The 56643-nt window shown below is 61.9% G+C and carries 54 protein-coding genes; 34 read left to right on the forward strand and 20 right to left on the reverse strand.

Annotated features, from left to right (window positions below; genetic code table 11):
• The 4 genes from AB3X94_RS12735 to AB3X94_RS12750 form a co-directional block, all read right to left on the reverse strand.
• Window positions 1-840: cytochrome P450 (locus tag AB3X94_RS12735; RefSeq protein ID WP_368611713.1), on the reverse strand; the 840-nt coding region annotated here is incomplete at its 3' end.
• Window positions 841-879: 39 nt separating this feature from the next.
• A complete protein-coding gene (locus AB3X94_RS12740) occupies window positions 880-1200 on the reverse strand; it encodes a 2Fe-2S iron-sulfur cluster-binding protein (protein ID WP_368611714.1) in 321 nt (106 codons plus the stop codon).
• Between the two features lie 50 nt (window positions 1201-1250).
• The gene (locus tag AB3X94_RS12745) at window positions 1251-2057 is read right to left on the reverse strand and encodes an SDR family NAD(P)-dependent oxidoreductase (protein ID WP_368611715.1); all 807 of its coding nucleotides are present in this window, start codon (window positions 2055-2057) and stop codon (window positions 1251-1253) included.
• Between the two features lie 111 nt (window positions 2058-2168).
• On the reverse strand, window positions 2169-2972 hold the full coding sequence (locus AB3X94_RS12750; RefSeq protein WP_368611716.1) for an SDR family NAD(P)-dependent oxidoreductase: 804 nt from the start codon (window positions 2970-2972) through the stop codon (window positions 2169-2171).
• Between the two features lie 777 nt (window positions 2973-3749).
• Here AB3X94_RS12750 and AB3X94_RS12755 point away from each other — a divergent pair.
• The 3 genes from AB3X94_RS12755 (at window position 3750) to AB3X94_RS12765 (ending at window position 6410) form a co-directional block, all read left to right on the forward strand.
• Window positions 3750-4442, forward strand: a complete 693-nt coding sequence (locus tag AB3X94_RS12755; RefSeq protein ID WP_368611717.1) for a phosphotransferase — start codon at window positions 3750-3752, stop codon at window positions 4440-4442.
• A gap of 96 nt (window positions 4443-4538) precedes the next feature.
• Window positions 4539-5492, forward strand: coding sequence for a spirocyclase AveC family protein (locus AB3X94_RS12760; RefSeq protein WP_368611718.1), 954 nt, complete (start codon window positions 4539-4541; stop codon window positions 5490-5492).
• Between the two features lie 45 nt (window positions 5493-5537).
• Window positions 5538-6410: an enoyl-CoA hydratase/isomerase family protein gene (locus AB3X94_RS12765; protein WP_368611719.1), complete on the forward strand. Its 873-nt coding sequence runs from the start codon at window positions 5538-5540 to the stop codon at window positions 6408-6410.
• Window positions 6411-6425: 15 nt separating this feature from the next.
• On the opposite strand, the gene AB3X94_RS12770 is transcribed toward AB3X94_RS12765, so the two are convergent.
• The 5 genes from AB3X94_RS12770 to AB3X94_RS12790 all read right to left on the reverse strand — a co-directional run bounded on the left by AB3X94_RS12770 (window position 6426) and on the right by AB3X94_RS12790 (window position 11503).
• On the reverse strand, window positions 6426-8009 hold the full coding sequence (locus tag AB3X94_RS12770; protein WP_368611720.1) for an AMP-binding protein: 1584 nt from the start codon (window positions 8007-8009) through the stop codon (window positions 6426-6428).
• The gene (locus AB3X94_RS12775; protein ID WP_176111412.1) at window positions 8006-8854 is read right to left on the reverse strand and encodes an alpha/beta fold hydrolase; all 849 of its coding nucleotides are present in this window, start codon (window positions 8852-8854) and stop codon (window positions 8006-8008) included. The genes AB3X94_RS12770 and AB3X94_RS12775 overlap by 4 nt, the downstream gene beginning before the upstream one ends.
• 39 nt (window positions 8855-8893) lie before the next feature.
• On the reverse strand, window positions 8894-9811 hold the full coding sequence (locus tag AB3X94_RS12780) for an NmrA/HSCARG family protein (RefSeq protein ID WP_176111411.1): 918 nt from the start codon (window positions 9809-9811) through the stop codon (window positions 8894-8896).
• Between the two features lie 240 nt (window positions 9812-10051).
• Complete coding sequence (locus AB3X94_RS12785) at window positions 10052-11035, reverse strand: phytanoyl-CoA dioxygenase family protein (protein WP_176111410.1); 984 nt, start codon at window positions 11033-11035, stop codon at window positions 10052-10054.
• A 39-nt stretch (window positions 11036-11074) separates the two neighbouring features.
• A complete protein-coding gene (locus AB3X94_RS12790; RefSeq protein WP_368611721.1) occupies window positions 11075-11503 on the reverse strand; it encodes a carboxymuconolactone decarboxylase family protein in 429 nt (142 codons plus the stop codon).
• Between the two features lie 201 nt (window positions 11504-11704).
• On the opposite strand from AB3X94_RS12790, the gene AB3X94_RS12795 reads away from it, so the two are divergent.
• Window positions 11705-12658, forward strand: a complete 954-nt coding sequence (locus AB3X94_RS12795) for a GlxA family transcriptional regulator (protein ID WP_176111408.1) — start codon at window positions 11705-11707, stop codon at window positions 12656-12658.
• A gap of 13 nt (window positions 12659-12671) precedes the next feature.
• On the opposite strand, the gene AB3X94_RS12800 is transcribed toward AB3X94_RS12795, so the two are convergent.
• Window positions 12672-13652 (reverse strand): LysR family transcriptional regulator, encoded by a 981-nt coding sequence (locus AB3X94_RS12800; RefSeq protein ID WP_176111407.1) that lies wholly within the window; start codon window positions 13650-13652, stop codon window positions 12672-12674.
• A 222-nt stretch (window positions 13653-13874) separates the two neighbouring features.
• Here AB3X94_RS12800 and AB3X94_RS12805 point away from each other — a divergent pair, with 222 nt between their 5' ends.
• Together AB3X94_RS12805 and AB3X94_RS12810 are read left to right on the forward strand one after the other, a co-directional pair.
• Window positions 13875-15344, forward strand: coding sequence for an aldehyde dehydrogenase (locus tag AB3X94_RS12805; RefSeq protein ID WP_368611722.1), 1470 nt, complete (start codon window positions 13875-13877; stop codon window positions 15342-15344).
• Complete coding sequence (locus AB3X94_RS12810) at window positions 15341-16936, forward strand: GMC family oxidoreductase (RefSeq protein ID WP_368611723.1); 1596 nt, start codon at window positions 15341-15343, stop codon at window positions 16934-16936. The genes AB3X94_RS12805 and AB3X94_RS12810 overlap by 4 nt, the downstream gene beginning before the upstream one ends.
• Window positions 16937-17121: 185 nt before the next feature.
• Here AB3X94_RS12810 and AB3X94_RS12815 read toward each other — a convergent pair whose 3' ends face one another.
• Window positions 17122-18714: a methyl-accepting chemotaxis protein gene (locus AB3X94_RS12815; RefSeq protein ID WP_368611724.1), complete on the reverse strand. Its 1593-nt coding sequence runs from the start codon at window positions 18712-18714 to the stop codon at window positions 17122-17124.
• Window positions 18715-18946: 232 nt separating this feature from the next.
• On the opposite strand from AB3X94_RS12815, the gene AB3X94_RS12820 reads away from it, so the two are divergent.
• The 4 genes from AB3X94_RS12820 to AB3X94_RS12835 all read left to right on the forward strand — a co-directional run bounded on the left by AB3X94_RS12820 (window position 18947) and on the right by AB3X94_RS12835 (window position 22043).
• On the forward strand, window positions 18947-19846 hold the full coding sequence (locus AB3X94_RS12820) for a LysR family transcriptional regulator (RefSeq protein ID WP_176111404.1): 900 nt from the start codon (window positions 18947-18949) through the stop codon (window positions 19844-19846).
• 130 nt (window positions 19847-19976) lie between these two features.
• On the forward strand, window positions 19977-20762 hold the full coding sequence (locus AB3X94_RS12825) for an SDR family NAD(P)-dependent oxidoreductase (protein WP_018436029.1): 786 nt from the start codon (window positions 19977-19979) through the stop codon (window positions 20760-20762).
• Window positions 20763-21174: 412 nt separating this feature from the next.
• Window positions 21175-21489 (forward strand): hypothetical protein, encoded by a 315-nt coding sequence (locus AB3X94_RS12830; protein WP_368611725.1) that lies wholly within the window; start codon window positions 21175-21177, stop codon window positions 21487-21489.
• 11 nt (window positions 21490-21500) lie between these two features.
• Complete coding sequence (locus AB3X94_RS12835; RefSeq protein ID WP_176111402.1) at window positions 21501-22043, forward strand: nuclear transport factor 2 family protein; 543 nt, start codon at window positions 21501-21503, stop codon at window positions 22041-22043.
• A 91-nt stretch (window positions 22044-22134) separates the two neighbouring features.
• Here AB3X94_RS12835 and folE read toward each other — a convergent pair whose 3' ends face one another.
• On the reverse strand, window positions 22135-22770 hold the full coding sequence (gene folE, locus AB3X94_RS12840) for a GTP cyclohydrolase I FolE (protein WP_176111401.1): 636 nt from the start codon (window positions 22768-22770) through the stop codon (window positions 22135-22137).
• Window positions 22771-22960: 190 nt separating this feature from the next.
• On the opposite strand from folE, the gene AB3X94_RS12845 reads away from it, so the two are divergent.
• Window positions 22961-23938, forward strand: coding sequence for an NAD(P)H-dependent flavin oxidoreductase (locus tag AB3X94_RS12845; protein WP_368611726.1), 978 nt, complete (start codon window positions 22961-22963; stop codon window positions 23936-23938).
• Between the two features lie 75 nt (window positions 23939-24013).
• Here the strand turns inward: AB3X94_RS12845 and AB3X94_RS12850 are convergent, their stop codons facing one another.
• Complete coding sequence (locus AB3X94_RS12850; protein ID WP_368611727.1) at window positions 24014-25681, reverse strand: MBL fold metallo-hydrolase; 1668 nt, start codon at window positions 25679-25681, stop codon at window positions 24014-24016.
• 40 nt (window positions 25682-25721) lie between these two features.
• Window positions 25722-26903, reverse strand: a complete 1182-nt coding sequence (gene bktB, locus AB3X94_RS12855; protein WP_176121373.1) for a beta-ketothiolase BktB — start codon at window positions 26901-26903, stop codon at window positions 25722-25724.
• Between the two features lie 352 nt (window positions 26904-27255).
• Between bktB and AB3X94_RS12860 the strand changes: the two genes are divergently transcribed.
• The 8 genes from AB3X94_RS12860 (at window position 27256) to AB3X94_RS12895 (ending at window position 35902) form a co-directional block, all read left to right on the forward strand.
• Window positions 27256-29190 (forward strand): AMP-binding protein, encoded by a 1935-nt coding sequence (locus tag AB3X94_RS12860; protein ID WP_368611728.1) that lies wholly within the window; start codon window positions 27256-27258, stop codon window positions 29188-29190.
• A 3-nt stretch (window positions 29191-29193) separates the two neighbouring features.
• Complete coding sequence (locus AB3X94_RS12865; RefSeq protein WP_368611729.1) at window positions 29194-30405, forward strand: acyl-CoA dehydrogenase family protein; 1212 nt, start codon at window positions 29194-29196, stop codon at window positions 30403-30405.
• A 78-nt stretch (window positions 30406-30483) separates the two neighbouring features.
• On the forward strand, window positions 30484-31644 hold the full coding sequence (locus tag AB3X94_RS12870; RefSeq protein WP_368611730.1) for an acyl-CoA dehydrogenase family protein: 1161 nt from the start codon (window positions 30484-30486) through the stop codon (window positions 31642-31644).
• Between the two features lie 19 nt (window positions 31645-31663).
• A complete protein-coding gene (locus AB3X94_RS12875; RefSeq protein ID WP_176111394.1) occupies window positions 31664-32401 on the forward strand; it encodes an enoyl-CoA hydratase in 738 nt (245 codons plus the stop codon).
• A 47-nt stretch (window positions 32402-32448) separates the two neighbouring features.
• Window positions 32449-33243, forward strand: coding sequence for an enoyl-CoA hydratase/isomerase family protein (locus tag AB3X94_RS12880; RefSeq protein WP_176111393.1), 795 nt, complete (start codon window positions 32449-32451; stop codon window positions 33241-33243).
• A 52-nt stretch (window positions 33244-33295) separates the two neighbouring features.
• Window positions 33296-34075 (forward strand): SDR family NAD(P)-dependent oxidoreductase, encoded by a 780-nt coding sequence (locus AB3X94_RS12885; RefSeq protein ID WP_176111392.1) that lies wholly within the window; start codon window positions 33296-33298, stop codon window positions 34073-34075.
• A gap of 21 nt (window positions 34076-34096) precedes the next feature.
• The gene (locus AB3X94_RS12890) at window positions 34097-35089 is read left to right on the forward strand and encodes a nitronate monooxygenase family protein (RefSeq protein WP_176111391.1); all 993 of its coding nucleotides are present in this window, start codon (window positions 34097-34099) and stop codon (window positions 35087-35089) included.
• 132 nt (window positions 35090-35221) lie between these two features.
• Window positions 35222-35902 carry a TetR/AcrR family transcriptional regulator gene (locus AB3X94_RS12895; protein WP_368611731.1) on the forward strand — a complete coding sequence of 227 codons (681 nt, stop codon included), beginning with the start codon at window positions 35222-35224 and terminating at the stop codon, window positions 35900-35902.
• Between the two features lie 20 nt (window positions 35903-35922).
• On the opposite strand, the gene AB3X94_RS12900 is transcribed toward AB3X94_RS12895, so the two are convergent.
• Window positions 35923-36810 (reverse strand): SDR family NAD(P)-dependent oxidoreductase, encoded by an 888-nt coding sequence (locus AB3X94_RS12900; RefSeq protein ID WP_176111389.1) that lies wholly within the window; start codon window positions 36808-36810, stop codon window positions 35923-35925.
• A 180-nt stretch (window positions 36811-36990) separates the two neighbouring features.
• On the opposite strand from AB3X94_RS12900, the gene AB3X94_RS12905 reads away from it, so the two are divergent.
• Genes AB3X94_RS12905 through AB3X94_RS12915 form a run of 3 tightly spaced genes read left to right on the forward strand, consistent with a single transcriptional unit; the run spans window position 36991 to window position 39639 of the window.
• Window positions 36991-37434, forward strand: a complete 444-nt coding sequence (locus tag AB3X94_RS12905) for a nuclear transport factor 2 family protein (protein WP_368611732.1) — start codon at window positions 36991-36993, stop codon at window positions 37432-37434.
• On the forward strand, window positions 37431-38450 hold the full coding sequence (locus AB3X94_RS12910) for an SDR family NAD(P)-dependent oxidoreductase (RefSeq protein WP_368611733.1): 1020 nt from the start codon (window positions 37431-37433) through the stop codon (window positions 38448-38450). The genes AB3X94_RS12905 and AB3X94_RS12910 overlap by 4 nt, the downstream gene beginning before the upstream one ends.
• A 37-nt stretch (window positions 38451-38487) precedes the next feature.
• A complete protein-coding gene (locus tag AB3X94_RS12915; protein WP_368611734.1) occupies window positions 38488-39639 on the forward strand; it encodes a Gfo/Idh/MocA family protein in 1152 nt (383 codons plus the stop codon).
• A gap of 401 nt (window positions 39640-40040) precedes the next feature.
• On the opposite strand, the gene AB3X94_RS12920 is transcribed toward AB3X94_RS12915, so the two are convergent.
• Genes AB3X94_RS12920 through AB3X94_RS12940 form a run of 5 tightly spaced genes read right to left on the reverse strand, consistent with a single transcriptional unit; the run spans window position 40041 to window position 44608 of the window.
• On the reverse strand, window positions 40041-40817 hold the full coding sequence (locus AB3X94_RS12920; protein WP_176111385.1) for an enoyl-CoA hydratase-related protein: 777 nt from the start codon (window positions 40815-40817) through the stop codon (window positions 40041-40043).
• Between the two features lie 43 nt (window positions 40818-40860).
• The gene (locus AB3X94_RS12925) at window positions 40861-41625 is read right to left on the reverse strand and encodes a glucose 1-dehydrogenase (RefSeq protein ID WP_176111384.1); all 765 of its coding nucleotides are present in this window, start codon (window positions 41623-41625) and stop codon (window positions 40861-40863) included.
• Window positions 41626-41663: 38 nt separating this feature from the next.
• Window positions 41664-42917, reverse strand: a complete 1254-nt coding sequence (locus tag AB3X94_RS12930) for a CaiB/BaiF CoA-transferase family protein (RefSeq protein WP_176111383.1) — start codon at window positions 42915-42917, stop codon at window positions 41664-41666.
• Window positions 42918-42919: 2 nt separating this feature from the next.
• Window positions 42920-43396, reverse strand: coding sequence for a MaoC/PaaZ C-terminal domain-containing protein (locus tag AB3X94_RS12935; protein WP_176111382.1), 477 nt, complete (start codon window positions 43394-43396; stop codon window positions 42920-42922).
• Between the two features lie 48 nt (window positions 43397-43444).
• Window positions 43445-44608, reverse strand: coding sequence for an acyl-CoA dehydrogenase family protein (locus tag AB3X94_RS12940; RefSeq protein WP_368611735.1), 1164 nt, complete (start codon window positions 44606-44608; stop codon window positions 43445-43447).
• A 385-nt stretch (window positions 44609-44993) separates the two neighbouring features.
• On the opposite strand from AB3X94_RS12940, the gene AB3X94_RS12945 reads away from it, so the two are divergent.
• The 12 genes from AB3X94_RS12945 to AB3X94_RS13000 all read left to right on the forward strand — a co-directional run bounded on the left by AB3X94_RS12945 (window position 44994) and on the right by AB3X94_RS13000 (window position 56519).
• Window positions 44994-45359 carry a Zn-ribbon domain-containing OB-fold protein gene (locus AB3X94_RS12945; RefSeq protein ID WP_008917696.1) on the forward strand — a complete coding sequence of 122 codons (366 nt, stop codon included), beginning with the start codon at window positions 44994-44996 and terminating at the stop codon, window positions 45357-45359.
• A gap of 57 nt (window positions 45360-45416) precedes the next feature.
• Window positions 45417-46568, forward strand: coding sequence for a thiolase (locus AB3X94_RS12950; RefSeq protein ID WP_018436056.1), 1152 nt, complete (start codon window positions 45417-45419; stop codon window positions 46566-46568).
• A 116-nt stretch (window positions 46569-46684) separates the two neighbouring features.
• Window positions 46685-47485: an enoyl-CoA hydratase/isomerase family protein gene (locus AB3X94_RS12955; protein WP_368591446.1), complete on the forward strand. Its 801-nt coding sequence runs from the start codon at window positions 46685-46687 to the stop codon at window positions 47483-47485.
• Between the two features lie 11 nt (window positions 47486-47496).
• Window positions 47497-48303: an enoyl-CoA hydratase/isomerase family protein gene (locus AB3X94_RS12960; RefSeq protein ID WP_368611736.1), complete on the forward strand. Its 807-nt coding sequence runs from the start codon at window positions 47497-47499 to the stop codon at window positions 48301-48303.
• A 17-nt stretch (window positions 48304-48320) separates the two neighbouring features.
• A complete protein-coding gene (locus AB3X94_RS12965) occupies window positions 48321-49130 on the forward strand; it encodes an enoyl-CoA hydratase/isomerase family protein (protein WP_368611737.1) in 810 nt (269 codons plus the stop codon).
• Window positions 49131-49174: 44 nt separating this feature from the next.
• Complete coding sequence (locus AB3X94_RS12970; RefSeq protein WP_368611738.1) at window positions 49175-50029, forward strand: SDR family oxidoreductase; 855 nt, start codon at window positions 49175-49177, stop codon at window positions 50027-50029.
• A 3-nt stretch (window positions 50030-50032) separates the two neighbouring features.
• On the forward strand, window positions 50033-51175 hold the full coding sequence (locus tag AB3X94_RS12975; protein ID WP_368611739.1) for a CaiB/BaiF CoA transferase family protein: 1143 nt from the start codon (window positions 50033-50035) through the stop codon (window positions 51173-51175).
• A gap of 42 nt (window positions 51176-51217) precedes the next feature.
• Complete coding sequence (locus AB3X94_RS12980) at window positions 51218-52417, forward strand: acyl-CoA dehydrogenase family protein (protein WP_176111374.1); 1200 nt, start codon at window positions 51218-51220, stop codon at window positions 52415-52417.
• A 31-nt stretch (window positions 52418-52448) separates the two neighbouring features.
• Window positions 52449-53603 carry an acyl-CoA dehydrogenase family protein gene (locus AB3X94_RS12985; RefSeq protein ID WP_368611740.1) on the forward strand — a complete coding sequence of 385 codons (1155 nt, stop codon included), beginning with the start codon at window positions 52449-52451 and terminating at the stop codon, window positions 53601-53603.
• A 34-nt stretch (window positions 53604-53637) separates the two neighbouring features.
• On the forward strand, window positions 53638-54804 hold the full coding sequence (locus tag AB3X94_RS12990) for an acyl-CoA dehydrogenase family protein (RefSeq protein WP_176111372.1): 1167 nt from the start codon (window positions 53638-53640) through the stop codon (window positions 54802-54804).
• Window positions 54805-54820: 16 nt separating this feature from the next.
• Window positions 54821-55627: an enoyl-CoA hydratase gene (locus AB3X94_RS12995; protein WP_176111371.1), complete on the forward strand. Its 807-nt coding sequence runs from the start codon at window positions 54821-54823 to the stop codon at window positions 55625-55627.
• A 22-nt stretch (window positions 55628-55649) separates the two neighbouring features.
• Window positions 55650-56519 carry a MaoC/PaaZ C-terminal domain-containing protein gene (locus AB3X94_RS13000; RefSeq protein ID WP_176111370.1) on the forward strand — a complete coding sequence of 290 codons (870 nt, stop codon included), beginning with the start codon at window positions 55650-55652 and terminating at the stop codon, window positions 56517-56519.
• The last annotated feature ends 124 nt before the right edge of the window (window positions 56520-56643 follow it).

The following is a 56643-nucleotide window of genomic DNA, read 5'->3' on the forward strand; positions in this document are numbered from 1 at the left end:
TTCCTCGACCGCGTTCCCCGCCAGCTCCGGGTGTTCCGCCAGCTGACGACGATGCGCGGGATGACGAGCGAGATAGAGCACCGCAAAGCCCATGGTGGACGCGACAGTGTCGAGTCCGCCAAAGATGACGTTGACCATCATGCCGCGGATCTCTTGCTCCGTGAGGGGCCTGCCGAATACGGTTCCATTCACTATCGCGCTGATCAGGTCCGTACCCGGCTCTTTCTGGCGCTCACGAATGATGCTCTCCAGGTAGCCGAACAGCATGCGCTGCGACCATTCGCGACGCTCGGGATCGTTGGCGCGAACGCTCGCCTCGGTCCACGCAAGCAGATCGTCCAGATCGGTGAGCGGGAGGTTCACGAGCCGCATGAAGATCGTGATGGGAAACTTCATCGCGAAGTCGGCCATGAATTCGCATCGGCCTCTTTCCCGGAAGCTTTCGATCAACGAGACAGCCAGTTCACGGATCTCGCCTTCCATGTCGCGTATCACTTTCGGCGCGAAAAAGCGGTTGATCAGTGCGCGATAGTCGGCATGCTCAGGCGGATCGGCCGAGAGCGGCAAGATCTGCATTGTTGTACTAGCGGGCAGCGTAATTTCGCGCATGGAGAACGGATCGTGATTGCGCTGCGCGAATTCGATGTCTTCCGCTCGCGTGAGAATCCAGTGACCGCCGTTGTACGGCGTCCAGATGATGTCCGGACCATCGTGCAGACGTTTCCAGGCGCCGACGATGTCGGCTTCGCCGCCGGGAGGCTTGCTGAAATCCCAATCCACCACGAGTTCAGGAGGAACATGGTCGGGAACTGGAACGAGTGGGACCGCGCTATGAGACATGTGTGTTCTCCGCGAACAGGTTTTTCGTCGTGGGTTTCGTCAGGTTTGCGAAGCGGGTAGCCGGACGACTAACCCATCGAGATCGTTGGTCAATTGAATCTGGCAACCGAGTCGGCTGTTGTTGTTGGTATCGATGGCGCCGCCCAGCATGTCGAGTTCCGCGTGTTTTGCAGGCGGAATCTTTGCGGTCCACATATCATCGACGTAGCAATGGCAAGTCGCGCAATTGCAATAGCCCCCGCAGTCCGCGAGGATGCCGGGCACCGAATTGTCGATTGCTGCTTGCATCAACGACTGTCCGGCAATCGCATCGACGATATGCTCGGTGTTGTCGCGCTCGATAAACGTAATCTTTGGCATTTCAGTGTCCTAATGTTTTGCAGCCGTGCGAGCCACGCAGTGGCATTTACCTAGCTAACCGCGAAGCCGCCGTCCGCGGCGATGATCTGTCCAGTAACATAGCTAGCGGCAGGGCTTGCGAGGAAGAACACGCTTTGGGCGACCTCGATCGGGGCGGCCATCCGTCCCATCGGAACTCGGCCTGCACCAACGATTGGTCCTCGAATCTTGAAGGTCGCGCTGATGTTCTTGCCGCCTTCGCTGGCCATGCCGCCTGGGAGGATCGAGTTGACGCGGATGCCATCGGCTGCGAACTCGCTGGCGAGTGATCGCGTGATGCTGTCAACGCCAGCCTTCGCAGCGTCGTAATGGGCATTGACGCCCCACAGCGTGGGTCGAAGTGCGCCAACGGAGGAAATGTTGACGATCGAGCCACCGCCGCCCTTTGCCTTCATACGCGTGATAGCCTCGCGGCAACACAGAAACGTGCCCCGCAGTGTGACGTCCTGCATCTGGTCCCATTGCTCGACGGACATTTCAAAGAATTCGGCTTTCGAACGGTGCGCGGCGTTATTGATCAGAATGTCCACACCGCCGAACTTTGCATCGACGGCGGCGAAGAGTGCCTTGACGGATGCTTCGTCGGCAACGTCGACTTTGCATGGAATCGCGATGCCGCCGTTGGCTTCGATCTCTGCTGCTGTTGCGCAAGCGGCATCCGGGTTCAGATCGGCGATCACGACATTGGCGCCGGCCTCGGCAAGCAGTCGCCCGGTCTCGCGGCCGAGACCTTGCGCAGAGCCGGTAATAACGGCGGTCTTGCCCGTGAGATTGAAAATCTGCGCGAGGCGCGCGCCGATCTGCGTTTCACTAAACATGGAATGCTCCGGTTTGATTGATCGATGAAGGTCGGGCTATTCGGTTCGCTTCAGTCGTCGTAGTGCCACGGTGAACCGCCGACCCAGGATTCGCGGCAGCCGCCGACGTCTTCAGCTAATCAGAAATCCGCCGTCGAGCGTAATCGATTGGCCCGTCATATAGCGGCCCGATGGCCCCGCGAGATACAGCACCGCGGCGGCGATATCGGCGGGGTCGCCCCATCCGAGCGGCAGACGTCGCTCAGCATCCGTACCGGGTCCCGTGAGCTGTCCTGTCTTAAGGCGCGTCTGCATATCCGGATGAAACTGAACCTTGCCGGGCACCGCACCGGGCAGCACGCAGTTGACGAGAATCCGGTCGCGGGCATAGTCAAGCGCTGCGGACCGCACTAACCCCGCGACGCCGGCGCGCGCGGCGCCATAAGCGCCGTTGCCATTGAGCACGGCATGCGTGGCGCCCATGGTGGTGACGTTCACGATGCGTCCACCCCGGCCTGCGGCGAGCATGTGCTTGATCGCTTCTCGCATGCAAAAGAACACAGACTTCAGGTCGATCGCCATGACTTCGTCCCAGGCGGCTTCGGAGAACTCTGTAAGCGGGCCGTTATTGGTCATCGCCGCGCAATTGACTACGATGTCCGGGCTGCCCCAGGCGGCTTTGACCTGGTCGAATAAGGCAATCACCGAGGCTTCGCGTTCCACGTCCGTCTCAATGGCAATTGCCTCGCCGCCCGCCGAATGGATTTTGTCGACGACCGGTTGCATATGCGCCGGACTGTGATCCGCGACTACCACTCGTGCGCCGGCCGCGGCCAGCACCGGCGCAATATCGATGCTGGAATTGCGTCCCTTGTCGGTAACGACCGCGATTTTTCCGCTAATGCCGAATAGCCGTTCAAGCACGGTCGTGGTCATCGAGTGTTCTCCTGTGAGGCTCGGTTTAGGCCTTTTTATGAATTCTAGCCACAACACCCGACAGAAGATGGTTACCGGCTGGAACGATTAGAGTGAAGAAATTTCACTAATTCAGCGCACTCGCGATCCGTGGCAATGAAGCCGGCTCGGCGCGGTGTTAGCAGACGAGTTTGAAGTGTTGCGCAGGAAAGCGTACGTCGTTCTAAAAAAGAAACGAAAATGCCAGCCGGGATTTCCCTCGTTGCGAGCCTTCAGACGTGCCGCGCAACATGCGCGTGGACGATGTCGAGCACGAACGCACACGGAACTCACAGGAGCGCGTCAAGATGAGTGTTGCGAAGAAAAGCCTCGCCCTGACGGAATCACACGGGCCACAGTCAGACACCGGCGGGCTTCCGTTGCAGGTCGAGGAAATCACACCTTCATGGCTGACCTCGGCGCTCGCCCAGAGCCATGAGGGCGTAGCGATTGAATCGCTGGCCATAGACGACGTGATGTACGGCACGGCTACCAAAGTCAGGGTGCGTCTCGCTTACAACGCAAGAGGACGCGAGCTTGGCATGCCGGAGTCTCTGATCGTCAAGGGCGGCTTCGTTCCCGAGTATCGCGATCTGAACGCCTACATATACGAATACGAGGCGAGATTCTTCAAGGAAGTCCATCCGTGCTTACTTGCGAATGTGCCTGCCTGCTTCTATGCAGAGACGGAACAGTCGAAGCGGGCAGTCAATCGTGATCCTCGAGGATCTACGTTCTCGGCAAGTGGAATTCTGTCGCGTGCAGCGGCCGCTGACGTTTGCGCAGGCGGCGGCAAATCTGGATGCCCAGGCGCGGTGGCATGCGCAGTTCTGGCAATCGCCTGCGCTCGAGAACAGTGGCGAACTGGGCTGGCTCGCCGCGCAGGACCCGCTGCCCGACGGCGAGGCGGGCACGTATCACTGGGGCCAACTGAAACCGGATGTGTTCGCCAGCTATACACAGTTGCCGCGCGGCGCTGCAGTGCCTAAGCGGTTTCATGATCGTGACTGGATGGAGCAGGCGCTCCTCGATCTGCGTGCCTTCGACCGGATCGGGCCGATGACGTTTCTTCACGGCGACGTACACCTCGGCAACCTCTATTTCGACCGCGACGGCACGCCCGGCTTTCTTGACTGGCAGTCGTATCGACGCGGACCGTGGGCCCATGACGTCACGTACTTCCTGATATCGGCACTCGATATCGCGGATCGGCCGCGATGGGAGCGTGAGTTGCTCGAATACTATCTCGAGCGGCTTGCCTTTCACGGCGTGGACAAGCCGCCGTCATTTGAAAGCGCGCTGGATGCTTACCGGCGCCACATCGTCTATGGGCTGTTCTTCTGGCTTGTGAATCCCGTGGAATGGCAGGCGGAAGTCAACAATTGCGCAGTTGCGCCTCGGTTCGCGATGGCGGCGCTCGATCACGAGATTCACGACCTCATGGGCCGATAACCTGCGTATGCGCTTGACGTAGCCACATCGGTAGGAGTACATTTTTGCGATCGACATTCACATACGTGAATTACGGCGTGATGAAGGAGGCAACGCATGTCGGAAATGGTCGCCCCGCGCAGCAGCACAACCTGGCATAGGGTGTATGCGTGGGCAGCGCTCGGTGCGCTTTTCGCTTTTGCACAAATCCGCGCCTATGTGGCGTGGATTCGTTCAGAGGACTTCCGCCCCGTGGAATTGGGCGCGGATCCGATTCCAGAGTCCGTGAAAGCGACGATCGACCATTACCAGTGGGTCAGCGTGCTGATCCTGATTCCAGTAGCGATCTGGTATGTCTACGGAATCGTCAAGAGTCGCCACATCGACGCGGTGCGTTTGATGATGATCGGCTGGCTCTCAGCATATTGGCTTGATCCGTGGTTGGACTTTCTTCGACCGATGTTCACCTATAACGCCCATGCGCTGAACTTCGGCTGCTGGTGCCGTTTCATTCCGTTCTGGCAATCGTCGCATGCTCGCATCGCCGAGCCGATTCTGATCAACGCACCAAGCTACTTCTATACCTTCACGGGCACCGCCGTGGTGGCGTTGTGGGCGATGCGTGCGACCCGCAAGCGTTGGCCTCGTGCCGGCAACATGCGACTCGCGCTCGCGGGCTTCGCCGTGATCTGGATGACAATGGGCTTGCTCGACATCGCCGCCAGCCGGTTCATGGGGTTCGACGCGTGGCCAGGTGCGTTCCAGAGCGCTTCTTTCTGGGGTGGTCACTACTACCAGTTTCCGGTCTATGAGTTTTTGCTGTTTCCGTCTGCTTTCGTGGCGTCGGCCTTCCTTCTGCTGAGCGTCGACAAGAACGGACATACGGCCATCGAGCGAGGCGTCGATCGTATCGACTGTCATCCAGCGGTTCGCACGGCGCTTCGGGTGTTGGCTTTCATCGCGTTTTGCAACGTACTGAATCTGGCCTACACGACCGCGATGGGTGTGCACGCGGTGTACGCCGATCCGTGGCCAGCAGACATGCCCAGCTGGCTTGCGAACAGCCGCTAGCCACACATTACCGGCCTCGTCAAACGCTACAGCCAACCACAGATGATGCATTGCCAGCCGCAGCGCTTCGCCGACGTAACGTATCGTGTAGAAGACGACATCGCTATCGTCACGATGGACCATCCACCGGTCAACGGTCTAGGGCTGAGGCTCCGCCGTGGGCTCGTCGCCGCGTTCGACGCAGCCCAACGCGATGCGCTTGCTCGCGCGATCGTGCTTACCGGCAGTGGACGCGGCTTTTCGGCGGGAGGCGACATTCGCGAATTCGGCACTTCTGCTGCAACGGCTGCGCCAGCGTTGTCGATGCATGTTCATCCGGTGATCGAGGCGAGCGACAAGCCTGTTGTAGCCGCTATCCACGGGTTCGCAATTGGTGGCGGCCTGGAAACCGCGCTGGTGTGCCACTATCGTGTGGTCGCGGACAGTGCGCAGATCGGTCTGCCCGAATGCAAGCTCGGCGTGATCCCTCTTTCCGGCACGCAGCGTTTGCCGCGCGTGCTGGGCCTCGCAAAGTCGATCGATTTCATTCTTGGCGCTCAGATCGTGCGCGCAGGAACGTTCCGCGGCACCGGGTTATTCGACCGGATCGTTGAGGGCGATGAGGAGCACCTGTTGCGCGTTGCGATAGAACTGGCGCGTGAGAAGTTAGGGAGCACGTCATTGCCGTTGATTCGCCGGCTGCCGTTGCCCGATTGCGATTCGGTTTCCGTGGTTGCCGAGGCGCGCTCACGCCTCAGCTGTAGCGAAGCGGTAAAAAGCGAGTGTCTGAATGCCATCGCCGCCGCGGCCGAATCGGCCGATTTCGATGCGGGTATGGCCGCGGCGCGTGCGATCTATGACCGGCTTATTTCGTCCGATGAGGTGTCAAGGCAGCGAGATCGGTTTTTTAAGTCTCGCCACGACGGCCCCGCTGGATAAGCATCGACCGACCCACTATTGCGCCACAAGCTGCTTGCGCAAATCGCCTTTTTTCACCTTTCCCGAAGCCGTACGCGGCAGTTCCGAAACCACGCGAAGGTGTTCCGGCGTCTTTTGCTTCGCCACCCCCGCGGCGACAAAGTGGGTCTGGACTGCGCTCAGATCGAGCGAGGTGTGTTCGTGCAAGACGACGACCGCACAGACTCTTTCGCCATATCGCGCGTCTGGCTGCGCGACGACGGCGACATCGCGCACGGCCGGGTGCGTGGCAAGCACTCGCTCTACTTCGAGCGACGAGATATTTTCTCCCCCGCGAATGACGATGTCTTTCTTGCGATCCGTGATGGTCAGGCAGCCGCTTTCGTCGACGCGGCCGATATCGCCGGTCCGGAACCAGCCATCGAGCGTGAACGCGGCCGCATTGAGTGCCGGATCGGTGTAGCCGACAAACAACTCCGGTCCCTTGATCAGAATCTCACCGTCGCGTCCCGTAGGCAGGTCGCTGTCCAACTCGTCGACGACGCGCACCTGCGAGCCGGGTTGAATGCGGCCGTCCGTGCAGGCCCGGATATCAAAGGGAGAATCGGCCCATCCGACGCTCACTGTCGAATGCTCGGTCAGCCCGTAAGCGCGGGTTCCGGCGAATCCGGCCTGATCGGCGATCGCGACGTGCTCTGGCGTGACTCCCGTGCCGCCCAGGCCGTAAGACACGAGGGACGCCAAACTGCGCCCGTCGCGGCGAGCGGCTTCCAGGAGTCCCTGGAGATGGAACGGTGTGCCGCCAGAAAGGCGCACGCGGTACTCATCGACCAGTCGCGCGGCAAGTGAGGCGTCCCATCGGTCCATAAACACCATCTCGGTGCCGGTTATGAACGGACGCAACAGGAAATTGAAGCCTGCAATATGACCAGCAGGGAAGGGCGTCATATACGGCCCTGGCCCGTCGATGAATGGAATCTGCCACTCTGCGCCTACGGTGCGATGAGAGTGCTGCACCCCTTTCGGGGAGGCTGTCGTTCCGGACGTGTACAGCAGCAGGCAGATGTCTTCCGACGTTGGCAGGTCGACAGGGCGCTGATCATGCGTTGTCGCGGCGAGTCGTTGCAGCGCGTCAAATGTGATGCCGTTCGAGGGTGCCCGATCGCCAACGACGATAACGCGCTCGAGGTCAGGCGTGTTGCCAAGCGCGGCGACACGCTCCAGATAGTCGGTGCCGGACCAGAAGTCGGGCACGCAAAGAAATCGGGCGCGCGATTGTCGAAGGATGAAGCCGACTTCGGCGGGACCGTAGATGTGCACGATTGGCACGAGCACCGCACCGATCTCGAGTGCAGCCAGATACAGCAGCGCAGTTTCACGCCGGGTGGGCAGTTGTATCGCGATCACATCGCCTCGACGCAGGCCGATGGCTCTCAGCGCCCGGCCTATCTCTTTCGCGTCGTGCAGCAGGGACCGGGTGGTGCAAGTGTAGGCACCGCCCTGGGTATGAAAATGCAGCGCAGTGGCGCCGTGCTTTTCGACCGCGTGCGCAATCAGGGCCGCGAGAGGCAGCTCGGTCGACCACGGCGTTGTCATCGGATCGCGCATGTCGGGGTTCATGCCAGCAATGCTCGTAGCAGGCTCACCAGCGCGAGTGGCTGGTCAAGCATCATGTGATGGCCTGCGCGTGGCATCGTGATGGGGCCCTTCGCGCCGGGAATCGCATCCACGATGCGGCGAGCGCGATCGGCGCTGACCACGCTGCTGCACTCGGCGTGAACGTAGCTGACGGGTACTGTGATGCGATTCAGCAGGTCTTCCTCGCCTTCGACCGGCTGGAGAGCGCGCAGCTTCGGGTCGAAGCGCCATACCCAGCCGTCAGCGGTTCGACGAAGCGATGTTTGCGCGAGATGCTCGAGCAGCCACAGCTCGCAATCTTGTTCAGGGATGAGTCGAAACCGACTGACGGCGGTATGCCAGTCCGGATAGGGGCGTGGCGGCGGCCGTCTTTCCACCGCAGGCAAGTTGTCGTCGCGTAGCATGAAATACGAATCGAGCACGATTGCATGCGAGAGACGATCGGGAAAGGTCGCGCACGCCTGAAGCAGACGCGATCCGCCAAAGCTGTGGCCGACCACGACGCACGGGCCAGAGCCGATTGCATCCACGACGGCGACGAGGTCGCGCACGAAAATGTCGGCGCTGTATTCCTGCCTGTAGGCACTGTCGCCCATGCCGCTGAAATCCAGCGCGAAAACGCGAAAGCGATCGGTGAAGAACGGCGCAATGAAGTCCCACCAGTGCGCGTGCCCGAGAAAGCCGTGCGCGAAGACGAGGGGCGGCTTAGCTGTGTCTGCGGCATTCCACGAGACATAGTGCACGGTAACCCCGCTGCCTTCGGTGAAGTGGGATCGACGCGGCTGCGTCATCGCGCCATCGAACCATGAGGGTGCACGGTCATTCATCGTGGATTTTCCATTGCCTGAGGATTGCTTCGCAACGACCTATGCGAGTGGGATGCGCTGTCGATTCGCATCGATCCAGTCCACCATCGGAGTAAGCTGGACACCACGTTCGGAAAGCGCATCGAGATCGACGCGATACCCGACCGCGTTGATCCATTCCTGTGCATTCACCCATCCCGGTAAGAGTCCATTTGCTCTGGCTTCATCCGGTGAGACGTGCGAAACGCTGATCTGTACACCCATTACGTTGGCGAGGCGCTGCGCGACTTCGGCCATCGTGAGCTTTTCGGACGCCAGCGGCACGGTGTGACCGTGCCAGCGTTGCGGATCGGTTAGCGCGCTGGTCGCGAGCGCGCCCACGTCGTCGGCGGCAATCCAGTCGAGTCGTGCGTCGGGTAGTAATGCGGTGAGCAACAGGCCTTCGCGTAGGTGCGGAAACATCGCGGCTGCTTTCGGCTCAGCCAGATTGTCCATCATGAATGCGGGTTGCAAGACCGTCCACGATTCGAAACCCGCCGAGCGAACGGCCTCTTCGACGTCCCATTTGTCCGTCCAGTATTTTCGGTTCCAACGCTTGTCGTTCCAGCCGGGAAACGTCTCGTGATTGCCCGCCTGCGCCACCGAGGTATGAACGAACTGCGCGACGCCCGCGTTACGTGCTGCGTTGATGAGCGCAAAGCCTTGGCGGCGTTCGCTGTCGCTGCGATCAAAATCAGGAAGGAGAACGGAGAAGACGGAACCGACGCCCTCCAGCGCTTTTTCGAGGGACTCGCTGTCGTCCAGATCTCCGTGGAGCGCCTGCGCATTCATTTCGACAAGTGCACGCGCAGCCGGCGAGTCTGGATTTCGCGTGAGGAAACGCACCTTGCGCCCAGCCGCAACGAGATGCCGAGCCGTGGCACCGCCTTGCATGCCAGTGGCGCCGATGACGAGTACCGCGTCGGATGAATCGATCATGACTTGTCCCGTGGTCGAACGATACGCAGGTCAGGCGTGTCATGCCTGGACGGTTCGCGCGCGATGCCGCTGATCCCGGTGACAGTGATTGCAGATGCGCGGCCTCGTGCTCCGAAGCACGCGTTCTGATATTAGCACGATGTTCAATTAATGTGGGAGCGGAGCTTGAGCCGATGCTTCAGAAAGGTAAAGCGTGTGGCGGCGTGAAGACGAACCTCGTCTTCACGCCTGATGCGACGATCAGTGCTGCGGCCGCAGCGTTTGAACGAGGCCGCCTTCATGCGCAACGATCACTTCGCAGCCCGGCTGATAAACGTCGGCGATTTCGTCTCCGCGCAGACGGTTGCCCTGGAAACCGCGCAGATAGCTCGTCTCGTCGAGTCGCAGCACATGTTCGCCATGCGCGTCGCGCACGACGATCTGGCCCGATGCGATCGACGTCAGCGTCCCCACATACGGCAGGCGCGGCTCGAACGGGAAACTTCCGCCGTGCGGCAGAATGCGCGTGTCGAGAGAAAGACGAAAACGGTCCGAATGATTGCTGAGGCCGGAGTGCGGCGTGCGTCGACTCATCAACAGGACGTCGCCCAAGCGGTAGTTCGTGCGGCGCCATGCGTCTTCGGGCACGCTAGCGAGATCGATCGGGATGATCTTGTCGCCGTCTTTCCTGTGCAGACACGGAAGCTTGTGCAATCCTTCCGCTACGGCCAGCCCGCCAACTTGCGCATCGATATCGCTGAGTGGAATCCAGCAGATGATGAAATCGAGCCGGTCGCTGTAGATGGCATCTTCATGAATGAAGTCGAAGCGCGTGCGGCTTTTGTCGATAGCGGGCGGCGACGTGCGGTATTCGGTGAACGGCACCCAGTAAAGCGGTACGCCGAACAGCCGCTGAAAGAACGCACGAATCGCCGGGTCTTCCATCACAGTGCGTGCGGCACGCTGTTCATTCATCGCCTTCACAGGAAAGAAGCTGAAGTTTTCGCGTTCTTTGCCGGTCCATCGCACGTCTCGATCGTTACGGTCCACGAAGCCGTGGCTGTCGAGGTGGTCAACCAGCAGACCGCGCATGCGCTCCAGCGGCTCATGGTCCAGAACGTCGCGGAAAAACAGGTAGCCGTCTTCGTTCCATCGTGCTTGCAGCGCGGCGTGATCGCCGATCAGGTCGTTGGAAACGTTGAATTCGCGCATTGCCGGCACGATATCCACGATTGGTGTGCTCATAAATTGTCTCCTTAGATCGCGGGGCGCACCGATGGCGCCTTACAGCAATCCGCGCTCTTCCGAAGTGCGGGTGGTGGTGTCGATGCCCAGTTCCCGCAGCGTCTCGAGAACGGCCGTGGTAGAGGAGGCGACGGCAGGAAAGCCGACATACGGGAGCGCCTGAATGAGTACACCTTCGAGTTCGCGTGCGCTCAGACCGTTGCGCACGGCAATGCGGACGTGGTTCTTCAGTTCGAGTGTCTGCCGGTTGGCGATGAGGATGCCCAGCGTGACGAGGCTGCGCTGCTTGCGCTCGAGTTTGTCGTCGCCCCAAACATCCGCGAACGCGTAGTTGACGGCAAGGCGCGAAATGTCGGATCCGAAGCCGGTGGACTCGCTCGCGGCGCGCAAGCCGGCTGCCTTGTCTTCCCCCATGATTTCGCCGAATACCTTTAAACCGTAGGCAAGCTTTTCTTCGAGGTTCTTCATTTCTGTCTCCTGTTTAACCGCGACGGCGCGGCTATTGGCAGCGGATGCGATTCCGCGTTCCCCGCCGTTCTGGTGGCCGGCGATAGCAACGATGATGCGTGCTAAGATCGCGGCGAAAGAGGATCAAAATCTGCATATTGGGGGATCGAAATTCGCAAGCCCGCCGCTCCGACTGAACCGGTAAAAGACGTTGCCGCGCTCGTGCTGCCAGGCAGCTATCTATCGAGCGTCGGCGCGCTCGTAGACGGATTCGCGCTGATCGCACGACACATATTCGGGCAGTTCGCTCCTCCCTACCGGCACACGATGAAGACGCAGGTGCGTCTTCTCGGCGCCAACGGAAACGGCCTGGAGTTCGCCGGCGGGCGAAGGATGGAGAGTGACGGGAACCTGCTCGGCGACACCGAGTACCGCATCGTCTATGTCCCGGCTTTTGCGGTCGCCAGTGAAGAGGCGCTCGTTACGCTCCTCGATCACGCGGAGCCCGTGACGGACTGGTTGCGCTGGCAGCGTGCGCGGGGAGCCGTATTGGCAGCGAGCGGCACGGCAGGGGCGCTGCTCGCGCAGGCGGGCTTGCTCGACGGTGGCCCGGCAGCGGTCCCGCGAGTGCTCAGAAGCCTGTTCCGGTCGCGCTTTCCAAAGGTGCGCGTGGACCCGGGTTCCACGATCGCCGAGCATGACGGCGTGCACACTTGCAGCGTGCCGGCAAGCGAGTGGCAACTCGTGGCCCGTCTGGTCGATCGTGCGATATCGCCGCACACCGCTCAATGGCTCGCATCGACGACCGGCACCGACGGCGAGCGCGAGGAAGGCCGCCTGACGAGCGACGATCCGCTCGTGAGCAGCGCGCAATTCTGGCTCGCGCAGCGTTTCGCTCAGGACTTCAAGATCAGCGAGCTGGCGGACCTCCTCGCCGTCAGTCATGCCACGTTGCTGCGGCGCTTTACACGTAGCCTGGGCGTGACGCCGCGTGCCTATGCGAGTTCACTGCGCATCGAGTCTGCCAAGAGGATGCTGCGCAACACGCAGATCTCCATCGAGCAGATCGCCGTCATGGTGGGCTATTCGGACGTGCGCGCATTTCGCAACATCTTTCGCAAGCACGTTTCGACGAGTCCTTCCGCGTATCGGCGGCGCGGCACCGACCGCGAGTGAAGGCGGCCGGCGCTCAGGCCGAATATCTGTCGAGTTCCGCTTTGCCGAAATCGGTTGTCCGAAAGCGTTCGAGCAGGTAGTCCACGAAAACCCTGACTTTCGCGGGCAGATACTGGCGGTGGGGATAGTGCACGTAAATGCGTGGTCCCGCACCCTCCGCCTCGTCTCCGCGCACCCTGTAGTCGGGAAGCACGATCTTGAGCGCTCCGGAGTGCAGATACGGCAGCACCACAGGCACCGAGGACGGCGTGATGCCGGCGCCGCTGAGAGCGGCGATCAGGCTTGTATCCGGCTGACCCGCGACGGTGAGACGGCCGCGGGGATGATGGATGAACGCCTTTTCCCCGCGATTGGCTCGTTTTCGCGTACCGCCGGGCAAGCGTTCGAGATGAAGCGCCGCGAGCCCAAAAGGCATCCGGATGCCGATGAAGTCATGTTCGGCCAGTTGATCCGGCGATTGCGGCACCCCCTTGCGTTCGAGGTAGTCCTGACTCGCGACCAATACGATTGGGTAGTCACACAGCGGACGGGAGACATGGTTGGTTCCTCGTCCGCGCGCATGCTGAATGCTCACGTCGACACCGTCATTGACCAGACTTGGCGCAACCTCGTCATAGCTGATGTCGATTTCGACGAGCGGGTAGCGTTGCAGAAACTCCGCGATCACCGGAGTGAGGCAATGCCTCCCGAACGTGGGCGTCACCGAAACCTTGATCACCCCCTCCGGATGCTCAGGGCTGCGCCGCACATCCGCGACGGCTTCGTCGAGTTGACTCAACAACGGCGCCACGCGTTGAAAGAACTGCCGCCCTTCGCTCGTCAGACTGAGCTTGCGGGTGGTCCGGTTGAAGAGGCGCACGCCCAGTTCACGCTCCAGAGCGGCAATGCTCTTGCTGACGGCAGGCGGTGTGACCTGGAGCCGGGTGGCCGCTGCGATGAAGCTGCCGCAACGGACGGCCTGAACGAAAGGCTGCAGGTTTCGGATTTCGGGCATCGTCAATTAATGAAAGAAAGTCACTCTAGATGTTCCGTTCGGTAAGCAGTGTAAAGCATGGGCCATCGCTAGAATCGAATTTATCAGAGCCGGCTCGCGTCGCGCGCCAGCCGGCCAGGAGAACATTCAGGAGACGACACGACCGACCGCGACGACGCGCCCGGCGTCTGTTCCTGCACGCCTCTTCTGCCTCCAGAAGTCAAACGCTCAATGGAACAGCACATGTCACTTTCCCCCGCGCACCAACACCCGCTCGACGTCCCCGGCCGACTCTTTATCGGCGGCGCATTTGTCGAAGGTGATGGCGACGCCATCGAGCACGTCAACCCTTCGACGGGTCGTCCTCAGGCCGTTGTGCGCCTGGCTAGCGCGAGCGACATCGACCGCGCCGTCAAGGCGGCCAAGGCGGCCCAACGCGTATGGACGGAGATGGGGCCGCGCGCGAGGACACGATGCTTCAGGCGCCTCGGCGAGCTGCTCGAAGCGAACCAGCAGCAGTTGGCATTTCTCGGTGCCAGGGAGTCCGGCATTCCAGTGGGACTGCCGCTGATGGACATGGCGCTGGGTTGGGTCGATCACTACATGGGCTGGATCGACAAGATCGAGGGTTCGTATGGCGAGTCTTATCCGGCGCCAGGCTTCAATTACACCCGGCGAGAGCCTTATGGTGTGGTGGGCGTCATCATTCCCTGGAACGGTCCGCTGATGGCGACCTGCATGATGGCGCTGCCGGCAATCGCGGCCGGCAATGGCGTCGTTCTGAAGCCGCCAGCGCTTGCGCCTTTCGTCGCGCTGCGAATTGCTGAACTCGCTCATCAGGCCGGCTTGCCAGCGGGCCTGTTCAATGTGGTGCCCGGCGAGGCCGAGGCTGGCGAGGCGCTCGTGGCTCACCCCGACGTCGCCAAGGTCACGTTCACGGGCGGCGAAGGCGTCGCACGGCGTGTGATGGCGACAGCGGCGGCATGTCTGAAGCCGGTCGCGTTGGAACTGGGCGGCAAGTCCGCCAATCTCGTCTTCGAAGACGCCGATCTCGACGCCGCAGTGATGCAGGCGGTATATGGCGCATTGGGGCTGAGCGGGCAGGGTTGCGTGAACCCGACCCGTTTGCTCGTGCACCGATCCCGCTACGACGAAATGGTGGCGCGCGCCGCGGCGGTGGCTGCCAGCATGAAGATAGGTGATCCCTTCGATTCCGGCACTATCGCCGGACCGGTGATATGCCAGTCGGCTTGCGATCGTATCCTCGGCATCATTGCGCAAGCGCGACGCGACGCCAAGCTGGTTGCGGGCGGCGAGCGATTGGGCGGCGAACTGGCCGACGGCTTCTTCATCCAGCCGACCGTGTTTGCCGATGTGCAGCCCGGAAGTGCGCTGGAACAGAACGAGGTGTTCGGTCCCGTGTTGTCGATCACTCCCTTTGCCGATGACGCAGAGGCGCTGGCGATCGCCAACGGTACGCGTTACGGGCTCGGTGCCTATCTGCACACCAATGATCTCGACCGGGCGCACGCATTCGCCGAGCGCCTCGACGCGGGCTACGTGAACATCAACGGCTTCGCCTCGATGGCACCAGGTGCGCCGTTCGGCGGATACCGTCAAAGCGGCTTCGGCAGGGTGGGTGGCTGGGCCGGTATGGAGGAGTATCTGCAGCTCAAGAACGTCTTCGTTGCGCGCAGAGAAGGCAAGCGATGAGCGAAAGCGTTTTCGACTATATCGTGATCGGCGGCGGTTCGGCTGGGTGCGTCATTGCGGCGAGATTGAGCGAAAATCCTTCGACACGCGTGTTGCTGCTGGAGGCAGGAAGTGAGGGAAAGGGATTTCTCTTCGACATGCCAGCCGGCAGTTTCGCGCTGATGGGCAATCCCAAGGCGGACTGGATTTATCCGACCGCGCCCGATCTCTCCGCCGGTGCGCGCGTGACGACATGGGCAGCGGGAAAGGCGCTAGGTGGAAGCAGCAGCATCAATGGGATGGTTTATATCCGTGGCCAGCGTGGAGATTACGACGCGTGGCGGGACAGCGGGTGCCCGGGCTGGGGATTCGACGATCTGCTTCCGTATTTCCGCAAGTCCGAGAATTTCACCGGTCCCGCGTCCCCGGCGCATGGCTCTGATGGTCCGCTGAGCGTCTCGCCGCCGCGCGTACTGCATCCATTGGCTCACACCTTTCTCGAGGCTGCGGGGCATTGCGGCATGCCAGCGCGTGCGGAGTATTGCGCAGGCGACGTGCATGGATCATTTATCGTCTATGGCACGACCCGGAAGGGCAAACGCTGCAGCGCTCGCAAGGCCTACCTCGAACCTGCGCTAGATCGGCCCAATCTCACTGTCACGACTGGCGCGGTCGTAGACCACGTGCTCTTCCAAGAACGGAGGGCGATTGGTGTGAAGGTGATTGTCGCAGGAGAGAGGCGCACTTTTACCGCTCGCCGCGAAGTTGTGCTGAGTGCGGGAACGATCGCTTCGCCCGGCGTGTTGTTGCGATCCGGCATCGGCGCTGGTGCTGATCTGTCCGCGATGGGTGTTGAAATCGTCGCCGATCTGCCCGGCGTCGGCCGTAATGTGCAGGAACATTGCGGGGTTTCCCAGAGCCGACTGACCGACGTGCCGACGTACAACACAATGGTGGGTCCTCTGCGTCTCGCGGGACATCTGCTGAAGTATGCAACGGTAAAGAGAGGGATTCTGACCTCGATAGCCGTCCACGCGATGGCCTACGCGCGCAGCGCACCCGAACTGACCGAGCCGGACATTGCGATGAGCTTCTTGCCGCTGGCGATAGCTTTCGTCGGCGGACATCCCGCGCTCGCGAAGCAGGCAGGCGTGACGATCGGCTCGCAGGTGCTGAGACCCCACGGCCGCGGACGGATCCGCCTGAAGGATCTCGATCCGTACTCGAAGCCGGTCATCGAGCATGCGTTGCTTGGTGATCCACGCGATCTTGCGTTGACCATCAAGGGCAGCCGTCTTGTGAGCGAGGTGTTCGCCGCAACCCCGCTGGCGAGACACGTGATCGGCGATCATGAACCTGCGTCGTTGCCTGAAAGCGATAGTGCGTGGGAGACGTACGTGCGCCAACGCGTGGGCATCGGCTACCACCCTGTAGGCAGTTGCCGGATGGGAGCCGACGACATGGCCGTAGTCGACACCCGGTTGCGTGTTCGCGGTGTCGAGCGGCTACGCGTGGTCGACGCTTCCGTCATGCCGAACATCATTTCGGGCAACACGAACGCCGCGACGATCGCCGTGGCCGAGAAGGCGGCGGAGATGATTATCGCGGGTTGACCTCTGCGACGATTTGCCTGATCTGGAGCGCGCGAATGAGCATTTGCAAAGTTGTGTTAGTACACGGCGGTCATTTTGCAGCGGATTGCTGGACTGCGGTTGTAGCTATGACGTCGGAGATCAGGATGGTGTTATTGAATAGCCGGGACGCTGAAGACATCGTCCAGACATCTACCATTACGGCTTTACGCGGCAGTTCCGTTCAGCAGCGCGTTTCGTTCGTCGCGGGAAAGCGTGAAAAGGCACAGCATTTCGGCGAGTCGCTGGGTCTGCTGCTTCATGCTATCGGCTGCGGCCGTGTGCTGCTGAACGAGCGTTGAGTTCACCTGCGTCATGCGGTCCAATTGTTCTACCGCAACGCTGACCTGACTGACTCCGGCCGACTGCTCTCGCGATGCCTCCGCGATCTGGCTGACCAGATTGGTTACGCCTCGAACTTGCGCGACGATGTCGGCAATCGTCTTGCCTGCCGAATCGACCAGCTTCGATCCTCCTTCGACCGTTTCGACGCTTTGCGTGATCAACGCCTTGATTTCCTTTGCGGCCTGCGCGCTGCGTTGAGCGAGATTCCGGACCTCGCCCGCTACCACGGCGAACCCACGTCCGTCTTCGCCGGCTCTCGCGGCTTCGACCGCGGCGTTCAGGGCCAGAATGTTGGTCTGGAAAGCAATGGCATCGATGACGGAGATGATGTCCGAAATCTTGCTGCTCGACTGCGTGATTCTCTCCATCGTCGAGATGACCTGATCTACTACTCGTCCCCCATCTTCGGCCGCCTGGCTCGCGCGGGCGGCCAGACTACTCGCCTGTCTGGCTGCGTCGGCATTGTGACCCACCGTCGAGTTGATCTGCTCCATTGAAGCAGCCGTCTCTTCCAGACTGCTGGCCTGCGTTTCCGTTCGTCCGGAAAGCTCGAACGTGCCCGCGGCAATATCGTTCGTTGCCTGTTGCATGGTCTTTACGCCATTACGGACGTCGAGCACGGTGGCACGCATGTTGATACTGACCTGATTCAGCGTTCGGAGCACATCACCGATTTCATCGCTTCGAACGCTGTGGCACGTGGCGCTCAGATCGCCCGCGGCAATCTTCATCGCAGTTCGCGCGGCTTCCTGCAACGGGGCGGCGATGACGCGAGACAGGAACACGCCCGCAGCGGAGGTCAGCAGAATCAAGGCGACGAGTTCGCTCCAGAAAGAGAACGAGGAAAGCCCCTCGGCGCAGCTCGCCAGTCCGAGTATGTCCACCAGGGCGAGCACGCCGAGGACACCCCAGATGTAGCGCTTCAGACCAACCGAGCGAATCCGACCGGCGGCCTTGCCAAAAATGCCGCGGCGCACGATGCGCCCTTGCTCCCATCCGAGCTTTCCGTCATTGTCAGAGCGAAAACGTCGATACAGTGCTTCGGTCTGCTCGATCTCACCATGAACCGGCTTGCTGAGAACCATCAGGGAGCCGATGTATCGTCCGTGCGAAACGAGTGGCGCCATGTTCAAACGGCACCACACGAGGGTGCCACGCTTGCAGGCGAGCTTGATCAGTCCGCTCCAGGGCTTGCCCTGCCTAACAGCCGCTCCGAGGTCGGCCAGTACCGGTTGAGGAACGTCGCGTATGCGGTCCGCTCCCTGCGTAGCCTGGAGTTCCTGCAGCGAAAAGCCCGTGACGCGTTGATAAACCGGGTTCGTATAGACCACCTGAGATTGCACGCCTACGCAGCAGACCATCAGCTCATGGTCCTGTAGCTCGTAATCGCGATTCGTATTGTCCTGTTGCCCCATATCTGTCCAAGCTCACCTGAGCTGCCTTTGATTATTATTCGTATTGTGGAACGACATTCGAAAATGTATGTGGATCGATGCTTGACGTCAAGCTGGGGAGCACCCGATATGTCGTGGGGGCCCGCGTTCACCAAGCCGCGTTCAACAATTTGACCAGGGTTCGTCCGCAGTGCCCCGCAACGGGACAAAGGCGATATGCTGGCGGCACCCGATATCAAAGTCATATCAGCTCATGGAATTGCGGCATCTCAGACATTTCGTTGCGGTTGCGGAGACCCAGCACTTTGGCCGTGCGGCTGCGCGACTGGGCATGGCGCAGCCGCCGCTCAGCCAGTCGATCATGCGGCTGGAGGAGCAGCTTGGTATCAAACTGCTCGAACGCACACCGCGAGGCGTTTCGCTCACGCCCGCCGGAGCCGCGTTGCTCGCGGAAGCGAAGCCACTGATCGCGCAAGCCGAGCTGGCCGAGCGGCGCGTGCGGCAAGCCGCCGACGAACTGGCGAGTTTGAGCGTCGCGTTCGTGCCGATGTGCGCGGTTCGAATCATGCCGCTAGCCATTCAGGGGCTCCGCAAGCAATGGCCCGGTGTCGACGTCCGGTTGATCGAGCGCGGCAGTGCTTTGACCGTCGCCAGCGTGAAAAACGGCAGCATTGACCTGGGCGTGGTGGTCACCAGCGCCGCGGACGTCTCGGGTTTGGAAAGCGTGGTCATCGAGCGCCTGCGTGTGGTCGCCGCGGTTCCGGCGAAGTGGCCGGTGGCGACGCAGCGTTCGATTCGCATCGCGGATCTCGCGCGATATCCGCTCATCATGTTCCCTCAGCAGATGTCGCAGCCGCTCTTCGCCGCGTTCGAGGCAGCGCGCCGCGAGGCGGGGCTGTCGCCGCGCGTAACCCAGCAAGCGCGCCATCCTTATACGATGCTCAATCTCGTGGCTCACGAACTGGGTGTCGGCCTGATGCTGGACTCGGCGCGGTACTTGCCCGTGGAGGGGGTCGCCTACATCGACATCGAGGATGTTCCAGCTTCGGGCGAAACCGAAGTGTCGCTGGTGTGGGCGGATAGGCCTCACAAGCCCTACCATCGTTCGATGCTCGACATCATGCGTGAAATCGCGTCGTCGACTGCTACGTGATACCCACAGTAGCTGCTCCTTCCGTCATGCGGATCCTCGTTTATCTTGACACCTTCAAACGGGGCGTTTATTTTTCCGAATGACGTTCAGAAAATAACTTTGCTCGCGACGCGAGCCAAAAGGAGGAGCAGTGAGCACGAATGTGGCGAGTCTATTCAATCTCGATCAGAAAGTAGCGGTGGTGACAGGGGCAGGTTCGGGCATCGGACGTGAGACGGCCCTGCTGCTTGCGTCGGCCGGCGCGGCAGTGGTCGCGGCGGATCTGAACGAGGAAGCGGCGCAGCAGACGGTCAAACAAATCGAAAGCGCGTCAGGCAAGGCTATCGCGGTCAAAGTGGACATCGGCAATGAAGCGTCGATTCTCGCGATGTACGAAACCGTGCAGGCGAAGCTCGGGCGCCTCGATATTCTCGTCAACAACGCGGGTATCTATCCGAAGACGCAATTCGTCGAGACGTCGGCCGAGAAGTGGGACAAGGTGCTAGGCGTCAACCTGCGCGGCACCTTCCTGTGCATGCGCGAAGCGATCAAGCGGATGCAGGGTGCCAAAAACGGCGGTTCGATCATCAATATTTCGTCGGTGGCTTCGCTGCAGCCGGTGATTTTCGACAACGGCGACTACGGCGCATCGAAGGCGGGTGTCAACAACCTCACCAAGGTCGCAGCTCTCGAATTCGCACCACATGGAATTCGCGTGAACGCAGTGCTGCCCGGCGGCGTGGCAACGGAGGGCGCGGCCGCATCGACGAAGGTTCATCAGGCCCACGGGCCCATTACGCAGCCTGGCCGCATGCCGCTGGGCCGCATCGGTGTCGCCTCCGATATCGCGAGGGCTGTGCTGTTCTTCGCGTCGCCGGCATCGGACTATGTCACCGGACAGCTTCTCGCTGTCGACGGCGGCTTCCAGGTCTCCTGATTGCCCGTCCGCGTCTCATTGCCGACCCCGTTGCACACATGACCATGTGTGCAACGGCCGCTCGCGCATGCGATCCGGTCTATCCCTTCACGGCTAGTGAAAACACCGACGCCATTAATTGAACGACTTGTTGCATAACAGTTTTCCGTGACCTAGGATGTCTATCTAGAGGCGCCATGCAAGCGCCCGCCAGGCATAAGTCTGATCGGAGACATGCGATGTACTTTCTCGACAGCGATTTACGAGGTCCACTTGCGGACTACACGTTCGACTATCGTCGTCAGCGCGCTGAAAACGGCGCTCCCTCGTCGAACGAATCGGCTCGCGCAAGACAGCCGAATTGGGTGACGCGCGCGCTGGAAGCAATGGCGCCTGGTACTCTCGGCAAACCGCGCATGGGGGGCCGGACACGATGAAAACGCTGACTCGCGAGAGCGCACGAGAAGCGCGCAGAGTATGGCTGCCGCTCATTCTTCTGTCGATTTCGGCAGCAGCGGTCTGGCTGCTGCAACGTGACCTGCACATGGAAGAACTAGGTCGGTCCGCGCTGTTCGGCGTCGTGATGACGTTTGCCGTGCTTGGCTTGACGGCATTTGCGGGCATCATCGGATGTGCGATCGCGAGCCGTGCGCGAGCGCAGGAAACTGATTTGTCGACAGGCGAAGGCTATTGCTTCGTTGGCGCCGTGATTGGCGCGGTCGTCTTTTTTGTCGCCATGACCATCTAACGGTAAAAACGATGAATGAAGACTTGAACGCACGCGTGGAAGCGCTGTTGGACAAGCAGGACATACTCGAATGCGTGCACCGGTATTGTCGCGGGGTCGACCGCATGGACCGTGAGTTGACGCTGTCGGCATACCATCCGGGCGCCATCGATGATCACGGCGCATTCGTTGGAAATGCAGAGGAATTCGTCGACTGGGCTTTTGGATACCATACCGAGCATCAGTTGTCGCACCACCATATGGTGTTCAATCACAGCGTCGAATTGCAGGGCAATGAGGCACACGCGGAAACGTACTGGCTTTTCTTCGGAGAAAATCGCGTCAAGCCGGACACGCTGGCGGTGGGGCGCTATATCGACCGCTTCGAGAAGCGTGATGGTGTGTGGGCGATCGCGGCTCGTGTCTGCATCTCTGAAGCTATCAACGAACTCACGCCTGCAGAAGTACCTGCGGCATGGCGTGAAATCCTGATGAGCAACGGCGTTAGTTCAAGAAATCGTGAAGACGTTTCTTATGAACGGCCTCTAACGACGCGTCAACCCGCCGAGGTCTGAAACCGTACGCAAGCCTGTCACGACGCTTGCCGCGGATACGCCAATCGATTTGTCCAAAAAGCCAACGTCGGCTGGAAGCCGACGTTGGCTTTTAGCTATTGGGTAATGGAGTATTCGCACCGTGACCGACAATCGAGAGAAACTCGCGGCGCGTGGAAGGATCGTCGCGGAATGCGCCCAGCATTCGACTCGTCACCAGCGACGCGCCCGGCTTATGCACGCCCCGCGTGCTCATGCACTGATGTGCGGCTTCGAGAATGACGGCGACCCCCTTGGGTTGCAGCACGGTGTTCAACGCGTCGGCGATCTGAACGGTCATCTTCTCCTGGATCTGCAGACGCTTGGCATAGACATCTACGAGGCGCGCGAGTTTGGAAATGCCGACCACGCGATGCTCGGGCAAGTAGGCAACGTGCGCGCGTCCGATGATGGGTACCATATGATGTTCGCAGTAGCTTTCGAAGCGAATGTCCTTTAGCACCACCATCTCGTCATAGCCATCCACCTCGGAAAACGTGGTTGCCAGGATCTGCATTGGATCGGATTCGTAGCCCGAGAAGAACTCGCGGTATGCGCGCGCGACGCGTGCGGGTGTTTGAATGAGGCCTTCCCTTTCGGGGTTGTCGCCTGCCCATCGGATGAGCGTACGCACGGCTTCTTCCGCTTGATCCAGGGTCGGGAGAACCGACGCTTCCTCAGCGCTAATCTCGTTGTCTCGCTTGTTCATCAATTCTCCTGATCGTTCATGCCTCGTGCAATCACATGCGTGTCCGCGAGTGCAGCACATGAGCATCGGCAATGGAGAAGTGTATATAATTGCACGATGTTCGTAAATATAAACGAGTGACGCATTTCACACGCGACGCTCGACCGCTGCACGTTGACGAATCAGGATGCACTTACACAGGAATCAGCAGATGAAAACGCGCATTACAGAGTTGCTTGGGATTCGATACCCGATTGTTCAAGGGGGCATGATGTGGGTGGGCCGCGCGGAATTGGCCGCTGCTGTCTCGAACGCCGGTGCGCTCGGAACCATCACCGCTCTCACTCAGCCCACACCGGAGGCATTGCGCAACGAGATAGCTCGCGTTCGCTCGATGACGGATCAGCCATTCGCCGTGAACCTGACAATCCTGCCGACGATCAAACCGGTGCCGTACGACGAGTACGTGCAAGCGGTCGTGGAGAGCGGTGTGCAGATCGTCGAGACGGCGGGACGCAATCCCGAGTCATATATGCCGTCATTCAAGGCTGCGGGGATCAAGGTGATCCACAAGTGCACGTCGGTGCGTCACGCGCTGAAAGCCGAGGCGTTGGGGTGCGACGCCGTGAGCGTGGACGGATTCGAATGCGCCGGCCATCCCGGTGAGGACGACGTGCCGAATCTGGTCCTGTTGCCGGCCGCGGCCGCGAAGCTGCGCATCCCGATGATTGCCTCGGGTGGCATCGCCGATGCGCGCGGCATGGTCGCCGCACTCGCGCTCGGCGCGCATGGGATCAACATGGGAACGCGTTTCATGGCAACGCGGGAGGCGCCTATTCACGAGAACGTCAAGCGCAAGCTCGTAGAGCATGATGAGCGCAATACGGCATTGATCTTCCGCACGCTGAAGAACACGTCGCGTATCTTCAGGAATTCGGTAGCGGAGCGAGTGCTGGAACTGGAGCATAAAGAGGGTGCGACGTTTGCGGATCTCAAGCCGCTCGTCAGCGGGGAGCGCGGCAAGCGTATGTACGAGACGGGCGATACGGAAGATGGAACGTTCCCGGCCGGTCTGGCAATCGGGCTTATCGAAGATATTCCCACTTGTGCGGAACTCGTGAATCGGATGGTGGCTGAGGCGCGCGCACTCATTCATGACCGGCTGACCGCGCTCGTAGCAGAGAGCTGAAGTCGAAAGAAGACGGCAATCGAATGCGGCTGTCCGAGCTTGGGATTCCACGGGCGTGGACAGCCGATACGGGCATTACGAGCGCAAGCACGCGTGCGAGATCAGATGACGGTGTTCGTCGAGCCGTTCGAGATGAGCCAGCAGCGACCGGGAAGCGGCTGACCACAGTCTTTCGGGAACATCGGTGTAAGCAAGCCGCAGCCAATCGTCAATCGAACCGCTCGGCAGCGCCTTGACCGCGTCGGCGATCTTGGCTTCCCGGGCGAACCGGTGTGCCTTGAGGCGCGCGATCTGGTCACGCGCCCGGTCGAGCACGTACCCGTGTGCGGGGAGAATAAATTCGATCTCACGTTCGGTACAGATCGCGTCGAGTCGGTCTAGTGACGCAAGGTACGCCGTCATATTGCCGTCCGGAGGATCGATGATGGTCGTGCTGCCATTCAGAATGTGATCGCCGCTGAATAGCAGTCCGTCCTCCAGAAGGACCAGGCACACGTGGTTGCTTGCGTGCCCCGGCGTCGAGACCACGAGCAATCGATGCGTCTCTCCGTCATGCGCAAGCGTGAGCACCTCGCCGTCGAGCAATTCACGGTCGGGGGCGAAGTGATTGCTTGCCTTGGCGGCAGGTTCGGACGGCACGCCGAGGATGGGTGGCTTGTGCGGGCACATGGACTGCAGCGGCCTCGCTCCGGGCGCATGGTCCACGTGGGAGTGCGTGCAGACGATCATGCGAATGTCGCCGCCCGTTGCCGAGAAGATGCGTTGAAGGTGCGCCAGGTCGCCTGGTCCCGGATCGACGACGATGAAGCCAGTCGCCGCCGTGCCGACGATGTAGCTATTCGTGCCTGGACCGGTCATCAATCCGCCGTTCGTCGCGGTCAATCGCATCACGTTTCGCAGGAGTGGGATCGCTTCTGTGGATCGCCAATCGAGACAGTGGAGCACCTGGCCATCGGGGCACACGAGGCGCAGTTCGCCGTATGGGGTATCGCCTTCCATGCACCGCATGACACTGCCTGCTTTCATCCCACCACGCGGACAACTGCTCCAGAGTGACTTTTCCGCCCTACACGCGGCGAGCAGTGCATCAACCGAGTCGAACGAGCGAAGGCGCTCGAGCGTGCGCACCGTTGGGAAGATCATCGCGAAGTTGCCAGCGGCATGGCGTGCCAGCGCCTCGTCGGGACGGACCCACAAAGGTTCGAACTGCTCGGCGCCGTCCGCGACCGCGGTTTGATCGACCGGCATGCGCGCCACGAAAAACTGGACGTCAAAGCGCCGCGGCAGATCACGGTCGGTGATCCAATGAGCAAACGGATAAACGCAATCCGCAGCGAGCGTGAGCCCATGCTGCGAGCAATGGTCCTCGATCGCTGTTGCCCGCTCGAGCTTCGCAATATCGTGGTCGTCGACGAGCACACCGTCGTGTCGCCATGCCAGCAGCACGCCGAGTTCTTCGAATGTTTCCCGAATGGCAGCCACGGCCTGAACCGCCTGCGTATCGTCTTGCGTGGCGCGCCGTCGTGCGCTGCCGGCGATTCGTGCATCGGAGGAGTCGATCGCTCCGCCGGGAAAGACGAACGCGCCCGGCGCGAAGCTCGCCTGCGCCGACCGTCGTGTCATCAGCACTTCGATGGTTGGCGAACCTTCGTACAGCGCGTCGCGGACCAGGAGCATCGTCGCAGCGGGGCGTGGCGCCACCGGCTGTCGTTGTGCGTGAAGCAGTTGTTCGGGACGTACCACGTCTCTCCTTCTGGTTGAACGAATAACGCTGCGGAAAGCTTTAAATGCGCTCGAAGATGGCCGCGATGCCCTGGCCCCCGCCGATGCACATCGTCACGAGCGCATAGCGGCCGCCGCAACGATGCAACTCGTGAATGGCTTTGACCGCAATGACGGCGCCGGTCGCGCCAATCGGATGACCGAGCGAAATACCCGATCCGTTCGGGTTGACCTTCGCGCTGTCGAATTCCAGTTGCTTCGCCACCGCGCAAGCTTGCGCGGCGAAAGCCTCGTTCGCTTCGATCACATCGAGGTCGGCGACGGTCAAACCCGCGCGCTGCAGCGCCTTCCGTGTGGCAGGCACCGGACCAATGCCCATGAATTGCGGGTCGACGCCCGCGTGAGCCCAGGAGACCAGTCGCGCAAGAGGACGAAGGCCACGTTGTTCGGCGGTGCGGCGGGCCATCAGCAGGACAGCTGCGGCGCCGTCATTGAGACCGGACGCATTGCCGGGCGTGACCGTACCGTCTTTCTGGAACGCCGGGCGCAATTTGGCGAGATCGGCGAGGGTCGTGCCCGACCGCACATGCTCATCGGTATCGAAAGCGATTTCGCCTTTTTTCGTACGCAAGGCGACCGGCACGATCTGCTCGCGGAAGTTGCCGTCGTGAATGGCTTGCGCAGCGCGCCGGTGCGATTCGACGGCGAGCGAGTCCTGGTCGTCGCGCGTGATGCCGTACTTCTTCGCGACGTTCTCTGCGGTTACGCCCATATGGCAAGCGCTGAAGGGATCAGTCAACGCGCCGACCATCATGTCGATCAGACGGATGTCGCCCATGCGCGAACCCCAACGCGCGCCGGTCGCCACGTAGGCTGCGCGCGACATGCTTTCCGCACCTGCGCCGATCGCAATTTCGGTGTCGCCGTGCGCGATGGCCTGGGCGGCGGAGATGATTGCCTGGAGGCCGGAGCCGCACAGCCTGTTGAGCGTCAGCGCCGGTGCTTCGGCGCTGACGCCTCCTTCCATCGCGGCGACGCGCGCGAGATACATGTCGCGAGGCTCTGTATGGATCACGTTGCCGAACACCACATGACCCACATCTTCACCCGGCAGATTCGTACGCTCGAGCAGCGCGCGAACGACGGTTGCGCCGAGCGTCGTGGGCGGAACGCTCGATAGCGCGCCACCGAAATCTCCAATAGCGGTGCGAACGGCAGCGGTGACGACGACCTCATCCGACATGATGGCTCCTTGGTCCCGAGAATCGGTTACGATCCGGTTCGTGTTTAACAATATGAATGATGTTCGAAAAGTAGCGCATTTTCGCTTTCATGTCCATGCAATTGTGCAGTGCGCAAGGGTGAGATCGTGCCGAGCATTTCGTGCTTCATTCGCGCCGGATCGCGGGTTGGATATCCGGCTTCCTTGTGGGTGACAACGGATAGACGCGGGTTCGATTTCGCGCTATGCTGGTTCAACATGATGATCGACGTTCAATTATTGGTTTGTCTTGATCCGCGAGATTTGCGTGTATCGGATGGCGATGCGAGCGCGCGCGGGACATGACTTGCCAGATAACAACAGGACGATTCAGATGGATGCAGGTACGGCTTCGCACGATGCCCTGATGGATGTGCCGTTTCGCCCGATCCGCCTCGGCGGCATGGACGCGATCGTCGAGCGAAGGCCCGATGGAAGCGTGGTGTATGAACTGAAGGAACCACTCGAACCGTATCCCGTCCGCTTGACGGAGCGGCTCGAACACTGGGCGAGTGTCACACCCGAGCGTGCGCTGCTCGCGCGGCGCACGCCCGACGGCAAGTCATGGGAGTCCCTGACCTATCGGCAGGCGTTCGACGGCGCGCGTGCGCTGGGGCAGGCGTTGCTCGACCGAGGCTTGTCGCCGTCCCGTCCGTTGATGATTCTTTCGGATCGGAGCTTCGAACACGCGCTGTTCGCGCTCGCCGCATTGCACGTCGGGGTTCCCTATATTCCGGTGACGCCCGCATATTCGCTCTTGTCGCAGGACTTTTCGAAGCTCAGGCAACTCGCTGCCGTATGCACGCCCGGTCTCGTCTTAGCTGATGACGGCGCGCAATATGGCCGTGCGTTGCGCGAGGTGTTTGGCGACGTGGAATGTGTCGTCGTCGGTCCGTTGCCGGAGGGGCGTGCCGGTTCGCGTGTCGCCGACTGGCTGAAGACGCCGGTTACGGCCGACGTCGAAAAGGCGTTCAACGCGGTCGGCCCCGATACGGTGGGCAAGATCATGTTTACTTCGGGAACGACGGGCGCACCGAAAGGCGTCATCTACCCGCAGCGTATGCTGTGTAGCAATCGACAGCAAGTCGCCCAGGTGTTCGCGTTTCTTCAGGATGGGCCACCGGATCTCGTCGACTGGCTGCCGTGGCATCACACCTTTGGCGGCACGCACAACTTCGGCATGGTGCTGTATGGCGGGGGTACGTACTACCTGGACCCAGGCAAGCCAACGCCGGAGGAAATTGGTCCGACGGTGCAGGCGTTGCGCGAAATCGCACCGGTCATCTACCTCAATACGCCTCAAGGGCTGGCCTCGCTGATTCCGCATCTGAAGGCGGACGAGGCGCTGCGCAAAAAATTCTTCAGCAAGCTCGCGCTCATCTACTACGGCGGCGCTAGCCTGCCGAAGCACATCTGGGCGCAACTCGACGAGCTCGCGGTGCGAACCATCGGCCAGCGTGTTCTTATCATGTCGGGCATCGGCGGCACGGAAGCGGGCCCTACGCCAATGTCGGCAGCCTGGGATCCGCGACGCGAGGCTATCGCGGGTTTGCCCGTGCCCGGCGTCAAAGTGAAAGTGGCTCCGGTGGACGAGAAGCTGGAAATCCGCTTTTTCGGCGACTGTGTTACGCCCGGCTACTGGAAAGATCCCGAGCGCACCGCCGCCGCGTTCGACGATGAGGGCTATTTCCGCTCGGGTGACGCCGCAACCTTCATCGACCCTCAGCGTCTCGAACTTGGACTGCGTTTCGACGGACGCATCGCGGAGAACTTCAAGCTATCCACGGGTACATGGGTCAACGTAGCGGAGTTGCGACTGTACGCGCTGAACGTGTTTGGCCCGTATGCGCGCGACATCGTGATCGCCGGGCACGACCGCGAATACCTGAGCGCGCTCGTCTTCCCCGACATCGAAGCGTGCCGTGCGCTTTGCGACGACCTTCACGATCCGATGCCGGACGTCGACCAGATCATCAACAGCCGCGGGGTGCGCGCCTTCTTCCAGGCGGGGCTCGACAAGCTCGCCGCGCGTGCTGGCGGTAGCTCTGCCCGCATTGTCCGCATCGTGCTCGAAAGCGAGCAGCCGACGCTCGATAACGGCGAATTGAGCGCGAAGAGCGCAATCAGCCAACGCAATGTGCTCGAGCGGCGTCGTGGCGTCGTGGACGAGCTCTATTGCGTGCCGCCCACGCCGCGCACCCTGGTCGGTAACGCTGCCGCGGCAGCTGATGCAGATCGAGTTCAACGTACTGAAAACGCTGGAAGCTAACCAATGGATTTTCGCGTAGACCCCGCGGACATCGCGTTCCGTGAAGAAGTTCGGGCGTTTCTCAAGCAGCATCTGCCGGCGGATATGGCCTTTCGCGGGCAGCAGGGGTTTCTCGCAGGCGATGACGATTCGCAGCGCTGGACCCGCATTCTGCATGAGACGCGCGGATGGTCAGTGCCGCATTGGCCGGTTGCGGACGGCGGCACAGGCTGGAGCGCGATGCAGCGCTACATATTCGAAGAAGAGTGCTATCTGGCGGGTGCGCCGGCGCAGAACCAGGCGGGTGTGTCGCTGGTTGGCCCGGTGATTTGCGAGTTCGGCAATGAAGAGCAGAAGCGCCGCTTTCTGCCGCCGATTCAACGCGGGGAAGTGTTCTGGGTACAGGGCTTTTCGGAGCCGGGCTCGGGCTCCGATCTCGCGTCTTTGCGTACGACGGCGGTTCGCGATGGAGACCATTACATCGTCAACGGGCAGAAGATCTGGACCAGCTTTGGCACCTCTGGCCAATGGAATTTCGTGCTGGTGCGCACGGATACCGAAGCGAAGCCGCAAAAAGGCATTTCCTTTTTGCTGCTCGACATGACGTCGCCGGGTGTTACCGTGCGACCGATCGGCTCGCTCGACGGCTGCAACCACCTTGCCGAAGTGTTCTACGACAACGTGCGCGTGCCCGCCGAAAATCTGATCGGCGAAGTGAACAAGGGCTGGGGGTATACGAAATTTCTGCTCTTCAACGAGCGCGCGTTCCTCGGCGCCGAGGCCCCGGCGCTCAAGCGCTATCTGCGCAAGATCCGGCACTACGCGTCGCGCGAGCACGCGGCCGGCAAGCCGTTGATCCAGGACCCGACGTTTGCGGCGCGTCTTGCGCAGTATGAGCTGGAGGTTCGCGCGATCGACATGGCGGTGCAGAAGATCCTGCATCAAGGGGTCGACGAGCGCAGCGGTGGAATGGCAATCGGCTCGATGCTAAAGGTGCGAGGCTCGGAGCTCCATCAGAAGCTGACCGAGATGCTGCTCGAGGTGATCGGCGACTACGGTGCCGTGTTCTATCCTGATCCGAACGAAGAGCGAGCGCTGCGCGACTCGTCGTTTATCGGGCCCGAGTACGCGCCGGGCCTCGCGGCAGAGGTTTTCTATCGACGTGCTTGCACGATCTATGGCGGGACGGCCGAAATTCAGCGAAACATCATCGCCAAGGCGATGTTCGACCTGTGAGCTCGAGTCGATCCACGAACATCCGTCGATTCCCGTTGGGGGGAATCGCATCAATTGCCGGCAGAAAGAGGGTGCAGCATGGATTTTGAGTTGAGCGACGAACAGCGGATGCTGCTGGAAAGCGCGCAGCGCTTTGTGCAAAAGAGCTATACGTTCGAACATCGCCGCAATCTGGCCTCGAAAGAAGGAGGCTTTTCGCGCGACACGTGGCGCACGCTCGGCGAAATGGGCTGGCTCGGTATCGCCGTTCCGGAGGAAATGGGCGGGCTCGGTTTCTCGCCCGTCGAAAGCGCCATTGTGGCCGAGCAGATCGGCCGCGCGCTGGTGTTGGAACCGTATGCGATGTGCGGTGTGTTTCCCGCGTCGTTGGTGACTCGCTGTGGGCGCGAAGGGCAGCGCGAGACGCTGCTTGCCGAGATCGTCTCGGGGGAGGCTGTTTATGCGGTCGCGCACAGCGAACGCGAGGCGCGAGGCCAGGTGCACTATGTGACGGCCACCGCCAAGAAGACCACCGACGGGACCTGGAGGCTGGATGGCTACAAGACGCTCGTGGTGGGCGCACCTGTCGCCGATCGCCTCCTCGTCGTCGCACGCACGGCCGGTGCGGCCGGCGACAAGGATGGCATCGGTATTTTCGTCGTCGATCCGAAGCAGGCGGGCGTGACGCTCAAGACCTGCGCGTTGCTCGACGGCACGCCATCGGCCGACTTGCTGCTCGAAGGCGTCGTGGTGGCGCAATCCGATGTCTTAGACGAAGCGGGCAATGCCTTCGAAGGGCTGCAGGCCGCCGTCGACGAAACGATCGTCGCGCTCTGTGCGGAACTCGTAGGCGATATGGAGGATGCCATCGAACTCGCTTCGGAATATTTGAAGACCCGCAAGCAGTTCGGCGTCGCGATCGGCAGCTTCCAGGCGCTGCAACACCGGATGGCCGACATGGCGATCGATGCGATGCAGGCGCGCGCAACACTGCATCGCGCATTGCTCGCGCTCAGCGAGAACGGGCCAAATAGAAGCGTCGAGGTTTCAGGCTGCAAGGCGCAGACCACTCGCAGCGCGAAGTTCGTGACGCAGCAAGGCATCCAGTTGCACGGCGGTTACGGCATTACGAACGAATACAAGGTCGGCCATCACTATCGCCGCCATCTGGTACTCGACGCGTTGTTGGGCAACATGGACTATCACCTGAATCGTTACGCACGGCAGATTCAGTGCGAGGTATTGGCTGCGCTGGCGTGAACCCTATCGAGGAATTGCGATGGACGCGAAAGTAACCGATTTGCTCGGCGTGACTCGAGAAGACGCCGTTCTTACGCTGACACTGAATCGGCCCGAGGCTCGCAACGCGCTGAACCTTGCATTGACCGAAGCACTCGTCGGCGCGTTGAACCGCTTCGAAGCGGACGAAAGCCTGCGTGTGCTGATCGTGACCGGCGCCGATCCGGCCTTTTGCGCGGGGCTCGATCTGAACGACTTCTCGGCGCCCGATGCGCCGCGCTCGTGGGTCGCGGAAATGATCGATATGTGGCCGCGCATCACCAAGCCGGTGATCGCGGCGGTCAACGGCGCTGCCGTTACCGGCGGTCTGGAACTTGCGATGGGATGCGATTTCATCATCGCGTCCGAGCGCGCGCGCTTTGCCGATACGCATACGAAAATCGGCGCGCTCGCCGGCGGCGGTATGACTGCGAGATTGCCATATATAGTGGGTCCGAGGTGGGCCAAGCAGATCAGCTTTACCAGTGACCCGATCGACGCGGCCACGGCGTTGCGCATTGGCCTCGTCAACGAGGTGGTCGGCCACGATCAACTGATGGAGCGCGCAAGCTCACTCGCGAAGACGATCGCGAGTCGCCGGCCCGATCTCGTCGCGACGGTCAAGCGTGTGATCGATCAGGGTGCGCTAACTTCACTGGAAGAGGCTTTGCGAATCGAGAAGGCTGCAATGGCGCAAGGAAAGAAGAATGGCGGCATGGCGTGGCAGGTGGGGAAATAAGCGGCTGCCCAACCAAAGCGCTTAACTCAAGGGACGTATGTACCCGCATGGCAAATCTCTACGATCTTCCAGACGATATTCAGGTGACAGCCGCCGGCGGCCTGCGCATCATCACGCTCAATCGGCCAGACGATCTGAACGCGTCGACCACGGAGATGCTGTTCAGCTATCCCAAGCTTTTTGCTGCGCTAGCCTCGGACCCCGACGCGCGTGTCGGCATTCTCACCGGTGCGGGACGAGCGTTCAGTGCTGGCGGAAACATGAATCACTTTGTCAAGACGCTCGACGACCCCGAGTTCGCCGCGCACGTCCAGGAGAACGCGCGTCGAACGATACACGGCTTCATCGACGTGCCGATTCCGCTGATCGCCGCGGTCAACGGGCCGGCCGTCGGCTGGGGCGCGACAATGGCGACCTTGTGCGACATCGTTCTGATGTCGGAGAAGTCGTTTCTCGCGGAACCGCATATCAACATCGGTCTAGTCGTCGGTGATGGGATCTCCGTGGCGTGGCCGCTCTACACCAGTCTGCTGCGAGCGAAAGAACTGATCTTCACCGGCGACCGCATCACACCGCAGCAGGCGGTCGAGTTCGGTCTTGCCAATCGCGTCGTCGAGCCCGAAAAGCTGATGGACGAGGCCTTGGCGCTTGCTGAAAAACTGCTCAAGCAACCGCGCAATGCGCTGCGCGAAACCAAGAAGCTGATGAACCTGCATCTTCATCGCAGCGCGGCGCAGATGCTCGACACGACGCTTGCGCGGCAGTTGGCGGCGACGCTCAGCAACGAGCATCATCAGATCGCGTCGGCTTTCATCGCTCAGCAGAAACGCAAGCAAGGCTAATTCCGCTCGCCGAGTCTCGTGTTCATCCGTCCGCTCATTTCGTGGAGTACCAATGCGCTCATCACTATTCGACCTCACCGACAAGGTCGCGATCGTCACCGGATCGAGTCGCGGCATCGGTTACGCCAGCGCCCTCGGCATGGCGGAGCACGGCGCGAAAGTCGTCATTTCCGGCCGGAACGCCGACGCCTGCGAAACTGCCGCGCAAACCATCAATGACAAGATCGGCAGCCGCGTGGCCATGCCGTTCGCGTGCAATATCGGCCGTAAAGCCGAACTGCAAGGACTAGTGGCCACGGCGAACGGCGAGTGGGGCCGAGTCGATATCGTGATGGCCAATGCGGCGATTCATCCTTGGATCGGATCCACCCTGGATCTGCAAGACGAAACGTTCAACAAGTTCATGCAGGTCAACGTTCAGAGCAATATCTGGCTCGCGCAATTGACCGTGCCTGGCATGATCGAGCGTGGCTATGGGCGCTTCATTTCGGTGGCATCGGTGGTCGGACTGTTCGGCGATGCCGCGACGGGAACTTACGGGCTCACCAAAGCCGCCGACATGCAGCTCGTGAGGAACCTCGCGATGGAATTCGCAGCAAAGGGCGTCACCGCCAATTGCATCGCGCCCGGAACGTTCAAGACCGAGATGGCGCGATCGCAATGGGAGGACGAGGCGATGGTCGAATGGTACCGTGGCCGTAATCCATCGCAGCGCTTCGGCGAGGTCGAGGAGATCGCCGGGCTCGCCGTGATGCTCGCTTCGCCTTCGGGCGGTTATATCAACGGCCAGACGATCGCGGTGGATGGCGGCCACACGATTTCGTTTCGCTGACGTGCGGGAGGAAATGGCATCGTGCGCCCCCACACGTTCAGCACGCGAATCACCGATCTGCTCGGTATTCGCCACCCGATTCTTTGCGGCGGTCTCGGGCCGCGCGTATCCGACGCACGGTATGTCGCGGCGGTGGTCAACGCAGGCGGCATGGGCTTCATTGTCGGCGCGGGCTTTCCCGATTCCGACGAATTCCGCAATGAGTTGCGCACCTGCCGTGAGCTCACCGGTGCCAGGAACTTCGGCGTCAATCTGTACATATCGCGGCAAGCGGGTGGCGTGGAGCGGGTCAAGCAACAGATCCGCATTCTGATCGAAGAGAAGGTTGCCTGCGTGGAGACGGCCGGTGCGAGCCCGGAAGCGGTTGTGCCGCTGCTCAAGGAGGCGGGCATCAAGGTTTTGCACAAGGTGCCCGCCGTGCGCTATGCACGTACGGCGGCGCGGATGGGCGTCGACGGCGTGATCGTCGTCGGTAATGAATGCGGCGGCCATCCAGGCGTCTACCAGATCGGCAGCATCGTGCAGGCCGCGCAGGCGCCGCGGGAAATCGGCTTGCCGGTCGTGATCGGCGGCGGCATCGGCACCGGGCGGCAGCTTGCAGGGGTGCTCGCGATGGGCGCCGACGCGGTCCTGATGGGTACTCGCATGATGGTCGCCGAGGAGCTATGGATTCATCCCGAGGTCAAAGCGAAGGTCGTGGCGGGCGACGGCAGCGAAAGCGTCGTGGTCAAGTCTGCGATTCGCGATCACCACCGCGTGCTGCGCAACGAGAGCGCCGAGGCGGTCATGGAACTGGATCGTGCGCAGGTGAGCGAGTTCGAGCGGTTCCGTCCGCACGTGATGGGCGCGCTCGCGCACGAGGCTTACGTGACTGGCGACACACGCAAAGGCATGATCGACTACGGGCACGCCGCGGTCTTTGCTGACGCGGTCCGCAAGGTCGAGGCAATTTTCGATGAGATCATCGACGACGCGGTGGCGGCGTCGAGCCGGTTGAACAGACTGATGACCTAGACGACCAGCGCGGCGACGATAGAGCGAGTAGCAGCGCGTCACGAGGCTCAGGCGGTTGCGACCCCCAGGCTACAATCTGACGCGAAGTGGTTCCAATACCGGCGAACCATACGCATCATCTATCGACAAGTCATGAGCGCAGAGAAAGGGTCGCGAGCCGCGCGTAAGGGGGAGGCTTTACCACGCGCAAAACGGGGTCGCCCATTCAAGGCCGATGCAGAGAGGCGCCAGGACGAACTGCTCGACCATACGCTGGAACAGTTCATGGCCGTCGGCTATCGAGCCGCGACGATGGACGGCATTGCGGCATCGTTTGGCGCGAGCAAGTCTACGATCTACCGGCGCTATGGAAGCAAGGCGGGCCTGCTGCGCGCGGCGATGGAGCGCGGCGTTCCGCTGCTGCTCGATCCGCTCACCAACGTGTCCACCGACGCACGTCGTTCGCCGCGCTCCGTGCTGCGCGACTATGGGGAAATCATCCAGTCCTACCATGCGGACCCGAGCATACGCGCGATGTGGAGGGCGGTAAGCGAGGCGCGAGAAGAACTGAACGAGATGCTCGAAGACGTCGTCGATCAGCAAGACAGGGCGTTGGCTCCGATCGCTGAGTATCTCACTGCGTTGGCACTCAACGGAAAGATCGTGGTCTCCGATCCGCGCGCGGCGGCCGCGTGCTTTGGCGCGCTGACGAGCGGCGGCCTCGCCAGCTTCCTTGGCGAGCCGCTTCGCGATAAAGAGCGGCATGCCGCGCTAGAGCTCGCACTTACGCTGTTCCTCGACGGCATACTGCCGCGCGCAATGGATCGGAAGTAGTCGCGATTTCCGTTACGGCATTAGCCAAACAGTTTGCGCAAGGTGCCGCCCATCGGAACGGGGAGCGTTGCGCCATCGTCGTATGGCCAGCGCAACATGCCGAGGGCGGCCGCGGCGCCTCCATCCACATGCAGCACCTGACCCGTGACCGATTTCGCAAGGTCAGACGCGAGGAACAATACGGCATTCGCCAGATCGTCCGCACTCGGAGGAGCTTGCAACGGGATGTACATCTCGAAGGCCTTCGCCCACCACTCGGGCGGGGCATCGGCGTTGAGCGAGCGCCAGGGTTCGGGAATAGCGGCGGCGTTGCCCGCGCTGGGCGTCGTGTCGGGCGCAATCAGGTTCACGCGGATTCCGAGCGGACCGAGCTCCCAGGCCATTGCCTTCGAGAAGTGGGTCGTTGCGGCCTTCGCGCCAGCGTAGACTGCGAAGCCGCCGGCACTGCGATGCGCTTCGATGGTCGTAAAGTTCACGATCGAGCCGCCACGGCCGCTGCGCTGTAGCAGCGGTACTGCGTGACGCATGGATTCAATCACGTAGCCGAAGTTGCGCTGAATGTCGTCCGCACAATCGCGTTGCGTACGTTCGATGAAGGGCTGCATACGAGTGCCGCCAACCACGTTCACGAGCAGATCGATCGCATCGAAGAAGCCCGCAGTCGCGTCATAGAACTGCGCGAGCTGCTCTGGCTGTGTGGCATCCGCGTGCATGCCGAACACGCGGCGGCCGAGCGCTCGCAATTGCGCCGATGTGTCCGCAATGCCTTCGTCATCGATGTCGCACAAAGCGATATCGACGCCGGCCTCGCCTAGTGCCAGGGCGACCGCCCTTCCAATTCCTGCGGCGCCGCCAATCAACACCGCTCTGCGACCTTCAAGTTCGCCTCTGCGATCCAGAATACCCATTCGCCTTGTCCTTTCGTTTAGTGATGTGCGCGACCGAAGCGTGTCGCGATCTCATGTATTGAATAATGGTACTGGCGGTGCTATTGTTGATCAAGAACATCAAGACAATCAGCGGAACACGCGATAGCGGGTTTCGGTAAAGACTCCGATGCGACCGCGTCGATCAATGGAGGAACCCGAGTGACCGACATCGAAAAGCTCGTTGCAATCGAGGAGATCAAGCAACTCAAAGCGCGTTATTTCCGTTGCATCGACACAAAGAACTGGGACGGATTCAAATCCGTGTTCGCGTCTGATGCCCGGTTCGATATCAGCGATGACGTGCCCGGATGCATTCTCGTCGGCAGGGAAAAAATCGAACAGGCAGTCAGTGTTCCTCTTGCGGAATGCGTGAGTGTTCATCACGGCCATTGTCCGGAAATCGAGATCACTTCGGGCACGACGGCGAGCGGCATCTGGGCGATGGAAGACATGTTGCGCTGGGAAGCGGACTCGGCATATCCGAATCGCACGCTCCACGGCTACGGCCACTATGTCGAGACCTACGAGAAGATCGACGGCCGATGGCATATCAAGAGCATGAAGCTGCAGCGACTGCGCGTCGATGTCGGAGCGCCGGCATGAACGCGCAGGACGTGTTGGATGCGGATTCGACAATTCGCTTCGACGGCCGCGTTGCGATCGTGACTGGCGCGGGAAGCGGATTGGGCCGCGACTATGCGAAGGCGTTGGCGGCGCGTGGGGCCGCCGTCGTCGTGAACGATCTGGGAACCGATCCGCGCGGCAATGTGCTGTCGGACATCGGTGCCCGGAGCGCGGCTCTGGGTGTCGTCGAAGAAATCGGAACCGCAGGTGGCAAAGCGATCGCCTGCCATGAAAGTTGCGCGACGAGAGCCGGTGGAACTGCAATCGTGGACGCCGCGCTGAACGCATTCGGCAGGGTCGATGTCCTCATTCACAACGCCGGATTTCTACGCAACGCGCCATTTGAGGAACTCACTGACGAGCAGATTCGCTCGATCATGGATGTTCACCTGATGGCCGCATTTTATGTGGGCCAGCCAGCGTGGCGCGCGATGCAGGCCGCGAAATATGGGCGAATCGTCCTCACCAGTTCCGCATCCGCGATGTTCGGTTCCGTGTGGCAAGCCAACTACGGTGCCGCAAAAGCGGGTTTGGTGGGGCTGATGAACAATATCGGCGCGGAAGGCGAGAAGTACGGCATTCAGGTCAACACGTTGCTCCCGTGCGGCGCCAGCCGGCTCGGTCAGGGCAGCGATGAATGGCCTGCCGATTTCCATGACGGTATGCCTGAAGATTTCGCACTGGTCGCGCCGGGCATCCGCAACGAATTCGTCGTGCCGATGGCGATATGGCTGGCAAGTGAACGGTGCAAGGCCAATCGCGCGCTCTACACGGCAACGGGCGGGCGGTTCGCACGCGTTTTCGTCGGCGAGGCCGATGGGTGGTTGAGCCAGCACGGCCGTCCTCCTACGCCGGAAGACATCGAGCGACATCTGGCCGAAATCGATGACACGACGCACTTCGACCAGCCGCAAAGCGTTTGGGGAGAGTTCGAATCGATCATCAGCGGCTATCGCGCCGAGGCAAAGCGGCGGCTGGAGCCGACAGGCCTTTGACCAACGACAGGGAGCAACGAGACATGGAGAAACGATCGTGACACGCAGAATCGGCATCATCGGCGCCAACTGGAGCCTGAAAGTGCATGGCAGCGCCTGGCGGCTATTGCCGGATGTGGAGGTTGCGGCAGTCTGCACCGCGCACCGCGAGACCGCCGAAGCAGCGGCGAAAGCCTTCGGCGTGCCGCGCGCCTATTGGGACGTGGCGGATCTCGTCGCCGATCCCACTCTCGACATCATCGATGTCGGCAGCCGGCCTTCGTATCGCTATGACATGGTGATGGCCGCGCTCAACGCGGGCAAGCACGTCTATGACGCGCTGCCGTTCGCGGTCGATACGGAACATGCGCTCGCGCAGAGCGAACTGGCCGCGAAAAAAGGGCTGGTCGGTGTGGTCGACGCGCAGTTCCGCTGGGTGCCCGCGGCGATGCACATGCTGAAGCTTGTTTCAGAGGGCTTCCTTGGCGAGCCACTCGGTTTCAATTTTCAGCTTCTTCAGCCATTGCGTAACCACGATGGTTTCATTTATCCCCACGCCTCCTATCCTGGCGGCGGCGTGTCGCCGTACAAGTGGTTAGCCGAATCCACAAGCGGCGGCAGCGCATGGCGCAATTTCGGCAGCCACATGGTCCTGTTTCTGATGCCATTGCTCGGCCGGGTGAAGGCGGCGACCGGGTCGGACACGACGGGCATCAAGCAATGGCGTTTGCCGGACGGTAGCACGTACGCGCCAGACACCGCCGATCTCGGCTGCGGCGTGTTGCGCATGGAAAACGGCGCGTTGGGCACGATCCAGACAAGCTGGGCCGTCGCCGACGGCCCTGGCATTCGTGCCGAATTGTGGGGAACGAAAGGACGTCTGCTCTACGTCGATCCTACGTTCGGCGATGGCATTTCATCGCGTCTCTATGCGGGCAAGCCGGAGCCGTTCGAGTTCGGCACGGCCGCAGGCGAATGGCTCGAAACCCCGGAGCACTATTTCGCCGTGCCGGGAACGGGGTTCTCGAAACAGAATGCTCCGTCGTACATGGTGTCGATGGGCTGGATGTTTCACGACATGCTCGAAGCGATCAAGCAGGAGCGCACACCATCGCCGAGCTTCGAAGAGGCTGCCCACGCGCACCGGGTAGTGGAGGCGGTGATCGAGTCCGGCCGCAGCGGACGATGGATCGAGATCGGCGATCGTTGAAGCGGCCAGCGTGGCCCCTCACTACTCGAGCCACGTCCTGATGCCCGCGACGACTCGGCAATCTGCCCGCGAGCCTGGTTCCTGTCGCGGGCGATGATTGCCCGCGCGATCTCATGCGCATCGGCCAGTTGCAGGACGATGCCGCGGGCCATCCCTGATCGCGCCGTGTTGGCGATACACGCGAACCCGACGTTTGGTTCGCTTGGGGAGAGGTTGCCGAGCGAGGGTGGATTAACCAGGCATGGAACTATCGGTTCTGAGGGCGGGCGCGGACTGCTAAAAAGGAGCCCGGAAACGACAAGCGCTTCCGGGCGCCTCACAATCGATGCATTCGTGCGGACTTTGAAGTGAGGTGGACGGGCGGCGGCTCGCACGCTCGCCGCCCACGCTTCTTCTTTCTCTTACTTCACGTACTTGCGGAACTCCGGCTTGCGCTTTTCGCGGAATGCATTGCCGCCTTCCTTCGATTCATCCGTGTCGTAGTACATCGCGAGCGCTTGCATTGCGAACGCACCGATACCGCGGATATTCTCGGTGTCGATATTGAACGAACGCTTCGCCAGCGCAATAGCGGTGGGACTCATCTGCAGAATCTCGTCACACATCTTCTTCGTTTCGGCGTCGAGCTGTTCGGGCGGCACGACGGCATTGATGAGACCCCAGTCGAGCGCCTGTTTCGCGCTGTATTTGCGGCACAGATACCAGATTTCCCGCGCGCGCTTCTCGCCGACGATGCGCGCGAGGTAGGCGGTACCGAAACCGGGATCGACCGACCCGACCTTCGGTCCGACCTGGCCGAACACCGCGGTCTCGGAAGCGATGGCGAGATCGCAGATCGTCACGAGCACGTTGCCGCCGCCGATTGCGTAGCCGTTCACCCGGGCAATCACGGGCTTCGGAATGTCACGGATGATGCTTTGCAGTTCCTCGATCGGCAGACCGACGGTGCCGCGCCCGTTGTAGCCGTCGCCGGACTGGTCGCCGCCCGTACAGAATGCCTTGTCGCCGGCACCCGTGAGCACGACGACGCCGATATCCTTGTTCCATCCCGCGAGGCCGAAAGCCTTGATGAGCTCTTCGACGGTGTTGGCGCTGAATGCGTTGTAGACCTTCGGGCGATTGATGGTGATCGTCGCGATCCCATCCGCCTCGTGATAGCTGATGTCCTTGAATTCCATGTCGTAGTCCAATGTTGTTGGTTGTTTGCGGCAGCGGAGCCTTTTAGCCGGCCATCGTCAAACCGCCAGACACGCTGATGACCTGGCCGCTGATGAAGGCGGCGTCGTCACTCGCGAGGAAGGCAACCACGCCCGGGATGTCGCTCGGGTCGCCCATGCGGCCGAACGGTACGGCCTTCACGAGGGCCGCCTTGATGCGCTCGCCTTTCTCGCCTTGCGCGAGGTTGTCGAGAAGAGGGGTCGCGGTGGGACCCGGGCAAACGACGTTGACGGGAATCATCTGGCGAGCCATTTCGCGCGCCATCGTCTTCGTGAATGCGATCAGGCCGCCCTTGCAGAAGGAGTACACCGCTTCCATCGAGGAGCCCACGCGCCCCGCATCCGACGAGATATTGACGACACGGCCGCGGCCGCGCTCGGACATCCGTCGCAGCACGGCATGGTGCATGTTCAGCGGTCCGTACAGGTTGATCGCAACCACCTTGTCCCAGAACGGCTTCTCGGTTTGCAGGAAAAATGCGCCCATGTCCCAGCCGGCGTTGTTCACGAGAACCTCGATCGGTCCCAGTTCTTCTTCGACTCTCGCCACCGCGGCATGCACGCCTTCGTGGTCCGTGATGTCGACGCGGTACGCGCGCGCCTTGCCGCCCGCTGCTTCGATCTCCGCCGCAACACGCGCCGCGCCCTCTTCGTTCAGATCGAACAGCGCGACGGTCGAGCCTTCCTCGCCGAATCGCTTGCTGATGGCTGTTCCGATCCCGCCTGCGGCGCCGGTGACGATGACGACCTTTTCCTTGAGCCCCTTCATTGATTCCCTCCGTGATATGCGAGGCGCTTTCGCGCCAGTTAATCCTTGCTCAGCGCTTCGGAAACTTCGTCGGCTTTTCCCGTGGCCCGGGCGAGCAGCGAGCTGGCCTCGTCTTCGCTGTAACCCGCTTCGATCAGAACCTGGATGCTGTGCTCGCCGAGATTCGGCGGCAGATAGCGAACGTTGCCGGGCGACTCGGAGAAGTGCACCGGTATCGAGGTCATTACCATGTCGCCTTCGGTTGGGTGCTCGAAACGCTGGAAGAAGCCGGTCTCCTTGATGTACGCGTCGTGCATCAGGTCTTTCAGGTCGCGTACCGGGCCGTGCGGCACGTCGGCGGAGGCGAAGATCGCGTTCCATTCCGCGGTCGTCTTGTTGCGGATCGCGTCGCCGACGATGCGGTACAGCTCGTTGATGTTGCGCATGCGCTCGGTCATGTGACAGAAGCGCGGGTCCTCGAGCAGATGCGCGGCATCGATTGCGCACAGTACGCGGCGCCATTGCTCGTTGTTCACGGCGAGCAGGCAGATATGCCCGTCTTTTGTCGCGTAGGGTCGGCGGTGCGGCGAGAACATGCGCGGATAGCCGAGACCGGTTCCGTCATTGGAGCCCAGCGCACCTTCCCAAAGATGCTCGAACAGATTGAATTGCAGCATCGTTTCGAACATCGGCACATGCACGAGTTGGCCGACACCGGTCCGCTCGCGGTGATAGAGCGCCATGCCGATCGACGACGCCAGCACGTAGCCGCAGAACTTGTCGACGATCACGGTGGGAAAGTAGCGCGGCGAGCCGTCCGTGTCGCGGTTCATCGAGGCGATGCCGCTCTCGCCCTGGATCACGTCATCGAAAGCGGGGCGGTCCTTGTAGGGACCGTCGATTCGATAGCCCGCGCCCGACGCATAGACGATGCGCGGATTGCGCGCCCGCACCGTCTCATAGTCGATGCCGAGGCGCTCGGCCGCGCTCGGGCGCATGCTGTGCACGATCACGTCGGCGGTCTCGACGAGCTTGAGCAGCGCTTCGCGGCATTCGGCCAGCTTGAGGTTCAGGATCACGCTCCGCTTGTTGCGGTTCATGATCGTATAGAACACGGCCATGTCGGGATTGCGGCCGGGACCGTTCTTGCGGTTCTGGTCGCCTTCGGGCGGTTCGATCTTGATGACGTCCGCGCCCATGTCGCCGAGCAACTGCGTGGCGACCGGACCGAGCACGTTGATGGTCAGATCGATCACGCGGACACCGGCTAGCGGGCCGGTCGCCTGTTCGAGAGGTTGTTGTGGATTTTCCATGCTCAGGCCTTGTACTCCTTGCCCTTAACGAGCCTGAGCGGCGTGTACACCATCACTTCCGTGCCGTCCTGCTTGACCACGCGGTTGCGGGTGCGCACGAGCCCGAGGCCGGGACGCCCCTTGCTAGGCCGGCATTCGATCACTTCGCATTCGACATGGATCGTGTCGCCCACGTAGGTCGGGCCTTTGATGTCGAGCTCCATGTTCAGGAACGCAAAGCCGACGCCCTGCATGGTGGCCTGCGTGAGTAGCCCTTCCATGAGCGTAAACACCAGCGCTCCCGGCGCGACACGGCCCTTGATGGCGGATTGCTCGCGCAAGAACTCGGTGTTGGTGAACAGGACTTCCAGCATGCCGGTCACCGAAACAAAGTTCACGACATCCGTTTCCGTCACCGTCCGGCCTACGGTCTTGAACTTGCGTCCAACGGGCAGATCCTCCCAGTGAATCCCCAGACCAACCGTTTCGATTTCTACCATTGCCTGTCCTCTGTTGTTGTCGCTCGATTGTTAGATCAGCTGTCGTCGTCAGTTCTTCTTGATGCGGCCGAGCACGTTGTCCGCGACGATGTTGCGCTGAATCTGGTTGGTGCCCTCGATGATCTGCACTACCTTCGCGTCGCGGAAATATCGATTGATCGGGTACTCGTTGGAGATGCCCGCGGCGCCGAAAAGCTGTACGGCGTCGGTCGCGACCTTCATCGCGACATCCGATGCGAACATCTTCGCCATCGCCGCCATGGGGGCGAGTTCACGGCCTCTGACGCCCGCGTCGACGAGCGACGCCGTGCGATAGACGAGTTGGCGCGCAGCCTCGGTCTGGGTGACCATGTCAGCGATCATCCAGCGCACGCCCTGAAAGTTGCTGATGCTCTGACCGAATGCAACGCGGTCCTGAATGAATTTGACGGTGTGATCGATCGCGCCCTGCGCGATGCCTACCGCGCGCGCGGCCACGATGGGGCGGCTGGTGTTGAGCGTCTCCATTGCCACTTTGAACCCCTGGCCGCCTTCGGGGCCGAGACGATCTTCCGTGCGGATGAAAGCGTCGTCGAAATAGAGAGGGCACGACGGGACGCCGCGCGCGCCCATCTTGTCTTCTTCATTGCCGATCGTCAGACCCGGCGTGTTGCGATCGACGATGAATAGATTGATGCCGATCGGCTGTCCTTCTTCATCGAGCGTCCTGGCGGCGACCAGAATGAAGTCGGCGATATGCGAATTCGTGCACCAGATCTTCGAGCCGTTGAGCACATATCCGCCGTTCTTGCGGCGTGCCGTGGTGCGAATGCCCGAGACGTCGGAGCCGCTTTGCGCTTCGGTAATCGACAGCGCACCGCGCAAGTCACCGGAGGCGAGTCCAGGCAGAAGGCGAGCCTTCTGCTCGTCGGTGCCGCCTTCAAGAATGGCTCCGAACGGTGTCCATTGCACGACCAGCAGATAGCCCGTGTTGTAGCAAACCCGCCCGAATTCCTCGACGGCGATACAGGCCGACATCAAACTGCCGGCGCCGCCATACGCTTCGGGAAACGGCAGCGTGAAGAGGCCCAGTTCCTTGAGCAGAGCGTACATGTCGTGCGGATACTCGGCCGTACGGTCGATCTCGTCGGCGCGTGTCACCACGCGCTCCCTTGCGACGCGGCGGATGAGGTCGCGGATCTGAACCTGGTCGTCTGTTAGTTCGTATGTCACTTCGAGCTCTCTTGCTAGCGGTTTTTCTGGGGCGGCCCCGGATTCGTCACCGGAGAGGGGACACGTCGCCCCCGCCGACCTCTTCCGAATCTCGCCCGGTATCTTCACGTAATTGAACAATGTTCGATAAATTAAACGAATCGCTTGCCGGTCGTCAAGCGCTGAAACCTGCGGCCGCGGGTTTCTCCGAGGTGCGCCAGCAATTTGGTCGAGATGTAGTTGCAGCCTTGCGCGGCGGGGCGTGGCAGGGGTTTCCCGGCGTTGACAGCGTCCTTCCAATGCGTTTAAGATTTGGAACAGTGTTCGGTTATGCGTTCCATTTTGACCCGACAGAGTGGCTCGATTCGGCGCGAGCCCATGGCAAAACGATTTGGAGGAGCGGGGAATGGACTCTCTTTGTCCTGAAGTCGATTATCAGAAGTTTCTGGCCGAGGGCCGCTTGATGATCCAGCGTAGCCGCAGCAGCGGTCGCTATGTGTTCTACCCGCGCGTAGCTGAGCCGGTTACCGGGATGCGCGACCTCGAGTGGGTCGAAGCCTGCGGGAAAGGCACGGTTTATTCCACCACCGTGGTGCGCCAGAAATCGCCCACGCCAAGCTACAACGTCGCCGTGATCGATCTGGAAGAAGGTGTGCGCATGCTCAGCTGTGTAGAGGGCATCGAGCCAGAGGCCGTGCGCATTGGTATGCCCGTGCAGGCGAAGATCGTGTACCGGGGAGATGCGGCACTGCTTGTGTTCGAACCAGCCTGACGCCCGCTAACCGCAACCGGCCGTCAAGAGCCGGTCGCACCGATGAAAGGTAGATCGATGGAATTCAACTTGCGCGGGCGTACCGCACTGGTGGCAGGCGCCACCTATGGCATTGGGGAAGCACCTGGCTTGTCGTCGCTGGATCTTGCTGCGCGCGCCTCCGTTGACGCGCTGGCTCAGGTAGGGCTGACGCCTGGCGATGTCGACGGGCTTTTCGTGTGTACGCCGGACGACATGCTCTCGGGCCTCACGTTTGCCGAATACCTCGGTATTAACCCGAGGTTCACCGACAACAATCGAAGCGGCGGCTCGGCGTTCGAAATTTACGCGCACACCGCGGCCATGGCGTTGTGCACGGGACAGATCGACGTTGCGTTGATCGCATATGGAAGCAATCAGCGCAGCGCGGCGGGCAAGCTGGTGCAATCGTCGCGCCCCTCTCCGTGGGAGAGCCCGTACAAGCCGATGAATCCGGTTTCGTCGTATGCGCTTGCGGCGGCGCGGCATATGCATCAGTACGGCACGAAGCGCGAGCATCTCGCCGAAGTGGCGGTAGCCGCGCGCAAGTGGGCGCAGCTCAATCCGGAAGCGTACATGCGTACGCCGTTGTCGATCGAAGATGTGATGGGCGCACGCCTCGTGTCCGACCCGCTTTCCGTGCGTGATTGCTGCCTCGTGACCGATGGCGCGGCGGCGGTCGTCATGGTGCGCGCCGATCGGGCGCGCGATCTGACCGACAAGCCGGTTTATCTGCTCGGTGCGGCTTCGGCCACCTCGCACCGCGAAATCGCGAACATGCCGGACCTCACGGTGACCGCCGCAGCGGAATCAGGCCGGCGTGCGTATGAGATGGCGGGTGTGAAAGCAGGCGATATCGACGTCGCGATGCTCTACGACGCTTTCACGATCAACACCATTCTGTTTCTCGAAGACCTCGGCTTTTGCGCTAAAGGCGAAGGCGGCCACTTCGTCGCGGCCGGCGGCATCGCGCCGGGCGGCCGGCTCGCGGTGAACACCAACGGCGGCGGTCTGTCCTGCGTTCACCCTGGCATGTATGGGCTCTTTCTGATGGAAGAATCGATGCGGCAATTGACGGGCCGCGCCGGCGAGCGCCAGATCCCCGGCGCGAAGCTGGCGATCGCGCACGGCAACGGCGGCGTGCTGTCGAGCCAGGCCACGGTGATTCTCGGAACACAGGAAACGCTGTAAGACACGCCGCCCGCCAGGGTCACTGTCAACAGCTTTGCATGGGATCGGAGTAAGTTCTTTGCATGGGATCGGAGTAGGCGCTAAAGCGCCAACTCCGATCGACAGGAGACGGACAGATGAGCGAAGAGACCAGCAACGATGCAGCAGAGATCGTACAGGTCCGGCAAGACGGTGCGATCGCGATCGTCACATTGAACTATCCGCAACGGCGCAACGCGTTTTCGTTGAAGATGCGCGAGACCTTGTACGCGCAGCTTTATCGCCTGATGCATCACGAGGAAACTTGCCGTGCGATCGTATTGACGGGCGCGGGCAATACGTTTTGCGCAGGCGGAGACATCTCGGAGATGCAGGCGCGCAAGGTACTCGAATACCGCCAGCGCAATGAACTGCCGCTCGATATTTTCAGGCTGATGGTCGAAGGACCGAAAGCGGTTGTCGCCGCCGTCGAGGGGTTTGCGTTCGGCGCCGGCCTCTCGCTCGCCGCCGCTTGCGACTACGTCGTCACGTCGTCGGCCGCGCGATATGCGAGCGCGTTCGTCAAGGTGGGGCTGCTGCCGGATACGGGGCTCTATTGGTCGCTGTCGCAGCGCGTGGGCGGCGGTCTTGCACGCGAACTGATGCTGAGTGCGCGCGAGTTCAATGGCGTCGAAGCAGGCGAGAGCGGTTTTGCGAATCAGGTCGTAGAGCCCGGCGAAGCGCTGAACGCCGCATTGAAGGTGGCGCAACAGTACGCGGAACTGCCGTCGGTGGCCACCGCGCACCTGAAGGCCGCGCTCGCGACGGGCATCCGCACGCTCGACGATGCGATCGAAGCCGAAGTCAACCTGCAGCCCATCCTGCGCCGCAGCCGCGAACACCAGGAGGCGGTGAGCGCCTTCATGGAAAAGCGCAAGCCGGTATTCGTGGCCGACTGAGGGAAGGCGATATGAGCGAAAAACGAACGGCAGAAAACGAAGTGACGTCGCTGATCGAGGTGACCCACGAGGGACCGGTCGCGATCGTGACGCTGAACAATCCCAGGCGCCGCAACGCGATGGGACGCCAGATGCGCCAGTTGCTGCGCGACACCATGCATCGGCTGATGGTCGACGATCCGGATTCGCACGCAATCGTCCTCACGGGCGCGGGCGAGCACTTTTGCGCGGGCGCGGACATCTCCGAGATGACGAAGCGCACGATCCTGCAAAGCCGCGAGATTCTGGCGGAGTCGTGCGTCGTGGTGCGGGAAATGCAGGCTGGACCGAAGCCGGTCGTGGCGGCGGTGGAAGGCGTGGCGTTCGGCGCCGGTCTGTCGCTCGCGGTGGCGACCGACTACGTCGTCGCGGCTTCGACTGCGCGGTTTTGCGCGGCGTTTCTGCGCGTCGGGCTGATTCCGGATACCGGCATTCTGTGGACGCTGCCGAAACGCATCGGCATGGCTCGCGCGCGAGAGATGCTCTCGCTCGCCACCGAGATCGACGGAGACAAGGCCGTAAAGATCCACCTTGCGAACGAAGTCGTCGAGCCGGGTACTGCGCGCGCGAAGGCGATCGAAGTGGCGCGCGGCCTCGCCGAACTGCCGCCGCTCGGCGTCGCGCTGCTGAAGGACGCGCTGACCAACGCCGCGACGACCATGGAAGGCGCGCTGAGAGCCGAGATCGACTTTCAGCCGATCCTGCGTCAGTCGAAAGACCATCAGGCTGCTTGCAAGGCGTTTATGGAAAAGACCACACCGGTCTTCACGGGCGAGTGAGCGCGGGGAGCAATGCGATGAGTATCGAGCAGGAAGAAAAGGCTGCGGACGAGATCGTGCAGCTACGCCGCGAAGGCGACGTGACTATCGTCACGATGAACTATCCCGAGCGCCGCAACGCGTTCTCCATGAAGATGCGTCTCGCGCTGACCGAAGTGTTCCAGCGGCTGATGCACGACGACCCGGATACCCGCGCGATCGTGCTGACGGGCGCGGGCGGCCACTTTTGCGCGGGCGGCGACCTGTCCGAAATGCACGCGGCCACGCCACCGCTGCTGGCGCTTCGTGAGCGCATCGCAGTGGGCGTGCGTCTTTTCAAGCTGATCTATACGGGCACGAAACCCGTCGTTGCGGCGGTAGAGGGCACGTGCTACGGGGCGGGGGTGTCACTGGCTGCCGCATGCGATGTCGTGGTAAGCGCCGATACAGCGAAATATTCGTGTGCCTTTAGCAAGGTTGGACTGTTGCCCGATACCGGCATTCTGTGGACGCTGCCGCAAAAGATCGGCGGCGGCAAGGCGCGTGAGCTGATGCTCAGGGGCAATGTGATCGACGCCGCCGAGGCGCGCCGCCTAGGCCTCGTCAGCGAGGTGGCCGCAAGCGGCGGCGTGCTCGATGCGGCAATCGGGACCGCGGCGCGCTTCGCGAGTTATCCGCCAGTGACGCTGGCGCTCCTGAAGGCGAGCCTTGTCAACGCGGGCAATTCGATCGAAGACGCATGCCGCCTCGAAACCGACCTCAATCCGCTGACCCGTCAAACGAGCGACCACACGGAGGCGGTAAAGGCCTTCATGGAAAAACGCAAGCCGGTTTTCACGGGCGCCTGACGCTGCCATTCTCCGTTGCTGTCTCTACTGGAAGTTCAACGCATATGTTTACGCCCGACCTGCTGAAGAACAAACGAATTCTCATCACCGGAGGCGGCACTGGCCTTGGCAAGAGTATCGGCCGACGCTACCTCGAACTGGGCGCCGAACTCGTCATCTGTGGTCGCCGCAAGGAAGTGCTGGACGCGACGGCCGACGAGTTTCGCGGCGTGGTGCCGGGCGCCCGTGTCACGACGGTGCAGGCGGACGTGCGCAGCGCGGAGTCCGTCGAGTCGATGATGGACACGATCTGGCGGGACGGTCCGCTCGACGTTTTGCTGAACAACGCGGCGGCCAACTTCATCGCGCGCACGGAAAGCCTGTCGGCGCGGGCAGTGGATGCGGTGCTCGACATCGTGCTGCACGGCAGCTTCTATTGCACGATCGCGGCGGGCAAGCGCTGGATCGACGCGAGTCACCCGGGCAACGTGATCAGCACGGTATCGACGCCCACGATGACGGGCTCGGCCTTTACCGTGCCGTCCGCCGCGGCGAAGGCGGGTGTTCTGGCGATGACCCGCAGCCTCGCGGTCGAGTGGGGCCCGAAGGGAATTCGTCTGAACGCGGTGGCGCCCGGACTTTTCCCGACGCCGGGCGCATGGGAGCAGTTGTACCCGCCGGGCTCGCAGGTCGAGCCGCAGGAGCGCTCGGTGCCGCTGCGGCGCTTCGGCGATCACACCGAACTTGCCGATCTCTACGCTTATCTGGCGTCGGATGGGTCCGGCTACATCACCGGCGACATGATCGTGATCGACGGCGGCCGCTGGATGCAGGGTGTGGGCGGTCCGACCTTCCGCGCCATGCAGGACTGGACCGACGAGCAATGGGACGCGATGCGCGCCCACGCTCGCAAGGGGTGAACGATGGGGCCGCTTGCAGGAGTTCGAATCGTCGAGCTGGCGGGCATCGGGCCGGGGCCCATGGCGGCGATGCTGCTCGCCGATCTCGGCGCGACGGTGTTGCGCATCGAGCGTCGCCAGCCGGTCAAGCTCGGTATCGAGCGTCCGCTGCGCTACAACCTGTTGCTGCGCAACCGGAAGACGATTGCGCTAGACCTGAAGGACCCGCAGGCCGTCGAGCTCGTGCTCGGTCTGGTGGAGCGCGCCGACGCACTGATAGAAGGTTTCCGGCCGGGCGTGACCGAACGACTCGGGCTGGGCCCGCAGGTCTGCCTCGAACGTAATCCGAAGCTCGCTTACGGACGCATCACCGGGTGGGGCCAGGAAGGTCCGCTCGCGCGGTACGCCGGGCACGACCTGAACTACATCGCGATCACCGGCGTACTCAACGCAATTGGCCGCTGCGACCAGCCACCGTCGATACCGCTGAATCTGATCGGCGACTATGCGGGCGGGTCGCTGTACCTGGCAATGGGACTGCTCTCGGCGATTCTGCATGCGCGTAACGGCGGCGCCGGGCAGGTCGTGGATGCCGCAATCGTCGATGGCACCGCCAATCTCGCCACCACGTTCTTCGGCATGCAGGCCGCCGGCATCTGGCGTGACGGCCGCGGGACGAATGTCACCGACTCGGGATCGCACTTCTACGACGTGTATGAATGCGCGGATGGTAAGTGGATCGCGGTCGGCCCTATCGAGGACAAGTTCTATGTCGAACTGCTTCGCCTGCTCGACATCGATCCGCAAACGCTGGGAACGCAGCTCGACGCCAGCAACTGGCCCGCGGCACGCGCGCTGTTCGCGCTCAAGTTCAAGAGCCGCACGCGCGAGCAGTGGTCGACTCTGCTCGAGCATACGGACGCGTGCTTTGCTCCCGTGCTGTCGTGGACCGAGGCACCCGAGCATGCGCATCTGAAGGCGCGCGGCACGTTCATCGAAGTCGACGGCATCGTGCAGCCCGCGCCGGCGCCACGCTTTTCCGCCACCGTGCCCGCGAAGCCGACGCCGCCCGAGGCCCCCGACGCGTCCACGGTCGAGGCCGCGCTGGCCGCATGGCTCGATCCGGGCCGCATCGGCGAGCTGAAAGAAGCGGGAACGCTGGCCTGATCCGCACCGTCAGGCGACCCATCAAGACGAAACGAGACACTCATGGATCTGCGATATACCGACAAAGAGCTGGCGTTCCGCAATGAGGTGAGAGCCTTCTTCAAGGAGGCGCTACCCGCCGACATTCGACGCAAGGCGACCTTGGGGCAGCGTTATTCGGCGGCCGACCTGCGCCGCTGGCAGCGCATTCTGTACGAGCGCGGCTGGGCGACTCCCGCGTGGGACAAGGCGTGGGGCGGGACGGGCTGGAGCGCGGTGCAGCAGTACATCTTCAAGGAAGAGCTGCACATGGCGCCGGCGCCCGAGACGCTGTCGTTCAACGTGAACATGATCGGTCCGGTTTTGATCGCGTTCGGCAGCGAAGAGCAGAAGCGCCATTTCCTTCCTCGCATCGCGAGCCTCGAATACTGGTTCTGCCAGGGGTTTTCCGAGCCCGGCGCCGGTTCGGACCTGGCCGCGCTGCGAACCCAGGCGGTCCGCGACGGCGACCACTACGTAATCAACGGGCAGAAGCTGTGGACTTCGACCGCGCATCACGCCGACTGGATGTTCTGTCTCGTGCGCACCGATTTGAGCGGCAAGAAGCAGCAGGGCATCACGTATCTGCTGATCGACATGAAGACACCTGGCCTGACCGTGCGCCCGATCATCACGATCGACGGCCATCATGAAACCAACGAGGTGTTCTTCGACAACGTGCGCGTGCCGGTTGCGAACCGGATCGGCGAGGAAAACAAGGGCTGGGATTACGCGAAATATCTGCTTGGCAACGAGCGCAGCGGCATCGCGCGCGTGGGCGTTTCGAAGATGCGCGTGCGTCATGCGAAGGATCTTGCGAAGCGCGTGCCCTGCGGCGACGGCGTGCTGTGGGACGACCCGCGTTTTCGCGAACGTGTCGCGGCCGTCGAGGTGGAGCTGAAGGCCCTGGAAATGACGCAGATGCGCGTGATCGCCGAAAGCAGCGCGCAGGACAGCCACGTGCCCGACCCGAAGACTTCGATTCTGAAGATCAAGGGTTCGGAACTGCAGCAACTCGCGGCTGAATTGCTCCTCGAGGTCGCAGGGCCGGACGCCTTACCGCTCGATCTCGACTTCCTGCGCGGGCTTGGCGATCCGGTTCGGGAACCCGAATGGGGGCTCACGATCGCGCCGAATCACTACTTCGCGCGCCACGTCTCGATCGTGGGCGGCTCCAACGAGATTCAGAAGAACATTCTCGCCAAGTCCGTACTCGGACTTTGAGCGACCGGCGAACTGCGGAGAAGCATCAGATATGGACTTTGATTTCACCGATGAGCAACGCATGCTCAAGGACAGCGTCGAGCGGCTCGTCAAGGACGAGTACGGCTTCGAGCAGCGCGCGAAGTATCTCGCTGAGCCTGACGGTTTCAGCCGGGAGCTCTGGGCGCGTTACGCCGACATGGGTCTGCTGGGCCTTTCGTTCGACGAGGAATACGGCGGCAGTAACTGCGGCCCGGTCGAAACGATGATCGTGATGGAGGCGTTGGGCCGTGGGCTCGCAGTCGAACCGTATCTTGCGACGGTCGTGCTGGGCGGCGGCTTCGTGCGCCTCGGCGGCAACGCGGCGCAACGTGCGGCGATTCTGCCGCAGATTGCGCAGGGTGAGCTGCAGATGGCGTTCGCCCACAGCGAGGCGCAGTCGCGCTACGACCTTGCGGACGTTGCGACCACCGCACGGCGCGACGCCGACGGCTGGGTGCTCGACGGCGCCAAGCGCGTGGTGCTGCACGGCGGCAGCGCCGATCTTCTGGTGGTGTCGGCGCGCGTGTCGGGCGGCAGACGCGCGCGCGACGGCATCGGTCTGTTCGTGGTCAGGGGCGACGCGGCGGGCGTGACGCGCCACTCGTATCCGACGCAAGACCGGTTGCGTGCGGCAGACATCGAATTTTCCGGCGTGCGCGTTGTGGAGAGCGACGTGGTGGGCGTGGCGGGCGCCGCGTTGCCGCTGATCGAAACGGTCGTTGCGCACGCCATCGCGGCGGTGAGCGCGGAAGCCGTGGGCGCAATGGCCGCCGCGCACGAAGAAACGGTCGAGTATCTGAAGGTCCGCAAGCAGTTTGGCGTGCCTATCGGATCGTTTCAGGCGCTCCAGCATCGCGCGGTCGACATGCTCGTCATGGTGGAGCAGGCGCGCAGCATGGCGCTGTTCGCGACCATGATGAGCGAGGAGCCGGATGCGGCCGAACGCGATCGCAGTATGTCCGCGGCGAAAGTGCAGATCGGACGCTCGGGCCGTTTCGTCGGTCAGCAAGGCGTGCAACTTCACGGCGGCATCGGGATGACCGAAGAGTGCAAGATCGGCCACTACCTGAGACGCCTGAGCGTGATCGATATCCAGTTCGGTTCGACCGAACATCATCTGACCCAGCTCGCCAATGCCGGCGGGCTGATCGATGCAGCAGCGTGAGCCGCGCGTCCAGCCAAGCAAACGGAATCCATTCATGAGCCGAATTTCCAAACCCGATCAATATCAGGAACTGCGCGACGCGTTGCGTGACCTCTCGAAGGAGTACCCGGACGAGTACTGGCGCCGTATCGATCATGAGCGCGTCTATCCGGAGGCCTTCGTCGACGCACTGACGAAGGCCGGCTGGATGGCTGCGCTGATTCCCCAGGAGTATGGCGGTTCCGGCCTCGGGTTGACCGAGGCGTCCGTGATCATGGAGGAGATCAACCGCAACGGCGGCAACTCCGGGTTCTGCCACGGCCAGATGTACAACATGAATACGCTGCTGCGTAATGGCTCGGAAGCGCAAAAGCGCAAATACCTGCCGAAGATCGCGAGCGGAGAGTTGCGTCTGCAATCGATGGCCGTGACCGAGCCGACCACCGGAACGGACACGACAAAGCTGAAGACCAATGCTGTAAAAAAAGACGGCCGCTACGTGGTGAACGGCCAGAAGGTGTGGATATCACGCGTGCAGCACTCGGACATGATGATCCTGCTCGCGCGCACCACGCCGCTGTCGGACGTGAAGAAGAAGTCGGATGGGCTGTCGTGCTTCCTCGTGGACCTGCATCAGGCGATCGGCAATGGCCTGACCGTGCGACCGATTCCGAACATGGTCAACCACGAGACGAACGAACTGTTCTTCGATAATCTGGAAATCTCTGAAGAGAACCTGATCGGCGAGGAAGGCAAAGGTTTCAAGTACATCCTCGACGGACTCAACGCCGAGCGCGCATTGATCGCCGCCGAGTGTATCGGCGACGGCTACTGGTTCGTCGATCGCGCATCGAAGTACGCGAGCGAGCGCATCGTGTTCGACCGGCCGATCGGCATGAATCAGGGTATTCAGTTTCCGATTGCCGAGTCATACATCGACGTGCGCGCGGCCGACCTCATGCGCTACAAGGCCTGCGAGCTGTTCGACAATCATCAGCCGTGCGGCGCGGAAGCGAACATGGCGAAGCATCTCGCGGCCACGGCTTCGTGGAAGGCCGCCAATGCCTGTCTGCAGACCCATGGCGGTTTCGGGTTCGCCTGCGAATACGACGTCGAACGCAAGTTCCGCGAAACGCGTCTCTATCAGGTCGCGCCGATTTCGACGAACCTGATTCTGTCCTACGTCGCCGAGCACGTGCTCGACCTGCCGCGTTCATTCTGAGCTTTGGAGGGATCTCATGCGCTTCGAGACCATTCTGTACGACGTCAAGGACCGTATCGCAACCATTACGCTGAACCGTCCTGAACACATGAACACCTGGAACGACCAGGTGGCGACCGAGGTGTACGAGGCGATGCAGGCGGCGGGCGCGGATCATGGCGTGCGCGTCATCGTTTTCACCGGTGCCGGCAAGGCGTTTTGCGCGGGCGGTGATATTCACAGCTTTGGCGGCGACCCGGCCGCGCTGATGACGAAGCTGCCGCGCCCGTTCGACATGCGCAAGCGCGCCGACTGGCAGACGCGCTGCTCGTACTATCCGGCCATCCCGAAACCGGTGATAGCGATGCTCAACGGTGCGACGGTCGGCATTGGCCTGATCCACGCGCTCTTTTGCGACATCCGCTTTGCGTCGGAAGACGCCACCATCACGACGGCATTCGCGCGCCGGGGCCTGACCGCGGAGTACGGCATGGCCTGGATACTCGCGCGCCACGTCGGCCAGGCGCACGCGCTCGACCTGCTGATGTCGGGACGCAAGATCAAGGGGCGTGAAGCCGAACGGATGGGACTCGTGAATCGGGCAATCCCAGCCGACAAGCTCGTCGAGGAGACCTATGCCTACGCGCGCGAAATGGCCGAGTACTGCTCGCCGCGCTCGATGCGCATCATGAAGGAGCAGGTCTGGGAGGTGCCGTTCCAGACGCCCCACGAGGCGGTGATGTACGCCGGACTGGACATGCCGATCGCCAACCAGTGCGATGACTACAAGGAAGGCATGGCGAGCTTCCTCGAAAAGCGCAAGCCCAACTTCACGGACCACTGAGCATACATAGGACTATCACCTCATGCTGAACTACGAAGTCGTCAAGAACTGGCCGATCGAGGATGTTACGCAGACGTACAGCGAGCGCGACGTGATGCTGTATTCGCTGGGTCTCGGGCTGGGCGGAGACCCGCTCGACACCGAACAGCTGCGCTACGTGTACGAAAAGGACCTGCAAGCGATGCCGACCTGCGCGGCCGCGTTCGCGTGGCCGAAATCGTGGATGCGCGACCCGCGCACCGGCATCGACTACCTGAAGCTCGTGCATGGTGAGCAGGACGTGCGTTTCGTGCGCCCGATGCCGGTGGCGGCGACCATCGTCAGCAAGACGCGGGTGAGCCGCATCTCGGACAAAGGCGCGGGCAAAGGCGCGATCGTCGAACTCAAGCGCGACATCATCGACGCCTCGACGGGCGAACAGCTTGCCGAAGTCCGGCAGGTGTCCTTTCTGCGTGGCGACGGCGGGTTCAGCGCCGAGTCGGGCGCGAGCGACGCGCCGCCCGAAGCGCTTCCGGCGGTGCCGGAGCGTGCGCCCGATGCGGAATATGTGTTCCCGACCGGTGCCCATGCTGCGTTGATCTACCGCCTTTCGGGCGATGCGAACCCGCTGCACGCGGACCCGGAGGTAGCGTCGAAGGCCGGCTTCAGCCGTCCCATTCTTCACGGCCTCGCGACCTACGGTATGGCGGGTTACGCGGCGATTCGCAGGTTCGCGGGCAACGACGCATCGCGCTTGAAGCGACTGGCGTTGCGCCTGACTTCGCCGGTATATCCCGGCGAAGAAGTGCGCTTCCAGTTCTGGCGGGACAGTGACACACGCCTGCATTTGCGGGCGCGCGTCGACGCACGCGACGTGGTGGTGCTGAACAACGGCATCGTGGAAATTGCCTGAAACCGCGCCCGGCAACGCCGACGTGCTTTGCCGGGCAGCGACTGGAGCCTGAAATGAAACGACCCCCATGCTCACTGTTGTTCGGGGCCCCCCGGGAGGGCTTCAGCCTCCCTTGGGGCGGCCC

Origin of the sequence: Paraburkholderia sp. BR10923 (assembly GCF_040948765.1) — a bacterium.
Classification (GTDB): domain Bacteria; phylum Pseudomonadota; class Gammaproteobacteria; order Burkholderiales; family Burkholderiaceae; genus Paraburkholderia; species Paraburkholderia youngii.

Excerpts from the sequence above, each read along its gene's own strand:
- AB3X94_RS12740 (WP_368611714.1), bottom strand. The coding sequence starts at position 1,200 with ATGCCAAAGATTACGTTTATCGAGCGCGACAACACCGAGCATATCGTC.
- AB3X94_RS12745 (WP_368611715.1), bottom strand. The coding sequence starts at position 2,057 with ATGTTTAGTGAAACGCAGATCGGCGCGCGCCTCGCGCAGATTTTCAAT.
- AB3X94_RS12750 (WP_368611716.1), bottom strand. The coding sequence starts at position 2,972 with ATGACCACGACCGTGCTTGAACGGCTATTCGGCATTAGCGGAAAAATC.
- AB3X94_RS12760 (WP_368611718.1), top strand. The coding sequence starts at position 4,539 with ATGTCGGAAATGGTCGCCCCGCGCAGCAGCACAACCTGGCATAGGGTG.
- AB3X94_RS12765 (WP_368611719.1), top strand. The coding sequence starts at position 5,538 with ATGCATTGCCAGCCGCAGCGCTTCGCCGACGTAACGTATCGTGTAGAA.
- AB3X94_RS12770 (WP_368611720.1), bottom strand. The coding sequence starts at position 8,009 with ATGAACCCCGACATGCGCGATCCGATGACAACGCCGTGGTCGACCGAG.
- AB3X94_RS12775 (WP_176111412.1), bottom strand. The coding sequence starts at position 8,854 with ATGAATGACCGTGCACCCTCATGGTTCGATGGCGCGATGACGCAGCCG.
- AB3X94_RS12780 (WP_176111411.1), bottom strand. The coding sequence starts at position 9,811 with ATGATCGATTCATCCGACGCGGTACTCGTCATCGGCGCCACTGGCATG.
- AB3X94_RS12785 (WP_176111410.1), bottom strand. The coding sequence starts at position 11,035 with ATGAGCACACCAATCGTGGATATCGTGCCGGCAATGCGCGAATTCAAC.
- AB3X94_RS12790 (WP_368611721.1), bottom strand. The coding sequence starts at position 11,503 with ATGAAGAACCTCGAAGAAAAGCTTGCCTACGGTTTAAAGGTATTCGGC.
- AB3X94_RS12800 (WP_176111407.1), bottom strand. The coding sequence starts at position 13,652 with ATGCCCGAAATCCGAAACCTGCAGCCTTTCGTTCAGGCCGTCCGTTGC.
- AB3X94_RS12805 (WP_368611722.1), top strand. The coding sequence starts at position 13,875 with ATGTCACTTTCCCCCGCGCACCAACACCCGCTCGACGTCCCCGGCCGA.
- AB3X94_RS12810 (WP_368611723.1), top strand. The coding sequence starts at position 15,341 with ATGAGCGAAAGCGTTTTCGACTATATCGTGATCGGCGGCGGTTCGGCT.
- AB3X94_RS12815 (WP_368611724.1), bottom strand. The coding sequence starts at position 18,714 with ATGGGGCAACAGGACAATACGAATCGCGATTACGAGCTACAGGACCAT.
- AB3X94_RS12820 (WP_176111404.1), top strand. The coding sequence starts at position 18,947 with ATGGAATTGCGGCATCTCAGACATTTCGTTGCGGTTGCGGAGACCCAG.
- AB3X94_RS12830 (WP_368611725.1), top strand. The coding sequence starts at position 21,175 with ATGAAAACGCTGACTCGCGAGAGCGCACGAGAAGCGCGCAGAGTATGG.
- AB3X94_RS12835 (WP_176111402.1), top strand. The coding sequence starts at position 21,501 with ATGAATGAAGACTTGAACGCACGCGTGGAAGCGCTGTTGGACAAGCAG.
- folE (WP_176111401.1), bottom strand. The coding sequence starts at position 22,770 with ATGAACAAGCGAGACAACGAGATTAGCGCTGAGGAAGCGTCGGTTCTC.
- AB3X94_RS12845 (WP_368611726.1), top strand. The coding sequence starts at position 22,961 with ATGAAAACGCGCATTACAGAGTTGCTTGGGATTCGATACCCGATTGTT.
- bktB (WP_176121373.1), bottom strand. The coding sequence starts at position 26,903 with ATGTCGGATGAGGTCGTCGTCACCGCTGCCGTTCGCACCGCTATTGGA.
- AB3X94_RS12860 (WP_368611728.1), top strand. The coding sequence starts at position 27,256 with ATGGATGCAGGTACGGCTTCGCACGATGCCCTGATGGATGTGCCGTTT.
- AB3X94_RS12865 (WP_368611729.1), top strand. The coding sequence starts at position 29,194 with ATGGATTTTCGCGTAGACCCCGCGGACATCGCGTTCCGTGAAGAAGTT.
- AB3X94_RS12870 (WP_368611730.1), top strand. The coding sequence starts at position 30,484 with ATGGATTTTGAGTTGAGCGACGAACAGCGGATGCTGCTGGAAAGCGCG.
- AB3X94_RS12875 (WP_176111394.1), top strand. The coding sequence starts at position 31,664 with ATGGACGCGAAAGTAACCGATTTGCTCGGCGTGACTCGAGAAGACGCC.
- AB3X94_RS12880 (WP_176111393.1), top strand. The coding sequence starts at position 32,449 with ATGGCAAATCTCTACGATCTTCCAGACGATATTCAGGTGACAGCCGCC.
- AB3X94_RS12885 (WP_176111392.1), top strand. The coding sequence starts at position 33,296 with ATGCGCTCATCACTATTCGACCTCACCGACAAGGTCGCGATCGTCACC.
- AB3X94_RS12895 (WP_368611731.1), top strand. The coding sequence starts at position 35,222 with ATGAGCGCAGAGAAAGGGTCGCGAGCCGCGCGTAAGGGGGAGGCTTTA.
- AB3X94_RS12900 (WP_176111389.1), bottom strand. The coding sequence starts at position 36,810 with ATGGGTATTCTGGATCGCAGAGGCGAACTTGAAGGTCGCAGAGCGGTG.
- AB3X94_RS12910 (WP_368611733.1), top strand. The coding sequence starts at position 37,431 with ATGAACGCGCAGGACGTGTTGGATGCGGATTCGACAATTCGCTTCGAC.
- AB3X94_RS12920 (WP_176111385.1), bottom strand. The coding sequence starts at position 40,817 with ATGGAATTCAAGGACATCAGCTATCACGAGGCGGATGGGATCGCGACG.
- AB3X94_RS12925 (WP_176111384.1), bottom strand. The coding sequence starts at position 41,625 with ATGAAGGGGCTCAAGGAAAAGGTCGTCATCGTCACCGGCGCCGCAGGC.
- AB3X94_RS12930 (WP_176111383.1), bottom strand. The coding sequence starts at position 42,917 with ATGGAAAATCCACAACAACCTCTCGAACAGGCGACCGGCCCGCTAGCC.
- AB3X94_RS12935 (WP_176111382.1), bottom strand. The coding sequence starts at position 43,396 with ATGGTAGAAATCGAAACGGTTGGTCTGGGGATTCACTGGGAGGATCTG.
- AB3X94_RS12945 (WP_008917696.1), top strand. The coding sequence starts at position 44,994 with ATGGACTCTCTTTGTCCTGAAGTCGATTATCAGAAGTTTCTGGCCGAG.
- AB3X94_RS12950 (WP_018436056.1), top strand. The coding sequence starts at position 45,417 with ATGGAATTCAACTTGCGCGGGCGTACCGCACTGGTGGCAGGCGCCACC.
- AB3X94_RS12955 (WP_368591446.1), top strand. The coding sequence starts at position 46,685 with ATGAGCGAAGAGACCAGCAACGATGCAGCAGAGATCGTACAGGTCCGG.
- AB3X94_RS12960 (WP_368611736.1), top strand. The coding sequence starts at position 47,497 with ATGAGCGAAAAACGAACGGCAGAAAACGAAGTGACGTCGCTGATCGAG.
- AB3X94_RS12965 (WP_368611737.1), top strand. The coding sequence starts at position 48,321 with ATGAGTATCGAGCAGGAAGAAAAGGCTGCGGACGAGATCGTGCAGCTA.
- AB3X94_RS12970 (WP_368611738.1), top strand. The coding sequence starts at position 49,175 with ATGTTTACGCCCGACCTGCTGAAGAACAAACGAATTCTCATCACCGGA.
- AB3X94_RS12975 (WP_368611739.1), top strand. The coding sequence starts at position 50,033 with ATGGGGCCGCTTGCAGGAGTTCGAATCGTCGAGCTGGCGGGCATCGGG.
- AB3X94_RS12980 (WP_176111374.1), top strand. The coding sequence starts at position 51,218 with ATGGATCTGCGATATACCGACAAAGAGCTGGCGTTCCGCAATGAGGTG.
- AB3X94_RS12985 (WP_368611740.1), top strand. The coding sequence starts at position 52,449 with ATGGACTTTGATTTCACCGATGAGCAACGCATGCTCAAGGACAGCGTC.
- AB3X94_RS12990 (WP_176111372.1), top strand. The coding sequence starts at position 53,638 with ATGAGCCGAATTTCCAAACCCGATCAATATCAGGAACTGCGCGACGCG.
- AB3X94_RS12995 (WP_176111371.1), top strand. The coding sequence starts at position 54,821 with ATGCGCTTCGAGACCATTCTGTACGACGTCAAGGACCGTATCGCAACC.
- AB3X94_RS13000 (WP_176111370.1), top strand. The coding sequence starts at position 55,650 with ATGCTGAACTACGAAGTCGTCAAGAACTGGCCGATCGAGGATGTTACG.